We start from the raw sequence: 57,671 nt of genomic DNA on the forward strand, positions 1-57,671 counted from the left end.
CTCGATCTGTTCATCGTTCATGACCCAAAATTAACAGACTTGTGTAGAGATTAAAAGACCTTCCAGCAATAACCTAACAAAGTGCTACTAGGACCAAGTTCAGTGCCGTGCGCCGTTCACCGGCGATTTCGTTCTGGGCAAGCAGTGCTTCGAAGGGCACATCGTCTCGAAACCTGCCACTTAAGATGACCGAAGTCAACAGCCCACGCAGTTCCTCCAGTTCGCGTTCGAGTTTCTCGATTCGGTTATCGCTCACCGTAGCTCCTTCTTTCGTCGGTGGTGCCCGAGCCTAGAATAACAACCAGTACGCTGATTCGACCGCGGTCGCCTGGTGCGTCATCGGGTCAGGGTTATTGGCGACATCGCCAGCGACATCGGCAATGGGTCAGCGCAGCCGCGTGAGACCGTCGGAGCCTCAACTCAAGGCCGTGCGTGGAATCCCAACCCTTCGAACTCACGAGCTATTTCCACCCGATATCTTTGACCACCTTTGCAATGTTGGTCATGACGTGTTCGTTGTATTCAACACCGAGCTGGTTCGGCAGCGCAAAAAGCAGGTAGTCCGCCTCGCACATCGCGGCATCACGGGTGAACAACTCCGCCAACTCGTCCAAGGAACCCGCATAGGTTGGCCCCGAACGTGCCCTCATACCTTCAATCTGTCCAACCGAATCGCCACGTTCGCGACGCCCGAAATACAGCTCATCGGTGTCCGTGATCACGGGGAATGCACTGCGCGTCACCGCAGTCTGTCCACCGGTATGGTGTCCACTGGCAGCGTAGGAATCAAGGTATCGCCGTATCTGATCACGCTGCGCGATATGGAACGGCCGCCCATCGTCTTCCAACAGCAACGTTGATGAGAGCAGATTCATCCCCTCGCGACCGGCCCATTCGGCCGTTTCAAATCCTGCAGCACCCCACCAGATACGATTCTCCAATCCAGGGGACACCGGGGTAATCGGCAACAGCGAGCCACCGTAAGATTCAGGGTGCACCGGGCGCGCAATGGGAGTTCCGGCAATGGCCTTGCGGAACGTTGCAGCGCGTTCACGCGTGACGCTCGACCAGCTCTCACCCTCGCCCAGGGTGTACCCGAACAATTCTTGGCCGTTAGCGGCTGGCTCGGGTGAGCCACGACTGATACCCAACTGCATGCGGCCACGGGCAATGGCATCGGTAACCGCGGCTTCCTCGGCCATGTAGAGCGGGTTCTCATAGCGAAGGTCAATCACCCCGGTTCCAACCTCAAGTGTCGTTGTTGAAGCTGCCATGGCCGCCAGTAGTGGAAACGGTGCGGAAAGCGAGCGGTCGAAGTGATGAACCCGCAACCACGCCCCGTCAAAACCGCTACGTTCAGCGGCTTGCGCCAGGTCCACCATCTGCCGCACAGCGGCTGCGCCGGTAGGAACCGTGGAATTCGCGGCTCCGGACCAGTGCCCGAAGGTCAGGAAACCAATTTTCTTTGGCATGTCATCTCCGTTTGAACCGAATCAGTAGTTTTTCATCTACCAATCACAATTCTAATTGACGCGTCAATATTCCCGAAGTCCGCAATTTGAGCCATTTCGCCATGACTCGGCGGATACGACAACCCACCTCATCTCGGCTCACCGTCTTGGATTCCCGATCCCCGTCTCCAGCGGCATCGCTCAAGGAGTGCGAACAATTACCCGTCTGAAGCCGGCAGTATGCTTGACGCACTGAATGCTTTCAACATAACCAAGGCGGCCCAATGATCGATCTAGCCCAAGAGACCATCCGCATCAACCGCCGCCTGCCCTGTTCGCCACCCGAAGCTTGGAAGGTCTACGAGCAGATCTCGCACCGGATCAATTGGTGTGTGCCGGCCGGCGACGGAATCACTTATTTAGAAGAGAACTTTCGCGAGGGAGCGCGTGACATATACCGGTGCGGCCCGCTGGGTAACTTGGATTTTTCTGTCACAACCGACTATTGCAGAATAGTCCCAAACGAACTGATCAGTTACGCCGAAACCGTCACCAAGGACGACGTTGCACTCGCCTCATCGCTTGTCACCTGGCATTTTGAACCTCGACCTGACGCAACCCTGCTAAGGGTCACCAGCCAAACGAGTTCGTATGCGGGGGCTGAAATGATTGAAGGCAATCGCACGGGGTATCGACTCGTTGTGGGGCAGCTCGCGCACTATCTCTCGACCGCAGCATGACGGGCCATGGATTACCAGTAAAACAACAAGCACCCCGAAAAAGTTCGGGGTGCTTGTTGTGGAACAACACTCAAGGTCGGGACTATCCTACAGCCGCAGGATCCCAAGCGCTTGAACGAGCCGAGTCAATGGTGGCCTGTCCCAGCACACGACTGTCCTGATAAACAACCATGGTCTGCCCCGGGGCGACACCACGCATTCCCTCGGGCAGGTTCACCACGAGTTCATCGCGGCCATCCACCGAGCGTTCCATATGAGCCTGCGCGGTCACCGGGTCACCGTGGGCACGCACCTGCACCATGCAATCGAAGGTGGTTCCCGTGGAGACCTCCTCGATAGGGATACCGGCCCAGGAAATGCGGATACCACGTAGCTGGTCTACCGCCAACAAGGCTTCAGGGCCAACGATGACCTTGTTTTCCTTCGGGCGAATCTCCAGCACAAATCGTGGCTTGCCATCGGCAGCGGGGCGGCCCAGTCGCAGTCCCTTGCGCTGGCCAACGGTGAACGCCTGAGCGCCGGCGTGCTCGCCGAGCTCATTTCCTTCATGGTCGACAATTGAGCCGGGCTTCATTTCAATCCGCTCGGAAAGCCAGCCGCGGGTATCCCCATCGGGGATGAAGCAGATGTCATAGCTGTCTGGCTTGTTCGCCACGGTCAATCCGCGAGCCGCGGCTTCCGCGCGAACCTCTGCCTTAGACGGGGTTTCGGCCAGCGGGAACATACAGTGATCGAGCTGCTCGTGGGTCAGGACACCCAGCACGTATGACTGGTCCTTGGCCCAATCTGCCGCACGGTGCAACTCCGGGTTACCCTGCTCATCACGCAGCACCTTGGCATAGTGCCCGGTGCAGACCGCATCAAAACCCAAAGCCAAGGCCTTTTCCAAGAGTGCGGCGAACTTGATTTTTTCGTTGCAACGCATGCAGGGATTCGGGGTACGCCCGGCCTCGTATTCGGAGACGAAGTCATCCACCACGTCTTCGGCAAAACGATCCGAGAAATCCCACACGTAAAACGGAATCCCCAGTTTGTCGCAGGCGCGCCAGGCATCATTGGAATCTTCCACGGTGCAACAGCCGCGTGAGCCGGTACGCAAGGTTCCGGGCATCCGGGACAGTGCCAGGTGCACACCGACAACATCGTGTCCGGCTTCTACTGCGCGGGCGGCGGCGACCGCCGAGTCCACGCCGCCGGACATTGCTGCTAATACCTTCATCGTGTAAAACCTGTTCCTGCCGTGTGGATACTGCTTTCGTCGGCTGCCATTCCAGCCTTCCTTGCGCGCTCATAGGCCTGCGGCAAGGCTTCCAATAATGCGTCAACGTCTTCGCGGGTTGTTCTATGCCCCATTGTGAAGCGTTGCACACTCCGTGCTGAACGAGCGTCTCGCCCCATGGACAGCAGCACGTGGGATGGCTGCGGAACCCCAGCGGTGCAGGCAGATCCCGTGGAAGAAGCGATTCCCAGCATGTCCAAAACGAACAGCAGTGAATCACCCTCGCATTCGGGGAAGGTGAAATGCAGGTTTCCCGGAAGTCTGGTGCCCTGGTTTTCGACATCCCGTGGACCGTTAAGCACTGCCTCGGGGATCAACCTTAAAATCTCTTGGATTGCGTATTCGCGCAACCCGCTCAGACGCTGGGACTCACGCTCACGATGTGCGGTGACGTGTGTGGCAGCAGCCGCGAATCCAGCCGCCGCCGCCGCGTTCAGGGTTCCCGAGCGCATTTTTCGTTCATGCCCGCCGCCGTGTTGCACCGGCATCAGCGTCACGTCGCGGCGCACCAGCAGCCCACCGATCCCCACCGGGCCGCCAATCTTGTGGGCGCTGATGGACATTGCCGCCAGCTTGGAATCAGCAAAATTGGTGTGTACGGCTCCGAACGCCTGGACCGCATCGGAGTGGGCTGGGATGCCGAACTCTGCCAGCAAGGTAGCAAACTGCGTTACCGGTTGCACGGTCCCAACCTCATTGTTAGCCCACATGAGGGTGCCGAGCGCAATGTGCTCATGGTGCTGTTGCACCAACGCGCGCACAGCGTCCAAATCCAGCACCCCGTCGGCGTCAACCGGCATCCAGCACAGTTCGGCGCCCTCGTGCTCGACCAGCCACGTGACGGTATCCAAGACCGCGTGGTGCTCGATACCTGCAACCAGGATTACCCGGGCCTCAGGGTTGGCCTTCACGCGATTCCAGTACAACCCTTTAAGGGCCAAGTTATCCGATTCGGTACCGCCGGAGGTGAAAATCAACTCGCTGGGGTGCGCCCCCGCGGCTGTCGCAATCGCAATTCGGGCATCGTCAACCACACGGTTGGCTCGGCGGCCGGCCGTGTGCAGCGACGAGGGGTTGCCGGTGGTGGCAAACTGTGCGGTAATAGCCGCCAACGCTTCCGGAGTCATATCCGTGGTTGCCGCGTGGTCTAGGTAAACGGCGGGAGTATTCATATCTCTTCTATGTTACGAGCTTCATGCACCTAGTTTGAATGCCCGATTCGTGTGAATTGCCCAACCTCGATAGCTTCCAGCCCCGGATCTTTCAAGATCGATTCGATCAGCGCCGCGGGCCCGCCGATCAACGTGCAATCATCATAGGGCTCGGTGGAGAGCATCCACGAGCGGTCTGCGGGGAACACCAAGGCTGGTCGCTGGCGCTGCTCCCCCGCTGCGGTCTTGGCCCACAAAGGATCACTGAGGAATCCCGCATCGGCCTGAACCAGGTGATAGTTGCGGTATCCGCCGCCGAGGTCCAGGGGGCCGTCGCCGAGCTGCTCAGCCGAAAAAGCCGGCTTCTGCGCCTCGGCGAGCGCCTCGGCATAAGCGGCTGCGTTTTGTTCATCGCTCAGTGCCGGGTCCGGCTCCATCTCAATTTGGATCCGCTCCCCGCCTTCAATAAAGGCGTATCCTGCCCACAGCCCCAGGACATAGTTTTGTGTTCCGCTGGCCTGGATCAGGTGCAGCGCTAGTTCTTTCCACTGATTCGCTGGCAGCTCATCAAGTGGCAGATCGGTCTCAACCCACGCGTCATCCGTGACAGGATTGCCCTGGGAGTCCAGCCCGGCCACGGTTTCAAATAGGTCTGCGGCGGTTAGAACGTGATTGCGGCTAGCGGCCACGGTAGACCATCGCACCTGTTGATCATCTTCATCAAGTGCGGGATGCAAGATGCGGGCGTAGCGTTCATAGCCAACGGGTATTTGGGCGGTGACCGTGAGCGGGTCGGCGTCGGCACAGGCGTCGAGGATCCATTGGCCGTAATCTGCGGAGACATGGGAAAACTGCATGTCCTAAGACTACCGAGCCAACACCCAGCCAACACGGGTTTTCGCTGTTGCAGTGATATGAATGATGATGTAGGTCGCAACTCACCAATATCCATGTCAAGGGAGCCTTCACCAATGTTCATGCCAGACCTGTTGGTTCCGGTTCACCAGTTCGCCCACAAAAGTATTGATTTTTCGCGCCGTATTGCGGTCATGGCGGTGATTAACCGCACTCCTGATTCTTTTTATGATGCCGGCTCAACGTTTGGACTTGATGAAGCGGTAGGTGCTGCCCGGCGCGCCATTGAGGCCGGTGCGGATTGGGTTGATATTGGGGGTGTGCCGTTCTCCCCTGGGCCCGAGCTTGACTGGAGGGAAGAAGCCGAACGGGTTGTTCCCGTGATTCGAGAGGTCAGGCGCCATAGTGATGTGGTGATCTCGGCTGACACTTTCCATCCCTTGGTCGCACAAGCAGCCATTGACGTCGGCGCGGACGTCATCAATGACACCACTGGCCTGGCCTATCCAGAGCTGGCGAAAGTGGTGGCGAAAAACAATGTTCACCTGGTGCTGACGCATTCGCTAGCCAAGCCTCGCACCATTTACCCGCGCCCGCAGTACACCGACGTGCTGGCCGAAGTCAGTGCCTATTTGATGGAAAAGGTGCAGCTGGCCAAAAGCTACGGCATCGACGATTCCAAACTCATCATTGATCCGGGCCATGATCTGAACAAAAACACCCGCCACACCCTGGAGGTGACCGCCGGTTTTCAGAGGTTCGCTGAGCTCGGTTACCCGGCCCTGGCCGCGGTATCCAATAAGGACTTCATCGGGGAAACCCTTGACTTGCCGAAGTCGCAGCGAATGCTGGGCTCCATGGTTGCCGCGACCATCTGCGCCATGGGCGGTGCCCGCATCCTGCGAATGCACAACATCCCGGAATCGATTCAGACCGTGCACCTGATAGAAGCCGCACAAGGCTGGCGGGAACCGGTGAAGCAGATACACAATATGGGGGATGTCAATCCACCGGCGCACCCAGAACGTCAAGCCAGCGCCTAGAGCATCCAAGGAGATTCAATGCGAACTTTGCTGCCTACCCCCGTTGACGACGTAAATGACGAGTTTCTGCTTTCCCGATATGCCGGTGATCGGGAAGCGTTTGTTCGATTCAACTTCGTGTCCAGTGCCGACGGCAGTGCCCAGCTGCAGGGACTGTCCGGCGCCTTGGGCTCGCCAGGCGACCAACGTATTTTCGCCCTGCTTCGACGTTTGGCTCAGGTGGTGTTGGTTGGTTCGGGAACGATCCATGCCGAGGGTTACGACGGCCCGCTGGTGTCCGAGGAAGCTCAGTCCTGGCGTGTGAGTCATGGGCTCAGCGCCCACCCGACGTTGGCTATCGTGTCTCGCAGCTTGTCCATTGCTGCGGATGCTGCGGTCCTTGTCCGGTCGCCGGCCCCGGTTTTATTGTTCACCTGTGAACAGGTTACGGATCAGTTGAGCGCACAGTACCCCCAGAATGTGCAGCTCATTCAGGTCTCGGACTCAGGAGAGGGGCCGGACCCGGTGCAGATTGTTGGCCGGCTCAACGACATGGGTCTGAAGTTCATTCATGCCGAGGGCGGGCCACGGATTTTTGGGCAGTTCATCGCGGCGGATCAGGTCGATTCGCTGTGTGTGAGTTACTCCCCGGTGCTGGCCGCCGGTGCAGGGTCACGCATCTCCCACTCGGAACATGATGTGCAGCATAAGTTGCGACTGCACACCCTGTTGGAGGAGGATTCGATGCTCTTTGCCGAATACCGGGCCCGCAGTTAACGCATCAAGAGCAATTCTCCGGGCACGACCTTCAGGCTAAAGGAACCTCGGCCCAGCAGCTCGCCGTCCGCGTAGCAGTTTTGAGCTGTCTGCACGCTGAACCATGATGCCTGGCCAGCGACTCGTAATTGATGTTCACGGCCGGTCAAGATTCGCGGGAGGTTTCGCAGGGCCGGTGCGATGCGTGCGCCGGTGACCATGGACAGATCTGCCAACCCGTCATCGAAGCGAGCGGCAGCGAACAGTGTTATCCCGCCACCCAGCGACCGAATGTTGGCGATGCTCGCCGCAAGGGCAGGGCCCCGGTATTCGAGCCCCTGCCCGACCACGTGGGTTTGTATCGCTGTGATCCTTGGCAGACACAGTGCCAGCCCCATGGCATACCGTAGTGATCCCAACCATCGTGGCAAGGTGTTGGCACGCTCGTTGACCGTTGCTTCAAAGCCCCAGGAGATCGATCCGACCGCCAACCTGGTTGTTTGGGGGTTCGAATCGAAAGTGATTTCCAAAAGGTCAACCGGGTGCGAGTGTTCCTCACCGGCGAGAAAAGAGGTGACGATCTCCAGCGGTTGAGAGTTTCTCCCGTCATCAAGCATTCGCCAGGTGTCGTTGCCGCTGCCGGCAGGAATAATACCTACCGGAATGCCGGTGCCTGCAAGGACCTGCACAAGGTGGTGAATCAGCCCATCGCCGCCAACAATCACCACGGCGTCCGAGGTGGTGAGGTTCTCGGCCAGCTCCTGGTTCGACAGACCGGAGACATCCAGCAATCGATGGTTGACCTTCAGCTCGCTGAGACCAGCTGCAAGGCGGGTGGCGCGACGCTGGCCCAGGCCCCTGCCGGAGCTGGGGTGGAAAACGATGGTGACGCGCTCGAAACGTCGTTGTGTGCCCATGACGTAGACAATACTCAGCTGGCGCCCAGAGTCTCAAAGCAATGAACACAGCTGATTCGCTACGATAGGGAGAGTCGGCTACTAGTGTGCCGCGTCGAAAGGAACTTGCCTGACCATGAGCTCGCCGAGCCCCCATGAAATTCTTGGTGTACCCCGCACGGCAAGCATGGAAGAAATCAAAGTTGCTTACCGCAAGGCGGCTCGCGCCACGCACCCGGATCTTGGCGGCAGCGAAGATGCTTTCAAAGAAGTGCAACGGGCTTTCCAGCAGCTCAGCGACCAGCAGTCCGAGAACAGTTTTGAGCGAAGTTTCCAGGCCCCCGGTCAGGCACCGCGTGCGGGCTTCAGCGCTCGTCCCTATGATGAACGACTGCGCACCACTCCGCAGCAACCCAAAGCACAGCTGGCCACCGAATACATTCCGCCGCTGGATGACTCCCAGTTCACCGCGCTGGATCCCAAACGCTCCGCACAGCGGGTGCACGGTGAGCCGCGTAAACGAGGCTTGTTCAACTCCCGTTCGCGGCTGCTTCGCGAAGCAACCACCATCAATCTACTAAGCAAAAATGTGCTCAATATCCTGCCTGCAGCACGACTTGTGAACGGATTGCGCTCCCCCAGCGGCGGGCATTTCGACCATGTCCTCACCGCCGGATATCGGATGGCTGTCATCAACACCATGACCTTGCCCGAGGGATACTACTCGTTCGACGGTTCGGTGCTTCGACACGGCAACAAACTCACCCAACCCCCTGAAATACAGATTTCCGGGATGCAACGGGCGTTCATGCAGATGAATGTTGTCTCCTACACCTTGGTGTTGGCTTCAAATGGGAATCATCACGAACCGGTCATTGAGTATCACCGCAATGCCCAACCCTCGGTATCGAGCTCGGCAAATGTTCTCAATGCGGCTGGCCTGGTACGAGAACTGAAACTTTTTCTCGGTTCCGGACCGTCACCCAACGTGGTGGACCGTGACGTGCTGGCCAGGCTGATCGGTGGAATGTACTAGGCCGATGAGGGGATCTGTGCGCGCACCCATTAAACTAGGGGTGTGTTTCGAATCGTTTTTAATGCCCCAGAAATTCCCGGCAACTCCGGCAATGCCATCCGGCTCTCAGCAATCACCGGCGCAGAACTGCACCTGGTTAAGCCCTTAGGATTCAATTTCGAGGACTCAAACCTTCGACGCGCAGGATTGGATTATCACGATCTGGCGTTTGTGACCGTTCATGAAAATCTTGATGCGGCCTTTGAAGCGCTTGGCGAGGGACGAGTTTTCGCCTACACCTCCGAGGGCGAGACCGTCTACAGCGATATCAGCTACGAACCAACGGATATTCTCTTGTTTGGCAAGGAATCCGTGGGGTTGAGCCCCGAGGACAAAAAGCATCCTCGTGTCACGGATCTAGTGAAGTTGCCAATGCTTCCAGGACGCCGGTCACTGAATCTTGCCAACGCCGCATCGATCGTAACTTTTGAGGCCTGGCGCCAGCACGGTTTTGCGGGAGCTTAAACTACCAGCGAAGTACGGCCACGTATACAGCTTTACCCAATCTTTATAAAGTAGGCTCATTAGGTGCCTGCTGATCCGCAGGTATTGAACTTTGACCACAACTCCGGGAGAAACCAAAGACAATGAACGGTAGCCATTCCCAGCACCACGACGAGCCTCAGGACGAAGACCTGGGTCTAGACCTGGTGGACCAAGTGGCCAGCAGTTCTCGCGCCGAAACGACGTCCAAGCCCAAGCGTTGGATCATCGGTGTTGTGGGCGTTGTGATCGTTGTAGTACTAGCCCTAGTGATTTTCTCGCTGCTCAACGGCGGCACCAAGGCTTCTAAGGCCGCCAAGGCCGACGACGCGGTGACCCAAACTATCGAGCTGAAGAATGGCGGACAGGCCATTCTCAGCTCGTCCAAGACCGAGGATGCGATTGGTGTCGAACTCAGCGGCCTGCCCGCCCTCGAGGACGGTCAGCAGTATGTCGTTTGGGCCGTGCACGATGAAACAGGCGCGTCGGTGATTGCTTCAAGCACCGGCGACGACGAGGACGCCGGGCTGAGCCCGGCCAATGATGTTCTGGCCATCCATATCACCGTTGAAGGATCCTCGATTCCTTCAGCGCCCTCGGAAGAAACCGAAGCCTCGGTGGATCTCCCGTTGGACCCGGCAGCTTCCGAATCCCCGCAAGAGGATAATGATGCTGGCAGTACCGAGAACTCCGGTGCCGAAGGCTAATCCAAGTCACGGCCGCAAAGCGTGAGGCGCGTTCCCAACAGGGAACGCGCCTCACGCTATTTTGTTGTTGCTACTTTTCCGAATCAGAATCCTGAAATAGTGTCATCCGCGTTGACGGCAACCAGGTGGAAGGATTCCGCCAATGAGTCAACAGGCAGTCCCCCACGCTCGGCATTCGTCCGGCATTGGTTCTCCACAAACCGCTCCATGGATGCAACATCCGGATGCTGGGTGTAGTGCGCACGCAAGGCGTCCATTTTCTGCGGGAAAAACTTGGTGATGTCCACAAAACCGTTTTCCCGCTCGCGCGGCGCCCCGTAAAGCCACAGCCAAGGAACCTTGTAGGCGCTGAGACCTTCGTCGCTCACCAATTCCGGGTAGGCGAACGGGTTCTCGACCGCCGGGTAGATCGCCCGGGTAACCGCCTCCCCGCACGCCAGATGGTCCGGGTGCGAACGCTGGATGCGGTCCCAATTGCGTTCCGGATGCATGGCCATCACGATGCTCGGACGCACCTGGCGAATCAAGCGAACCACCTTGCGGATGACCTCATGTGTTGGTTCCAGGAATCCGTCGCGCTCGCCAAGGAAGTGCACGGTACTCACCCCGACCCTTGAAGCCGCCACGGTTTGCTCTTGATGGCGCAGCCGAGCCGTTTCCTGTGGGTCGCGTTCGTCGAATCCGCCGGCGTCCCCGTCGGTCATGATGCAGTACTGCACTTCAACACCAGCCGCAGTCATTGCCGCGATGGTTCCCGCAGCGCCGAAGTCCAGGTCATCTGGGTGAGCCGCGAATGCGAGCACCCGTTCGGTGCCCGCGGTGATGAACTGTTGTGTATCAATCATGCGCGGCGACGCCTGATTTCTGCAGCAGCCTGCGGAAGCACCTTGGAGAGGTCTCCGACGATCCCAAGGTCGGCGATTTCAAAAACCGGGGCGTCAACATCCTTATTCACGGCGATGATGAACTTACTGGTTTGCATGCCAGCCTTCTGCTGGATGGCCCCGGAGATCCCGGCCGAAATGTAAAGCTGAGGGGAAACGGTGATGCCGGTTTGTCCAACCTGCGCATCATGGGAGATCCATCCGGCGTCGGTGGCTGCACGCGAGGCACCAATGGCGGCACCTAAGGCATCCGCCAGGTCCTCCAGCGGGCCGAAGTCACCGTCAACACCACGGCCACCGGCGACTACCACCCGGGCCTCGCTGAGGGATGGGCGCTCGGAAGCAACCTTGTCCTCAACCGCCACCACGCTGACCAGCGATTCCTGGGCCGATTGAAGTTCCAGGTCGTTTACCTGAACCGTGCCCGGTGCCGCCAACGGTGCGTCGTCGATGCTGTTCGGTTTGACGGCTGCAATCAACACGCCGGTGGTGGATTTCACGCTCGCGCTGTAGCTTCCGGCAAGCTCATCCTTGGTCGCGATGAGTTCAGCCGAGACATCAATCACGTCGGTGACCAGAGCCGCCTGACGACGCACCGCGATGCGTGCACCGATTTCGCGGCTAAAACTGTCGTTCCCGAGCAATACCAGATCGGCATCGGTTTGCTGCAACGCGGTGTCCAGCACAGCCAGCTCGTGTTCACCGAATCCGTGTCCGGTGTTTGCAGCCTGCCACACGGTGTCAATGGCATAGTTGCCAAGGACTTCGCGGGCTTCAGTGGAAATCTCCGAGGCCACCGCCACAATGGTGGTGTCGAAGCGCGAGGCCAGGGTCAATAGTTCGCGTTGGGCCTTGCCCGGCGCACTGTTGAGGTCAGTGAAAAATACAAGTGCAGAAGACATGTTCGAATAGGTCCTTAGATCAGCTTCTGTTCGGCCAAGAAGTCCACGAGCGCAATGCCCGCTTCGCCGCTGTCGTTGATGATGGTTCCGGCGGGCCGGGCTGGTCGCTGTTCAGCGGCCAGCACCGTCGTGGTGGATCCTTCAGCCCCTACCTCCTGGGAAGCAAGACCAATGGCAGCCAGGTCGACTTCCTCGACCTTCTTCTTTTTGGCGGCCATGATGCCCTTGAAGTTCGGGTACCGAGGATCATTGGCTTGATCGGTGACCGAAAGCACCGCTGGCAATGCAGCTTTGAGGGTCACGCGCTGGTGAAGGTGGTCTCGTTCAACACGTAATTCGCGAGTCGATGCGTCATAGGCAACCGACGCGGCATGCGTCAGTTGAGCGAATCCCAGGAGTTCTGCCAGCTGTGCCGGCACTACCGAGGTTTCAGCGTCGGTTGACGCCATGCCGGTGATCACCAGGTCCAGATTCGGCACGGATTGTGCCAGTGCGGCCAATGCCTTGGCAGTGGCAACGGTATCTGAACCGGCCAACGCTTCATCATTCAGATGCAACCCTGACGAGGCCCCCATCTGCAGGGCCTTCTTCACCGAGTTCACCGAGCTTGCTGAGCCCATGGTTGCGGCAATAACTTGGTGGCCAGCGGCGAAACCGCCGTGTTCCTCAACAATGGCCAACGCGGCTTCAACTGCGTATTCATCCAGTTCCGACAGTACGGACTCCGCACGGTTCAACCGCAAAGAATCCTGATCAATATGCCGATCGAACTGAACATCTGGAACGTGTTTGACCAAGACCAGGATGGTCAGTGGCGTAGTGCTCGCGTCGCTCATTCGCGCCTTCCTCGAAGTATTGGGGCCCCGCTCGTCCGGTGAGGCAGACGACGGAAATTCTCATCACTGTCTATCGTATCGAGCCACGGCCGTGCCATGGTCCTTATATCGCTCAGAGAACAACACGTGACGCGGATGGTTGATCACCAATCCGCGTCACGTGTCTCACCATGACATTATGACGACTCGAAGAGTCATATTTAGTTTTCGGTCAATTCGCCTACCGTGGCAGTTACGGTTTCTTCCTTCCCGTTGCGCAGGTAGGTGATCTTTGCTTCTCCTCCTGCGGCCACCTCACGGATTGCCGCGGTGACGGTCTGCGAATCTCGAACTGCACGGCCGTTCACCGAGGTAATCACATCCCCGGACTTCAGGCCGGCCTTTTCTGCCGGTGAACCGCTGGTTACGTCGCGGATCGTCGCGCCAACGGAGAATGACGTCGTGGCGCTGCCCGAGGAATCCTCGGAACCTGCGGTGGCCTGAACCGTAGCTCCGAGCAGGCCATGTGTGGCACTGCCATTGGCGATCAGATCCGTGGCAATACGCTTGGCGTAATCGATCGGGATCGCGAAGCCCACGCCAATGGAGCCGGAATCTTCGCTATCTCCAGCGGAAGCGATTGCGACGTTGACCCCGATGATTTCACCCTTGGCGTTGACCAGCGCACCGCCGGAGTTACCGTGGTTGATCGCGGCGTCGGTCTGGATGACGTTGACATAAATGGTGCCTGCTGAGCTCTGTTGCTGTTGTTGCTGCTCTTGTCCCGGGAACTGGAAGTTGAACTGGCTTCCGTTGTCGCTATTGTTCTCCGAGGAGCTGTTTTCTGGGACAGCTGACGAAGCGATGGAGATCGTCCGGTTCAGGGTGGAGATGATGCCATCAGTCACCGTGCCGCTCAAGCCCAAGGGCGCGCCGATGGCCACGGCGGTGTCACCCACGTTGAGATCGCTGGATGTGCCAAGAGTTGCCGGCACCAGGTCGCTGGCATCGATCTTGATCACTGCTAGGTCCGAAGTTGGGTCGGTGCCGACAACCTTGGCGCTGTAGACCTTGCCGTCATTGGTCTGCACGGAAATCTCCGGGTTGGCGACTTCCCCGCCGAGGGTGACCACGTGAGTGTTCGTCAAGATGTTGCCGTCGGTGTCAAGAATAATGCCCGAGCCCGAGCCGCTAGTTCCATTGCCGGAGACCTCGATAGTCACCACGCTGGGGCTGGCCTTGGCCGCGGCTGCGGTCACTTCGGTCACGGAACTGGGATTGTTGATCACAACACCAGTCTGTGGCGAGGACGTGGTGGAGACGTTGTTGCTGCCGTTGTCAGATAGGAAGTAAGAGGTTCCGGCCGCTGCCAAGCCGCCAACAAGAGCAGCCGCTACCATGCCAGAGATGAGGGTAGTACCGCTGAAATTCTTTTTTCCCGCAGGCTTACGCTCCGGTGGCACAGGGTAATTCAGGTGCTGTGCATCCGGTGCTGAATAGGCGGCTGCGTAGGCTGGATTATTGTGGCCGTCCGATGCTTCAGCGTGCGAGTACGCTGCACCTGCCGTGCTGTGCTGAAGTGGCTGATCCACCGAGGGTGCTTCCTGATCCCGATTCACGTGCGGATAGGAAACCGTTGGCTGTTCACTGCCTGGCCCAGCCTGGCCTACTCGTGGAAGATTTACCGTTGGATCGGTTGATGCCGGCACGTTAGTTTCGGGGTTGTTGCCCAACGGTGCAGAGCCATCCACGTTGTTTTCGCGTGGCTCGTTCGGGTTCTGGCTCATCATTAGCCTCTTTCAGGTCTAGGATCTCTTGGCTTCAATTATTCCGTCGCGATCTGTGGCGGCAAACTGCACAAACTAAGTGCACCCTGTGAGTTAACTAATCTGGCAGCTGAATGACGTAGACGTGGTTCACTGGGACAAATAGAATCAAATCGAAGTGTGAATACGGCGTACTGTATTTACCAAACCGAGGTATCTGCCTTGGTTTAAGTTCGACATTGCAGTTCAGGTGGGGAAAGCATGAGTAGTAGAGCTCGGCGTATATTGGCCGGTGCGTTATTGGCCTCGATTGCCATGGTTGGGGTATCTTCTCCAGCCTTGGCAGAATCACCGGTCACGATTCCTCCTGGAGAGTTCGTTGTTGACAGTTCAAACGTACTCGGTTCAGATGTGTCCACGCTGGAAGACGAGATCTCGCAACTGCGTCAAGACACCGGATACAGTCTGTTCGCCATCTACGTTGACGAGTTCACCAGCCCGGAAGATCCGCAGGAATGGGCTAAGGCGGTCTTCGAAAAGAAGAACATGGGCACCAATGATGCCATTCTTGTTGTCGGGACCGAATCCCGTCAGGCGTTTTTTGGCAGCTCCGATCGAAGCCCGCTAAATGAGTATCGCCAAGAGATCTTCTCAGACGAGATTATTCCCGCCTTGAGCAATAGCGACTGGTTGGGTGCTGCTGAAGCTGCGATCGACGGTATCGAGCGGGTCGACAACGGCACGCTTGGTTCAAGCGGCTCTTCCGGATCTTCATCAGGTTTCAGTTTCTTCTGGCTGATGATCATCGTTGCCGGTGGTGCGGTCGCCATTTATTTGGTGGTGAACCGACGCGGCAAAGCGAAGTCTCCTCAGCTGCCACAGGGACAGTACCAAGGCGCGCCCGGCATGCCCCAGCAGCCTCTCGTGCCACTGGACCAGCTGCGCCGGCAGGCTGATCAACTTCTCGTCGCGGCAGACGATTCAATCCGCTCTTCGGAACAGGAGTTGGGTTTTGCCGAAGCACAATACGGCAAAGAATCCATCGAGGTCTTCGCTCAGGATCTGGCCCAAGCCAAAGAGCATCTTTCCGAGTCATTTCACCTTCAGCAACAGCTGGACGACGACATTCCAGATACCGAACAGGATCAGCGCTCGTGGCTGGGCGAAATCATCAACCGTTGCGGACAGGTTAATGAGTCGCTGCAAAAGCATGCCGATGATTTCAAGAAACTGCGCCAGCTAGAGCAAAATGCCGAAACCCGCATTGCCGAGGTGCGAGCCGAGCAGGAACCACTGAATCAGCAGTTGTCGGCAAGGGTCTCGATCCTTGAGCAGCTCACCGGCAAGTACGACCAGTCGGCAGTCTCCCAAATTATGGACAATGCCAAACAGGCTTCCGAACGGCTCAGCTTTGCCGCCTCGGCGCTCAAGCAGGCCTCGGAACAGCTGAATACAGACCGTGCAAATGCCGCACTGCTGATCCAGAATGCTGAAGAAGCCCACGACCAGACCGAAGTGCTCTTGGAAGCCATCAATAAGTCGGCGACGGCACTGCGCCAAGCCGAAACGGATCTTGAATCCGCCGTGGCTTTGGCTTCACGAGATGTTGCCCAGGCCCAGGCCCTTGTCAATAACGGCTCGCAACCAGGTCTTGCCGGCCCGGTAGCCGGGGTGCTCAGCGCACTGAATTCAATCAAGCAGTCGATTCAGGGCGGAAAGCACAACCCCCTGGCACTGATCTCCCAACTGGATGAAGCCAGCAAACCGCTCTCCATGTCACTGGCCAACCTGCGTAATCAAGCGGAGCAGGAAAGGGCCGCCCGTGAACAGCTCCAGAGTCTGCTGCATACGGCGGAATCACGGATCAGCGGCACCGAAGACTATATTCGTGCCCGACGCGGTGGCGTTCGTTCGTCGGCCAGGACGCGTCTGTCCGAGGCGCAACGTGCCTACGATGATGCGCGCTCACAAGCCAGCCGCAACCCGTCGGCAGCTGTCGCCTCGGCCCAGCGGGCGATCCAGCTAGCCGATCAGGCCGCAAGCATGGCCGAGCAAGATGTCAACGGCTTCGGCGGCGGGGACGACTTCGGCGGCGGCTTCGGAGGACGTGGCCGCGGTCGAGGCGGGATGTTCGATGGAATCGGCGGTGCTGTTCTTGGCGGCATCCTCATCGATTCAATTCTCAATGGCAACCGAGGCGGTAACCACGGAGGCGACGGCGGCATGTTCGGTGGCGGAGGCTTCGGCGGATTCGGCGGAGGCGGCGGAGGTTTCGGTGGCGGCGACGGTGGCGGCTTCGGAGGCTCCGGCGGAAGCTTCTAATTCTGTTTCCCAGTAATTTTAGTAAATGTGCACGACCCGAGTTAGACATCATCAATCAGAGAAGGAAGAGCCAACCATGACTAAACAGTCAATTTTCGGACGTATCTCCCAGCTGGCGAAAGCCAACATCAATGCGCTGCTTGATTCTGCGGAGGATCCACAGAAAATGATGGATCAGATGGTTCGTGACTACAACGACAACATCGCTGAAGCCGAGCAGGCCATCGCCCAGACCATCGGCAACTTGCGGATGATCGAAGACGACTACAAGGAAGATCAGCAGGCTGCAGCTGATTGGGGCAACAAGGCGCTGGCAGCTTCGAACAAGGCCGACGAGTTCCGCAGCGCAGGTAACGCCGCAGATGCCGCTAAGTTCGATAATTTGGCGAAGGTGGCAATCCAGCGCCAGATGCAATCCGAGTCCGAGATGAAGACCGCAGAGCCAACGATCAGCTCGCAGCGCGAAATCGTGGACAAGCTGAAAACCGGACTCAACCAGATGAAGGAAAAGCGAACCGAACTATCCAGCAAGCGTGACGAGCTCGTCGCCCGTTCCAAGGCCGCCCACGCTCAGAATCAGGTCAATGAGGCGGTCAAGGCCGTCAACATCTTGGACCCGTCGAGCGAGATTGGCCGTTTCGAAGAGAAGGTTCGTCGCGAAGAGGCCCGCGTTCGCGGTGCCGCAGAGCTCGCTTCCTCCAGCCTTGACGCCCAGTTCGAGTCTTTGGAAGATCTAGGCGAGCAGACTGAAGTTGAGGCCCGCCTCGCGGCGCTGAAGGCCAAGCAGACCGGCCAGCTTGAAGGATAGCCGCATGTAGCCGCCTTACCCGCAACACACCAAAGGTGCTCGTTCCAGCAGAGAGTAGATTCCTGCAGGAACGAGCACCTTTTTGTCCACCGTAACGCGAGGGGAACAGTTTGGATAAAACAAAAGTGGAGATCCACTGGATCTCCACTTTCTTTGGTGGCGGGGACAGGATTTGAACCTGTGACCTCCGGGTTATGAGCCCGGCGAGCTACCGAACTGCTCCACCCCGCGTCGGTAAATACAACATTACCAATGCGTAACCATGAATGCGAATCCGGGGCGGGTGTCGTTTCTCACCACCAAGGATTTCGCGCCTATCCCCTGCTTGGGGATTAAATGAAGTAGTGCGAAGGTGCCAGCGACGAGTCGGCACAACCGGAAGACCGTGAATCGTGGTTGGACCAGTTATCGACCTGAGATTGGCACGCACTGTGAATTTGTCACTTTGCGCGACGGCAACAGGTCTCGGGAACACGATTCGCACTCGCTGGGCAGTCGCAGTTCCGTTCACTGAGCAACACTCGACCAGATCCCATGCAGTCGCCATCTGGCGCTCGGAGCGCGCATGTCCAGCAAGGAAGCATTCTTACAAAGCTGCAGTTCAGGCCAGGAGCATTCGGCGCTTCTTGAATGCATCCGGCGGCCATGAAGTGCACAATCAATTTGGACACCCAGCACCAGGGGTTGCAACGGTGCCACGGAAATAAAAAAAGACGGAAGCTTTCGCTTCCGTCTTTCGCCTTGGTGGCGGGGACAGGATTTGAACCTGTGACCTCCGGGTTATGAGCCCGGCGAGCTACCGAACTGCTCCACCCCGCGTCGGTAAATACAACATTACCAACAGGGAAACTGAAAGGCTAATCGAGGGGCAGTGTCCTTGATCACCACCGCCGGTCCGTGATCCGGAGGAGTATTTTGGACAAGCAAATGCCCTGTCCTGGCCAGGAAAATTTACCCATTGACTTCATGACCACATAATCGCTGCTCACCACGCAACGCCGACGGGCATGAGAATGAACCGCTTCCGTCAATTTTGATGAAGGCACCAGCTACTCATCAACCAAGTTCCATAAGACTCTAAACGAAGCCTGCGGGCAATTATGCAAATGCAGGCAGCGTACCGACCGGACAGATTCGATTCACGCCGCAGCCGCATGGTCCGGTTCCTCGCATCCCACGACCGCCGTGCAGGCCACAGTACCCCATCAATGGCATCGGCTCGGCAAGGTCCGCAAATCGGTGGCCAACGTGGGCCGTGCGGTTCGTGAACGCGCCACCCGGCATCCACCGGCCAGTGCGTTGCAGACTCCTTGGAAGGGAAAATCGTACGGCCCCGCAGCCGGCCAATCCGATCCGGCCGAGGGTGATCTCCACGCGCGCAGCTCCCCCGATTCTCCATCCGAGCTAACTGCCGGCGGAGCGGATCAAGACAACAATTCTTCGACAGAGTTTGAGAGGTGAGTCACGCACGAGGCTAGTTAACTCCTCGGGCATGCAGAAAAGACGGAAGCTTTCGCTTCCGTCTTTCGCCTTGGTGGCGGGGACAGGATTTGAACCTGTGACCTCCGGGTTATGAGCCCGGCGAGCTACCGAACTGCTCCACCCCGCGATGACTAGTCAATTATTGCATCATCGCGGAGTGAAAAGCAAATCGGGTGTTTGCCCCTAGGAACTAGCCATTGTTTTCTTCGGTGGGTGCCGGCGATTCCGTGGCCGTTTCGGTGCCCTGCTCCCCTTGCTCAGTTCCACTGGTTGCCGGGGTTCCATTGATTGCCGCATCAGCCTCAATGGCCTTCTGCAACGCGGCCTCAAGGTCCTTTTGGGACTGTCCGTAGGCGGCGAAATCGTTCTCAGCCAACGCCTCCTGGCCAGCCTTGATTGCAGCATTGGCCGCATTCAGTGCCTCGGACAGCTTCTGGGCATCGGTCTGAGTTGATTCAGCTCCGGTTTCGCCTTCGCTCGGCTCCTCGCCGCTACCGTTACCGGTTTCACCGGTCACAGCACCAGAGTCGCCTCCGAAGACCTGGTCGAGAGCTTCAGCGAGGGTATCGGCGAAGCCAACCTGGTCACCGAATGCGACGAGTACCTTACGCAGCGTTGGGTAACTTGTGGTACCCGAGGACTGAACATAGACGGGCTGGACATACAAGATGCCGCCGCCCACAGGAAGCGAGAGCAGGTTACCGTTCTTCACTTCCGATGCACCCTGGCGCAACAGGTTAAGCTCACGCGTCACGTTGGTGTTCGTATCGAAGTTCTGCTGCGCCTGGCCTGGGCCTGGAACCGCGGTATCGGTTGGAAGCTCCAACAATCTGAGCTTGCCGTAGTCTTCAGACCTAGTTCCCGCATCCGTGCCTGCGTCGGCATTCGCAGCGAAGAATCCGAACATCACATTGCGCTGCTGGCCGCTGGCCGAACTTGCAGGTATGAAGGTCGAAGTCAGCGAGAACGTCGCTTCGTCCTGAGTTGGCATCTTCAACGATAGATAGAACGGAGGCTGCTTGACGTTTGCGTTGGAGGTGGTTGGGTCATTCGGAACGGCCCATGCATCGTTGGCCTCGTAGAAGGTCCCCGCGTCGTCAACGTGGTAGGTCGACAAGACCTCACGCTGGACCTTGAACATATCTTCTGGGTAGCGAACGTGATCCATCAGTTCGGCCGACATCTCTTCCATCGGCTGGATGGTGTTCGGGAAGATCGCCTGCCACGATTTCAGCAGCGGATCTTCGTTATCCCAGGCATAGAGCTTGACCTTGCCGTCGTACGCGTCGACGGTGGCCTTCACCGAGTTGCGCAAGTAGTTAACGCGACCGTTCAGGGCATTCAAGTCCTGAGCGTTGGTCAACGAATCGGAGACCGCGGAAGACAGCTGTTGCTGCTGCGAGTACGGGAAGTCATTGGAGGTGGTGTAACCGTCAATGATCCACTGCACCCGTCCGTCAACGATGGCCGGGTAGGCGTTCGAATCCAGGGTCAGGTACGGGGCAACCTTGCTTACACGTTCACGTGGATCGCGGTCGTAAAGGATCTGCGAATCCGAGTTCACGTCCTGCGAGAGCAGCAGGTCAGTTGAGGCGAATTTGAGTGAGTAGACAACACGGTTGAACATGTTGCCGACATTTGGACCGCCATCGCCGCTGAAGGTATAGCGGGTGTCCTGGGTATCACCGCTGGTGCTCGGGCGATCCAGCTCTCGGTCGCTCCAACCCTCTTCGGGGCCACCAACGATTGAGTACTGTGGCGAGTTTTCACCAAAGTAGATTCGTGGCTCGTAGTCTCCGTCGCTGGCAAGTGTACCGTTAGTCGGGATACCGCCAAGCATAAAGTCCGGACGGCCACCGGCGGCTACACGGTTGCCATAAGCGGCAACCAGGCCATAACCGTGGGTGTAAGAAATATGCTGGTTGACCCAGGTGTCTGTTGGCGAGACGTTGACTTCACGCGCGGCAATCACCGTATCTTCGACCTTGCCGTCGATCTCGTAACGATCAACGTTCAGGGTGTCGGCAAAGGTGTAGTACCCACGGAACTGCTGCAGCTGCGCAAAGGCGGCGGAAACCAGGTTCGGATCCAACAAACGAATGTTCGCGGTCGTTGCGGTTTCCTCAGCCAATGCGTTCTTTTCCGTGGTCACGGTCGCATCGTACTGAGTGACTTCGATGTTATCCAGGCCATAAGCCTTACGAGTCATCTCAATGTTGCGCTCAATGTACGGGCTTTCCAACTGACGCTGCGAAGGAACAACCTGGAACTGCTGCACCAGGTACGGGTACACGCCGCTGGCAACAATCATGGTGATCACCAGCATGGCGGTACCGATCAACGGTAAGCGCCAGCGACCATTAATTGCAGCAACAATGAAGGTGATCGCAATCAACACGGCAACGATTGCCAGAATCATTTGCGCCGGAATCACCGCGTGCACATCACGGTACAAGGCACCGGCCACGCGTCCACCCTGGTCGGTCAGTGTTTCGTATTGTCCGATCCAGAAGTTCACCGCCTGCAGCAGCAAGAAGACTGCCACCACAATAGCGGTGTGAACCCGAGCTGCCTTGCCAATGGTGATCCCGCCGCGCTCTTCAACGCGGATTCCGCCGTACAAGTAGTGGGTCAGCAAACCGGCCACACCGCTGAGCAGAACCACGGAAATCAAGAAACCATTAATCAGTGCGATAAACGGCAGCGAGAACATGAAGAACGACAGATCCATGTTGAACTGCGGATCGGTGCTCCCCCACGAGGTCCGGTTCAAGAATAGAAGGATCGTCTTCCACTGGCCGGCCACCGCGACGGCGGCGAAGATGCCGACCACCAGTGGAATACCGATCATGAGGAAACGGCGAACCGGCTCCAGCTGCGTCTGGTAACGCGACATCGAATCGGCACGTCCACCATCTGGTGCGTAAACCGGGCGGCGCTTGTAGGCACTGCGCATGGAGAACCACATGGGAACAGCCATGAGAATCAACGCAATCACGAAGATCACCAATTTGGCTATACGTTCGGTCCAGTAGACCTCGGAGTAGCCAAGTTGGTTGAACCACAGGATATCTGCGTAGAAATTGGACAAGAAGACAAACACCGCAACCAAGATAACCACCGCGAAGATGGTTAGGGTCAGTGGCGAAACCTTCTTGCCCGAAGGCCTGGACGGTTGCTGGGGCTGGCGGGGCCGCGGCGGGCCCCCGGACGGTGTATCCGATCCGTATGACACTATTTATTCCTTACCTTGGGTCCCGGACGCTGGTTTCACGCCAGAACTCGTGTACCTAATTCATGTGCGAGTGATTCCGCACCAGTCTTGCTGCCTACACCACATTCTTCCTGTGATGCGTGGCTAAATCTATTCGCAGGTCGTCATTTCGGCTGGGTCAGCCCCGTCAGCAACCTTTTCTAGTACTTCTCGAGCTTCGTGCAGTGTTGATACCTTGACAACGTTTAGCCCGTCTGGAATTCTCCCGAGAACTTCGGAACAGTTATCCGCCGGGGCAAGAAATACCGTTGCTCCGGATTTCTGCGCCGAAACCATCTTCTGGGCGATACCGCCGATGGGGCCCACATTGCCCGCTTCATCAATAGTGCCGGTACCAGCAACATGGTGCTCGCCCGCTAATGAACCTTCGGTCAGTCGATCAATGATCGCCAGCGCAAACATCATGCCAGCACTCGGTCCGCCAATATTTTCAACACCGAATTGCACATCGATCGGGAAATCATGGGTGGTATTCAGTAGCACACCAAGTTGCCGGCTACCGGTCTCACCAAGGGTAGTGGAGACTTCAACGTCCAGCTGTTCGGCGTTGGTTCCGCCGCCGGGACGTTCGATGGTCATGGTCGCCGGTGCATCCCCGTGCTTATCAAGATCCGCTTTCAGCTGTTCTAACGACTCAATGTCTTGACCCTCGTATTTCAACAACCGGTCGCCTTCTTGAAGGACCGACGTGTTGGTGTCCGTGGCAAAACCGGCCACATCCAGCCAGGTTTTGTAGTCATACCCCAACTCGGTCAGGGCAGCGGCCACGGACTGGTCTTGCGAGGAAACCATCTGCTGGTCATTCTGCTGAGACTGCTCGTCCGTACTTACTCCTCGAGGAATCACCGTCTCCTCCGGTGCGATGTCCTTCGTCGGATTAAACAAGGCTTCTAAGACCACGGGAACGGTAACACGATTGTTTCCGCCACCTTGGACGTAGACGGTCAGCATATCCAGGGTGCTTTGTGACTCGTAGGACCTGGTTCCTTCGATGGTGATCAGTTCCGTTCCCTCAACTTCACCAAGGGTATTAAGAACGGGTCCGGGTGAACGGATGACGAAGTTCGTTGGCACAAACATCATCACACCGATCAACAACAGGGCGATCAAACCTGCACTCGTTCGTTTCACACGGGCGGAACCGTTGCCAGGCTCTCCGGTTGGCGCCGGGTCGCTGGCTGAAATGACTGGTTCCTGTTCGTACACGTACCCTGCTCCTGACGGAAAATTGATGCAGCAATGCCAAGACAGACAAGGCTACTGTTAACCCTACTGAAGCGAGCCTGTGAAATTCATGAGGAAGCGGGCATAATCTATGTGCCGAAAGCGAACTGAGACTTTTCATCCTGCGAACTCCGAGCTACAAGCGGTACTTTTAACTACATGGCACAGAACCCCCCGAATAACCGCCCCGACGGTAACGATGATGAAAACAACCCGCAGGATCCTTTCTCTGCGATGTTTGGTCAGCTCTTCGGCAGCGGATTCGACCCAAATAATCTTCCACCACAACTACGAGATGCCCTCGGCGCCCAAGGCGACCCAGCTGCGATGCAAAAAATGATGCAGCAGGCGCAAGCCATGATGTCGGCGATGATGAGCAGCAATGCTTCCTCCGGTCCAGTGAATTGGAAGCTCGCTTCCGACACTGCACTCCAGGCGTACGCCAGCGATGACCCCGAAGTGTCGGTTGCACGGCAAAGCGCCATTACCGATGCCTCCTACTTGGCTGACCTATGGTTGAACAACGCCACCAGTTTTGAAGCCGGCTCCTCCCCCATCGAGTCGTGGACCCGCAAACGCTGGTATGACAAAACCTTGGGAACCTGGAAAAAAATCACAGAGCCGGTAGCAGAATCCGTCGCCCAGGCGATTACCAGTGCTATGAAGGACCAAATCCCCGAAGAGATGAAGGGAATGCTCGGAAATGCCGACGGCATGTTCCGCAATCTCGGTGCCAGCATGTTTGGAATGCAGCTTGGCTCTGCCCTAGGCGAATTGGCCAAGGATGTCCTCGGCGGCACCGACATTGGCTTGCCGCTGGCAGGGACCACCCCCGGGATCGTCGCCACCAACGTTGCGGCTTTCGGCGATGGACTGGAGATTCCAGAACAGGAAGTGCTCCTTTACGCCGTATTGCGCGAAAGCGCCCACGCACGATTGTTCAATCGGGTGCCATGGTTGAGCTCAAAGCTCATCGGCTCCGTGGAATCCTACGCTCGTGGGATCCATATTGATATGTCTCGCATTGAAGAAGCGGTCCGCGGAATCGACCCGTCGAACCCCGAAGCCCTGCAGTCGATGCTCGGCGAAGGTCTGTTCACGCCGCAACGCACCGCTTCCCAAGACAAAGCCCTGGAAAACCTGGAGCTTACGCTTGCACTGATTGAAGGCTGGGTTGACCATGTAGTTTCCCAAGCCGCGCAGAATCTTCCGTTCGCAGGTCACCTCCGCGAGACCATGCGACGCCGGCGCGCTTCGGGTGGACCAGCAGAATCAACCTTTGCCGCCTTGGTCGGGTTGGAACTGCGTCCCCGCAAGCTGCGTGAAGCCGCGGCGCTGTGGGAGCACCTGTACAACGAGCGTGGAGTAGACGGCCGCGACGCGGTGTGGGATCACCCGGATCTCATGCCAACCCAAGAGGATCTGAGCGATCCGAGCGGATTCACCAAGCGCCGTGAAGCTGCGGCAGTTGAATTTGACGAATTCGACGTAGCGTTGGGCAAGTTGCTGAACGGCGACTTCGATGACGTGAATCCCGTGGTCGAAGCGCCAAAAGACGACCCGGAGAACACCGATCCCAAGGACTAATTTGCAAGATTGACCCTATCCGAACGTCTGGCACCGACTTTGAATAGTCGGTGCCAAACGTTTATCCACGGGTCAGTCGCACGGATAATCCACGGAAATTTCGGATCAACTGTCCTCATCTCCATCGAATCCCCCGGCATCCAACGACTCCTGCCCGTTCTCGGCGGCGTGCGCCCTAAAACCGGCGCTGAAACCAGCCAAGTACTGGTCGGCTTCCACCCGGCGTTCGAACCGGTTAAGCAAGTCCTGAAACTTGGCTCCGTGTCCGTCCTTGGGAACCAGCAGATGGGCAAGTTCGTGCACGAGCACATAATCCTGGACCCACTGCGGCGTGTGCTTCAACCTGCTCGAGAGGCGGATGGTTTTCTGATACACGCTGGCTGAGCCCCAGCGTTTGTTCTGATTCCCTACCCACCGGACGGAGACCGGTTGGGCCTTCCCGCCAAAATACCGCTGGTCAAGCTCGGCCGCCCGGCTGGCCAGATTCTCCTCGCTAGTCGATTCCGAACGCCGCACACGATTTTGACGAAATTTTTTGATCATTTCCTGGACCAGCATCCGTTCGGAGCGCTCATCCAATGCGGCTGGCACCTGGACCACCAACCGGTCATCGCGCCATTGCGAAGATATTGTTTTCCGGCGTTTCGCCGAGCGCACGATGCGCACCGGGATATCGTCCGGAGCTAGGAAATCTACGGTTTGCGGTGAAACCGGCATGGCAGCAGTCCTTTCGATCGTTGACGCCTGCGTTGCGCGGGCGAAATACGCCGCACATGGTGAGGCTCAGGATAGGTACTTGGCCCCTGCGGAACTGCGCACGGGGAGCTGGTTGTGGAAAACTAGCCGTGATGATCGGCCAGCACTTCCAATACTGCTTGCCCGTAGCGTTCCAGCTTGCTGCGGCCTACACCGGAAATTTTTCCCAAGGCCTGTTCAGATTCGGGACGATGCTCGGAAATCGCCATCAGAGTTGCATCGGTAAAGATGACAAAAGCTGGGACCGAATTCGAGCTGGCAACCGCTGAGCGCCACTGCCGGAGTGCTTCGAAGAGCGCTTCGTCGTAGGTGGCAGGGCAGGAGGAACAACGTTTAAGTTTTCTTTCCTTGGCACTGGTAAGGAACGAACCGCACGTCGTGCACACCGCCGGGGTCAGCTTCAGTTCCCGGCGTTTCACCGGTGCTTGCTGCCTGCTACTGGCTTGGCGAACCGACTTGATTCCGTCCAGGAATCGTGAGGGGTAACGGTGCGCTCTTCCGCCGGGCGTCCGGGCCAAAGACCATGAGAGGTAAAGTCTCACGCGGGCACGGGTAATACCGACATACAACAAGCGCCGCTCTTCATCGTATCCGGCTTGGTCTTTGGCATAGGTAATCGGAACCAGTCCGTCGCTCAACCCAGCCAAGAACACCACATCCCACTCAAGACCCTTCGCGGCGTGGAATGAAGCCAACGTGACCCCGTCGAGGGTCGGGGCATGCTGGATCGCTGCACGTTCTTCCAGTTCTCGGACCACTTCGCGCAACGTGGCTTCTTCGCCTTGGGCCTTGCGACCTTCAACGAGTTCATCGGCCAGGCGCACCAACGCGGAGAGCGATTCCCACCGCTGACGCACGGCACCGGTGCCGCCGCTCGGAGCGTTCACGGAGTACCCATGGGAGGAGAGCACGTCACGGACCAGCTGCGCAACATCCTGCTCTTCGCTGACGCTCAACGCCGCGCGCAAGGCCAGCATGCCCTCCTTGACCTCCCGACGGGAGAAGAACCGTTCCGCTCCCCGCATGACATACGGAACTGAGTGCGCGCTCAGCGCCTGCTCAAACGCCTGCGACTGTCCATTGGTGCGGTAGAGCACGGCGATTTCAGAGATGTCTTGGCCCTGCCCGATCAGTGCCTTGATCCGCTGCGCAACCTCGTCAGCTTCATTTTCGTCGTCGCCGGCCTCAAAAAATTCGGGAACTGGCCCGTGCTCACGTTGCGCGATGAGTTCCAAGGGTTCGGGCCAGGTGACGCTGCGGTCCGGTACCGAACTTTCAATGCGGCGGGTTGCCAAAACCTTGTTGGCAAGGGAAACAATTTCAGGGGTTGAACGATAGTCACGAACAAGCTTGACCACCTTGGCCTGAGGGAACCGCGTCCCAAAATTCAGCAGGTAATCCGGACGCGCACCGGTAAACGAGTAAATTGTCTGCGAGGCATCACCCACCACACACAATTCATCGCGGGCACCGAGCCACAGATCGAGCAGACGTTGCTGGAGCGGCGAAACGTCCTGATATTCGTCCACGACAAAATGGCGGTATTGAAGTCGCACACTCGCCGCGACTTTTTCGTCTTCCTCCAAGATTGCGCTGGTCAGCAACAGCACATCTTCGAAGTCTATGACGCTGCGATCGTCCTTAAGCTCTTCGTACGTCTGAAAAATACGCGCCATGCTCACCGGTGCCACACCGTTGGGCATTTCGCGGCTTTCGACAATCTTGGCGTAGCTTTCCGGTGAATGCATGGACACCTTGGCCCATTCGACCTCTGCCGCCAAGTCGCGGACCATGGCTCGGTCGCTGGAGATCCGTAAACGACGAGCTGCCTCGGCAATCAACGGTGCCTTGTGTTCCACCAAACTGGGCAGGGTTCCACCGATTGACTGCGGCCAGAAATACTGCAGTTGGCGCAGGGCGGCCGCGTGGAAGGTGCGGGCCTGCACCCCGGATGCTCCGAGTTGACGCAAACGGGTGCGCATCTCGGAGGCCGCCCTCGTGGTGAAGGTCAGGGCCAATACGCTGGTGGGATTGTAGATTCCCGAGTGCACACCGTGAGCAATACGGTGGGTGATGGCTCGCGTTTTGCCTGTTCCCGCGCCGGCCAGGATACATAACGGCCCACGCAGGGTTTCAGCCGCTTGCCGTTGTTCTGCGTCGAGACCGGAGAGCAGATCATGCAGTGGAGGGTTGTCGTACGCGCTCACTTCTTGGCGGCCTCCGGCAAATCCTCACCGTACCAAGACTTGATCAGCGCGTGGGCAATCGACGCACCGCGCGGAATTTCAAGGGAACCGTCGCGCAACTGGGAGGCAAGCTCTTCACGAGAGAACCAGCGCAGGTCTTGAATCTCTGCCCCGTCTGGAACCAGTTCGGTACTCATTGCTTCGGCGGTGAATCCAAGCATCAACGAACGCGGCAGGGGCCACGGCTGTGAGCCTCGATAGGCGACGTCCCCTACGTGAACACCCGATTCTTCAAAAATCTCCCGACGAACCGCTGACTCCAACGATTCGCCAGCTTCCACGAAGCCCGCCAGTACCGAATACATGTGGGCACGGAACGTTGCATTGGCCCCGAGCAAAATGCGATCCTCGGAGTCAATGATTGCTGCGATCACCGCAGGATCTGTCCGGGGGAAAAGTTCATGGTTGTTCTCCACACAGCGCTGGCCCCAACCGAAGGTCGAAACTCGGGTCGGCGAACCGCAGCGCGGGCAGAACTTCTCGGTGCGCAGCCAATTGGCGATGGCTTGCGACTGCACAAAAAGTTCGGCTTCCACCGTATTGAGCAGGGTGAAGGCCTCCCGCAAGGTGATCCACTGCTCCTTGGCGACCTGCGGATAGTGATCTGCCTGGACCAACGCCACGACATAGGTGTTGGCAGCGTAGGAACCCAACAGCACCTGCACATCATCCGGATGCGCGGTGTAGGACCCATTCTCAAGGAACACCAGCTGCTCATCTGCTACGGCCGCCCCGAATTCCGAGAGCAACATGACCCTGGTGGAAGGATCAGCCAGCGCACGCGACAGCATTTGCGGATCCTCGTGTTCAGTGAGCGGTCGGTGAATCTGGGACCGTGAGAAGCTCAAGGGGGTAATTGGTGAACGGTATTTATCTGCCAGCGCCATACCTCTAACCTAGTGCACATCGAGGACCGTCGAAGGCCCCAGCCCCTAGCTGTGGAAATAATTGACAATGATATTCATCGCAACACCAGCATTTAGCCGGGAAACGGCGCATCTTCCGTGCGTCATTCAACGATGAGGAAAGGAATCTCGCATACGGTGGACATTGTGAAACGCTCTGCCATGGAACTCGCCGCAATTGCCACCGCTGCTGTACCCGGGTTGTCCCCGGTGGGCTTTGCCGCGCTATCCGATGATGCAGAAGATTTTGATTCGGCCTTGATCATCGATGCTCAGAAGCATCGCTGGCGGGTCCGTTCACCGCGACACGATGAAGCCAGCATGAGGCTTGAGGCAGAGCTGTCGGCGTTGCGAGCATTTTCCGCGAAGGTCAGGGCTTCCCTGCCATTTGCTTTGCCCAGTGTTGCCGGCACGGTACGCCAAGGTTCCCTGCGGACCTTTGTGTACAAGGATCTTCCCGGCCGGGTACCAAGCCTGGACGAATTGGTTGACGAGGGAGGCAACCTGGCGCAAGCGCTGGGTCAGTGCATGGCCGCCATCCACCAGATCCCCGACGAATCGGTCGAGATCGCCGGGCTGCCGACCTACACCGCCGATGAAGTTCGCCAGCGCAAACTCAACGAGCTGGACACCGCGGCGGCAACCGGCAAGGTACCTAGTCGGTTGCTTCGCCGTTGGGAACATGCCATGGAAGACGTTGCCTTGTGGCGATTCAACGCTGCCGTGGTCCACGGCGACTTCGATGAAGAGCAAATCCAGATTTCGCATTCAAGCATCACAGCGGTTAAAGGCTGGACCGACCTGCACGTTGGGGACCCGGCCGATGATTTCGCGTGGCTATCGGCCATCGAAGACCAGAACTTCAGCGAGCGAGTCTTCGCCGCTTACGTTGCAGCACGTGGCAAGTCCGCCGACCCGCACATCATGCGCCGTGCCGCGCTGGCAGCCGAGTTTGCGCTAGCTCAATGGCTGGTGAAATCCATTGACAGCAAGGACCACGAACGTATCGCCGAAGCCGAAGAAATGCTTCAGGAACTGGACCGCAACATTGCTGAATACGGCGGGCAACCGCTCTCCGTGGTGGAAGCACCACGCCCACTGAGCACCCCGATAGCCGCCGCGCCGACTCCCGCCCCGGCAGCACCAACTCCCCCGGTCGAAACCTCGGCTCCCGCACCCAAGTCCACTGCGCCAACGATCAACGCATCCAAGGTCACGCCTCTTGGCGAGGATTCCAGGGCTGCCGCTGGACGCGAGGCCAACGCTGCCGCGAGCGATAACGCGACAAACAGCGACCCCAAGAAATCGGCTGAATCCGTTGCCTCGTCCCGGAGCACCGCCGAGACGTCGACTCCCCCGGCAGATGACTCGGCGCCCGAGGATACCGAGGTCGATTCTTCGAACAAGGAATCGTCCTCGTCTGACAACAACAAGAACGATTCCTCGAAGTAGAAGCTAGCCCAGGCTCACCGGTTCACCGGTGGATAACTTGTCGAACGCGCTAGTGATCATCTCTTCAAGCTCCGCCTCGCCAGCGAGGTACTCTGCATGGATTGTGACCCCCGCGGCAACATAGTAGAAAGCCGCCTTGATTTGATCCAAGGGAATTGAGTGAAGCCTCGACCAGCCGAGTCGATAGACGGCAAGCTGGACGAGTTTGCTTTTGAGGTCCTTCCCGGATGGCACCCTACCGGTCTTCCAGTCCAGCATCAGCCACGAGCCGTCCTCGAGACGGAACACCGCATCGATCCGGCCACGTACCGCCACCGGGCCAACACGCGTTTCCAAGGGTACTTCCACATATGCCGGCTGCAGTTTAGCCCATTCACTGGCAAGAAAAGCTTCCTTCATGGACGCGAGGTCTAACGCCTCGTCGAGGTAGTTGTCGGCCGGTTCCATGATGTCTCCCAGATCCAGCATGGAAGTCTTCTCGTAGTACTCCTCGATCCACGCGTGAAAGGCCGTCCCGCGGCGGGCCGCAAGCCCGGGGCGGCGGGGAACCGGGCGCCGGAGGTTCTCCAAGACCTCCACTGGATCCTCGGCAAGTTCCACAAAGAGCGAGGCACGCACATGCTCGGGTGCTTCAATTCCACGGTCCCGGTTGGCCAAAAATTCTCGTTGGGCCATCAGACGCTTGGCTTCTTCAGCCCAGGCTCGTCCGACGTCGGTGCTGATTTTGCGCTCGGCGGCGGGTGTCAAAACATCGTGCGCTAATTCTTGGAGCACGCTGCGGCGGGAATACGGGTGCGGGCTCTTCTGCACCCCACCACGAATTTCCGGTCCGGCTAGCGGATCATAAGGCCAGGTTGCTTCCAATGGTGTCGCACGGCTGGGGTTCTGTTCGGGCGCGTCCTCGTCCGCCACCCAGACCCCAAGCTGCGCCCGCGGGGTGTCCCCTTCGGTCAGCGGCAACAGTGCGGTGAAAAACAGCGACGGCTCGCTGGGTTTGGTCCGGCTATTTGTCCAAACGCTGCTGCTGCAGATCAGCAGGGTTTTAGCCCGGGTCACTGCAACGTAAGCCAGCCGGCGTTCCTCGGCAATATGATGGTCTTCCACCGCTGAACTAAACACCGATTCGGCGTCGAGCAATTCCTTGAGAGATGACTGATCGGTGTCCCACTGCGGAAGATCCCGCGCGTCCCCTCGCAATGGCCACGGCACCGCCTTGTCTCCGCTGGTCCAACGATCAGATTTAGCGCCCGGGAAGACCCCCTCATTCATCGACATCACCGCCACGGTGTCCCATTCAAGGCCCTTGGACGCATGAACGGTGAGCAACTGCACGGCCCTGGGATCTGCGTCCTCGCCTGGCAACGGAAGCCCCTTCTCCTTCTCGGCCGCTTGCTCCAGCCACATCAAGAAGCCTGCTAGTTCAACCCGCGGGGCGTTGCGGCAATATTCGTGCACAACGTCGGCAAAGGCGTCCAAGTTGGCGCGCGATTTATCACGTTCGATCCACGGTCTCACCGCGACCTCAATATCCAGATTCATGGCCCGTTCGGTTTCACGAATCAGCGTCGGCAGATCGTCATTGGCCAACAATCGCAGGGTCGCAAGTTCTTCACGCAACGCAGACAGTCGAGCGCGCCCTTCCGCGCTCAGCTGGCGTCCATCCCCGCTTGTCCAGTTCTCCGGCGGCAGATAGTCAAGGGCCTCCACCAAGCTGGCCCCGTCGTTGAGTTCAGCACGCACCGCTTCGAGGGTCTGCTCGGTTTCAGCACCGTTGCCCTGCGAATCCTGCACCGGATTCAGGCCACGGGCGCGGCGCCGTTCCAGCTGGCGCGACCAATCGGCAAATGCCGTCAGGTCGGCAGCGCCCAGCCGCCATCGTGCACCGGCGAGCAGCCGCATCAGTTTGTCCGAACGCAGCGGATCCACCAGTACATGCAGGCAGGCAACCAAGTCGGTAAGTTCCGGGGTGCTGAGCAAACCGGAAAGGCCAACAAACTGGTAGCTGATGCCGCGCTCGTCAAGGACTTCAGCCATGGAAGCCAGCTGTCCACGGTTGCGGGAGAGCACAGCGCTGGTGATCACCTGGCCGTCGGCGCCGACAAACCCTTCGGCTTGGATCAAATCGGCGATTGCTTCGGCTTCCTGCCGGACCGTGGCGCAACGATTGAGAACCACCCGTCCGGGCTGGGCGAAGGCCGATGGTTCCAACGGTTTCACCGCCACCGGGCCGGAAGCCTGCTGCGCTCCCCCGCCGGTGATGCTGTTAGCGGCCTCCAGGACGTTAACCGTGTTGCGCCAGGCAATCGTCAAATGGTTGACGTGAGCCAATTCCCGGCCAGCGGGAGTATGGATCGGAAACTTTTCCGGGAATCGGAAGAGCTGTCCGGCGCTGGCCCCGCGGAATCCGTAAATCGACTGGTTCGGATCTCCCACGGCGGTGACCGGGTGGCCTTGACCGTATAGCTCGGAAAACAAGACCATCTGGGCATGGGACGTGTCCTGGAATTCGTCCAGCAACACCACCTTGTGGCTGGTTCGTTCGGCGAGCGCCGCGGCGGGGACCTGCTCAGCGATGGTCGCAGCGTGCGCCACCAAATCGCCGTAGTCCATGACCCCGAGCTTCTTTTTCGCCAGGGCGTATTCCTCCGCTAGTTCAGCGATGGTGGCGCGAGAGGCCAACTTGTCGATGAGTTTCAGCGCCACCTGGGTGGGGGCCTTGTTTTTCTCTGGATCCATCGGCAGGGTTTTGAGCCTCAGCACCAGATCGTCGATCCATTGGTGAGCCTGCGGAGCGGTCAATAGGTGTTCGGCGGCTTCGGAACTAAACGAAACGATGGCGTCGATCAGCGTGCTGGTGGCGCTGTTCAGGTGGTGGTAGTCACCGGTGTAGCTTTCGAGCACCGTATGAGCCAGTTGCCAGGACTGCGCGGCTCCCAGCAGCACGGTATCCTCTTCCAGCCCGAGGCGCAACCCGTGGTCTTGCACCAGGGTATTGGCGTAGGAATGGTAGGTGGAAACCGCAGGATCCAAGAAGTCCCTGGTCGTTTCCTCGCTCAGCAGCCCGGTGGCTACGAGTTGGGCAATCTTGGCGCGAATGCGCACGGACAATTCACCGGCCGCCTTGCGGGTAAAGGTTACACCGAGGATTTCTTCCGGCCGCACCAGTTGGTTGGCGACCAGCCAGACGACCTTGTCTGCCATGGTTTTGGTTTTTCCCGATCCCGCGCCAGCTATCACCAGCATTGGTTCCAGCGGAGCGCTGATGATCTTGGCTTGCTGCTCGGTCGGTGGGAACTTCTCCCCCAGCGCCTCTGAGAGTTCTTGCGGGGTGTACTTGATAGTGCTCATGGTTCGGTAACCTGACGTCCTTCGGTGCACAACGGGCAAATTTCGGGGAGGGTGCAGCTGCCCATGAGGCCTGCCGATCCAGCCACATGCCTGGTGGTGAATTCGGTTTGCCCCATCAATTCGGCGGCTTCCAAGATCAGTTTGCGGGCCCAGTCGTCTTCTCCCAGGGCAGGTTGATCACGTAGCGCCGGGCTCTTGGCGGAGGTCCCCACATACACGAGGCTGGCTCCGGCCGGGTCATCCGAAAGCCCCTTCGTTTCCGGGTGTTCCTGTAATGCGCCGAGCTGAATGGCCGTCTGATATACACCCAATTGGGCATGTTCCAGGACGTCGTTTTTACTGGGTGCCGAGGCACCGGTTTTCAGGTCAACGACGGTGACCCTGCCCTGGGCATCGGCTTCGACACGGTCGATAATTCCCCGAATTTGCACACCCTGCTCCGCGCCGGGAACCTCCACATTAAAGGAAAGCTCTCTGGCGACAAGCGTGCGTCCTTCTTGCCGGGTAGCGACGCAGTATTGCGCGAACTTCTTGAGCATCAGATTGGCCCGGTCAAAGTCGCGCTGGCCTTCCCAGTTATCCAATTTTTCAAGTTCTGGCCAGCGTGCTTCGAGGATTTGCTCATATTCCGCGCTGCTGGCTTCCGGGTGCTCTTCGGCGATCGAGTGGATCAGTGTGCCCAACGAGGCCGCGAAATCATGGGCCGCGGTTCCGCCGGCACTTTGCACAAACCAGTTCAGGGGCGACTTGATCAGCGTTTCAACCTTGGACGGTGATACACGTCGTGGTTGTCCCTCGGGGATCACCGGACCGTGGCTGCTCAGTGGGAGCATGCCCCACCATGAGGAGGGGTGTGCTCCGCGAACCGGATGTGGTGAGGTCGCCAGATCTGCGAGCACCTGGGCGGCATCCTGATACAGGTCTTCGGCGTTGACCTGCGGCGGTGGGGCGATCGCCCCCAAGTCAGCGGCCTTGGCCCGCTCGGCGGTGTTACGCAGCTCGGCAACTAGTGCCGGCAGCGCGCGAATTCGTGGCACCGGTGTCAGTGCACGGCCTTCGGCTCCCGGCGGGTCCACGAGGTCCATGAAGGAGGAGGGTTGCGAGTCTTCGTTGTCCACCGCTGTGCAGATCAGTTGCGCCGAGGCACGGGAGACCGCGTTGCTGAAGCTGCGCAATTCGTCGCTGCGGATCTGACGGATCAGGTGTGTTGGGGTTCGTGTGCTCAAAAAATCTATGCCATGCTCAACCACGTCCGCTAACGCATTCGACCCAAGAAGTTCGCCACGCAACCTGAGGTTGGGCCATGACCCTTCTTGCAGTCCCGGAATAAAAACAATCGGCCATTGTTTACCGGCGGCGGCAGCGGTAGTCAGCACGGTCACATGTGTTGCACCTCCGCCCCGGCTGGCCAACGAGTCCATGGGAAGTTCTTGATGCATGATGTGCTCGATAAACTGCTGTACGCTGGCACCGGGAAGTTGGTCGACAAACCGTTCGGCGGCTTGGAACAGGGACAGCACGGCGTCGAGGTCGTGATCCGCACGGCGTGCCGTGGTTCCGGTGCCCAAGGCTTCCTCACGCCATGCCTTGGACCGGCCGGAGGCTTCCCACATCACCCACAGAGCGGTTTCGGGGGTGGCGGTACCCGTGGCAAGTTCTTCTCGCAAGGCCGTGAACATTTTCAGCAGGCGTTGCAGGCCGAATGCCGGTTTGCCTAGATCTGCGGCAAGTTCTAGGTCTGTTAGGCATGCTTCAAGTAGTTCTTGGCTGGAGCGCCGCCCTCCGCGGGCCGATTCTTGCTGGCGCAGCAACTGGCGGAGACGACGAATTTCCAAGGCAGTGCTCATCCCGTATCGCGAGAGCAGCAGGTTTTGCATCAGTAATGCGTCATCGCTGACACCATCTGCGAAGGCCAATTCCAGCAGGTCAAGCAATGGGCGTACGGCGGCTTCGTCTTTCAGCGGGATCTCGGCCGGCGGCACCTGAATTGCAATGCCTTGCCCTTCCAAAAAGCGGCTGAGCGAACGAACCTGGGAACCGTTTCGAACTACGACGGCGATCTCTGAGAGATCCCTGCCTTCAAAGAGATTCAGCTGAACGATTCGCTGGGCGATAAAACGCTCTTCGAGGGTTGAATTCTCAAAGGTGAGTGCCTGGGCAACCCCGGGGCCGGCATTCGGTGCTGGCTCAACTGCGCGTCCGTGGGTTCCGGTGGCCACCGGAATATGCCGCACAATACGTTGCCAGGCTACGGTGATTTCCGGGCTCATCCGGTAGCCGGTGCTCAATTCCAGGATCCGGGCGTCTTGAGCACTGGAGTATCGGGAGGCGAAGTGATGCAATTGATCGGTTCTGGCGCCACGGAATCCTTGAACCACACTGTCTGGCGCGGCAAAGGCCAGCAGGGATCGGTCGCGGCCCAGCAGCGCTAATAACCGGTGCTGCGACAGGGTGGCTTCTTGCAGGTCATCAACGAGAATCAGTTTGAGCCGGTCTTGTTCGGCGTGCAGGAATTCGGTGTTCTCTTCGAGGATCTGCGCTGCGCGGGTGATGAGCCCGGCGGGGTCAAAGGCTTCGGCGTTGCCTAGGTCGAGCAGGTCCCGGTACTCCTGATAAAAAACGGCCGAAGCGATCCACTCGGGGCGTGCCGCCAACTGCCCGTAGTCCGCGATGTCGGCCGGTTCCAGCCCCAGCTCGGACACCCGGTCGAAAAACTCGCGCAGTTCTTTTCGAAAACCCCTGGTCTGTACCGCAAGATCAAGCTCCGTGGGCCACCCCGGTCCTGGGGTGAGGCCCTGTGTGTGGCCTTCTAGCAGGCTGCCGATCAAGGTATCTTGCTCGGGACCCGAAAGCAGCCGCGGAGAGCGCTCAAGAAATGGCAAAAGCCCCTCCACGCGCGCCCGGCGGATCAGGTCAAAGGCGTAAGCGGACCAGGTGCGGACCACAGGTTCGGTGAAGGTGCGCTGGGCACGGCGGCTGAGCTCATCCCTGATGGACGCAGCGCTTAAACGTGTGGGGGCGATAATCAACAGTGACAGCGGATCCAGCCCGTCCTCAAGCCGGGCCACCGCGGTTTCAATGAGCGCGGTGGTTTTCCCTGTGCCCGGAGCACCGGTGATCAGTGTCGGGGTGCGGGCACCGATCAAAGCCTCACGTAGCGGGTTCTGCTCTGCTGCGGGTTCATCATGCATACTCATAGTTGATCATCTACCTCAGACATTTTTGGGTTTCCCAACGCCACACGCAACCCATCGATCAGCTCCCACTGTGCGGGGGTGGGATTCCACCGTTTGTCGTTCATGCTGATTCGCCGGCCAGATTTCGATAGGCCTTCCGCTTCCCAGTGCAGGTTAGCCTGTGTCGCCAATGCCTCGGTGATGGTTCCATCGGCGCGCAGGATCCGCCACCACGGTGTCCCATCCGGGGCGGCGCCCATGGCTTTTCCTGACTGTCGTGCAGAGCCACTGCCCAGCAATTCGGCAACATCGCCGTAGCTCAACACGGCACCGGCCGGAATCAGTTGCGCCAGCTCATGGACGGCTTCGGGGAAGGTCAGGGAAGTGCGCCTCGGGGCTTGAGTCATAACTCCATTGTGCCAAGTCGAGTCCGTTGATCCACAACAGGTGCGTCCAACACCCAACCTGTCGGCATGGGGCTGTAGCGTGGAGGTATGACTGAATGGCAAAACGGCCTCGCCGTAGGCTTTGACTTGGAAACCACCGGCGTCGACACCGCAACCGCACGAATCGTCACGGCCTCGGTAGTGCTACTTGACGCGCAAAAGAACATTGTGAACCAGCGCGAGTGGTTGGTGAACCCAGGGATTGAGATTCCTGAGGCGGCAACGGCCGTACACGGGGTTTCGACCGAAAAGGCCCGCGCCGAGGGCATTCCCGCACTCCAGGCGGTTCGTGAAATTTTGGGGTTGCTCGCGTTCGCCGCCGAACAAGCGCCACTGATTGCCTTCAATGCTTCCTACGATTTTTCGGTGCTTCACGCCGAAGCACTGCGTTATGAGTTGCCGCCCTTCATTCCCGGCAACGTGATTGATCCATTTATCATCGACAAACAGGTAGACAAGTTCCGCAAGGGTAAACGCACCCTTGCCGCCGCCTGCGATCACTACGGCGTAGTCCTGGAAAACGCTCACACCTCGTTTGCCGACGCTGTGGCCTGCGTTGCCGTCGCCCGGGCTATCGCGGAAAAATACCCTCAGTTGCAGGTCGACCCGCAGGTACTGCACGGCTGGCAGATTGGGTGGGCCAGGGAGCAGGCCGAAAGTTTCCAAACGTATCTGCGCAAGAGCAAGCCGGATGCAGTAGTTGATGGCGCCTGGCCTATCAAAGATGACTAGGTGCCAAGGCGCCCGTGAAAGTTTTTTCAGAAAGTAATTCACCTCACGGGCACCTCAGGAGCCTTCAGCACTCCCACCGATAGGCCATTCATGCATCCTCTGGCCCGTTCACGCGAATGATATTCGATAGGGCGCGACCCAAGGGTGGATATTAAGTATGATTACCATCCTCAAAGGATCATTCGGGCGATTTTGTTCGATGATGGTTAAATGGAGGGTACTCTCTACACCCTTTGAGAATCTGAAGGAACACGCCTAGTGATCACAGTTAGTGACCTGCGCAAGGTCTACCGCCAGGGAAACAATGACGTTGTTGCCCTCGGAGGGGTCAGCCTTGAAGTCCCTACCGGAAAAATTCATGGCATCGTGGGGCATTCGGGCGCAGGTAAATCCACCCTGGTGCGCTGCTTGACCCTGCTCGACCAGCCAACCTCCGGAACCGTTGCGGTCAACGGCAAGGAACTGACAAACGTCAGCGCCGAAGAACTGCGCGATGCTCGCCGCCGGATCGGTATGGTTTTCCAGCACGCTAACCTCTTTGATTCACGAACCACCGAACAGAATGTGGGCTACCCGCTCGAGCTGACCGGTACCCCCAAAAAAGAGATTGAAGCCAAGGTCGCTGGACTCTTGGAACTTGTAGGCCTGAGCAAATTCGCCAAGGCCTACCCATCGCAACTATCCGGTGGACAACGCCAGCGAGTCGGCATCGCCCGCGCACTGGCCACCGACCCGGATGTACTGCTGTGCGATGAGCCCACCAGTGCACTGGATCCTAAAACGACCGACGAAATTCTTGACCTCGTCAAGGAGCTGCGTGATCGCCTGAACATCACGGTGTTGATCATCACCCACGAAATGCACGTGGTGAAACAGGCTTGCGATTCGGTGTCGCTGCTAGAGGGTGGCTTCATTGTGGAGCACGGCGACATTGCCTCGGTGATCACCAATGCCCAGGGCCGTTTGGCGCAGACCCTGCTGCCGCTGCCCGGCGACACACCACGCTCTGCCGGGCCTGGCCCGATCCTTGACCTGCTGTACACCGGGGATCAAGCAACCGAACCTGTCATTTCCTCGGTCGCCCGCACCTTCAACGTGGATGTCAATGTCCTGGCCGGTTCCGTGGAGCAGCTCAGCGAACAGCAGTACGCTCACCTGCGGATCCAGCTCCCGGCAGATGCAGATGTCGAGTCAATTATCACTTATCTGAAGTCGAACGGCATTGCCGTCACCGTGAAGGGAACCAAGTAAACTCATGGATTTCCTCACTCCCACCGTCCAGAAGGCCATGTTGACCGCCACCTGGGAAACCCTGGAAATGGTCCTCATTTCCGGTGTTGTCACCGTGGCCATCGGCTTGCTGCTGGGCATCTTGCTGCATGCAACCGGAAAAGACGGATTGACCCCGGTGCGTTGGTTGAACGTGATCCTGTCCGGGATCATCGTCAACATCACCCGTTCGATCCCCTTTGCGATCCTGATGGTGGCGTTGATCCCCTTCTCCGCCATGATTATCGGAACCTCGCTGGGGCCCATCGCGGCCTCGGTCTCGCTGACCATCGGCACCATCCCATTTTTTGCCCGCCTGGTAGAAACCGCCCTGCGCGATGTCTCCTCGGGTAAGGTCGATGCGGCCCTGGTGATGGGCTCAACCAAGATGCAGGTGATTCGCAAGGTCATGATTCCTGAGGCGATGCCAGGCATCGTCGCGGCCGTCACCACCACGGTGGTCACACTGATCGGCTACTCCGCCATGGCCGGCCTGGTTGGCGGTGGCGGTCTGGGACGTATGGCCTACACCTACGGCTACACCCGCTACAACCCTGAAATCATGATCCTCACCATCGTCATCATCATTGTGATGGTGCAGGTTGTCCAGATCATCGGCGATTTGATCGCCCGCAAGGTTGATCACCGCTAAAACTTCCACCGGACTTTTCGGTGCTCGCCCGGGAACTATTTTCTTAGGCAACAATTCACTCGCACACGGGCTTCACGGCTCGTAAACCTAAAGGAAACAACGTTATGCGCACAAAGCTCGCTCTTGCCCTAACCGGTGTTGCAGCTATCTTCGCCCTCTCCGCCTGCGGTGGCAGCGATGCCCCGGCCGATGCTTCGGCCCAGGCCTTGGATCCAGCGAACCCGGTAGTAGTCAAGGTCGGCGGCAGCCCGGTTCCGCAGGCTCAGATCTTGAACTTCATTGACGAGAACCTGGCCAAGGACGCCGGTATCGACCTTGAGGTCGTCGAAATCGATGACTACGTCACCCCAAACACCTCGCTGGCCGACGGATCCCTGGATGCCAACTACTTCCAGACCGAGAAGTACCTGGCGACCGAAGTTGCCGAAAAGGGTTACAAGTTCGCGCACGGTGCGGGCATCCACGTGGAGCCTATGACCGTCTTCTCGAAGAAGTTCAACTCCGCTGACGAGGTTACCGAAGGCGCCCGCGTGGTCTTGAACAACGATCCGGTGAACCAGTTGCGCGGCATGCGTGTGCTGGAGGCCGCCGGCCTGCTCTCCGGCCTGGAGGACACCGATTCGGTGCTGACCGTAGCGGATGACAAGGCGAAGAACCCGAAGGGACTGAAGTTCGACGAGGTTAACGCCGAGCAGGTTCCGCAGTACTACACCAAGGATGACTCGGTCGACATTGCCGTGATCAACGGCAACTTCATCGTTCAGGCGAAGCTGAACAAGGAGGAGATCCTGGCTCAGGAGTCCGGCGAAAACAACCCGAACGCCAACTTCCTGACCTGGCGTGAAGGTGAAGAGACCCCTGCCATCGCCAAGCTTGATGAACTGCTGCGCTCGGACGAGGTTCGCGAATTCATCGAAACCACCTGGACCGACGGCAGCGTCATCCCAGCGTTCTAAGTCACTTAGGCATCAAGAAAGGCGGGGTCCACACCACAAGATTTTGTGGTGTGGACCCCGCCTTTCGCAGCTTAATTCCCGACGCGCACCGCGGGTGCGCCTGCGACAGGAGACCCGCGATGCACTGAGTCAGGCCGTGGCCGCCGCAGCCGCCTTAGCCGCCGCCGGCAGTGCCGAGATAATTCGGTCCATTGCCGCGTCGTCATGGGCTGCCGAGACGAACCAGGCTTCGAACACGCTCGGTGGCAGGTAGACCCCGGAATCCAGCATTGAGTGGAAGAACGGTGCGTAACGGAAGGCTTCCTGCTGCTGGGCATCGGCGTAGTTGTGCACACCATTGGCCGAGGTGCCAAAAGCAACCGAGAACAGGGTTCCGGCACGCTGGATCGAGTGATCCAGGCCCTCGGCGTTGAAGGCCGAGGTGATTGCCTGCTGCAGGGTGTCTGACTGCTGTTCCAGGAAGCTGTACACCTGCGCGGTGGCGTTCTCCAACTGGGCAATACCAGCGGCCATCGCAACCGGATTACCCGAGAGGGTGCCCGCCTGGTAGACCGGACCCAGCGGGGCAAGGTAGTCCATCACGTCCGCGCGTCCGCCAAGGGCCGCGGTCGGCAGGCCGCCGCCGATGACCTTGCCGAAGGTGTAGAGGTCTGCATTCCAGCCTTCAACACGACCGCTCAGGCCCCAGTAGCCGGCGTCCGAGGCCCGGAACCCGGTGAGCACTTCATCCACGATCAGCAGGGCGCCATACTTGGCGGTGGTTTCCTTGAGGAACTTATTGAATCCCTCCTGCGGGGTCACCACCCCCATGTTGCACGGGGCGGACTCGGTGATCAGCGCCGCGATGTTGGCACCATGTTCGGCGAACGCCGCTTCAACGGCGGCCCGGTCGTTATACGGCAGCACCAGGGTCTGCGCCGCGGTCGCAGCGGTGACTCCCGCGGAGCCGGGCAGGGCCAAGGTGGCCACGCCGGAACCGGCATCCGCCAGCAGGCCGTCGAGGTGGCCGTGGTAGCAGCCGGAGAACTTCACGATCAGTTCACGGCCGGTGAACCCGCGCGCCAGGCGCACCGCGGTCATGGTCGCCTCGGTGCCGGTGGAGACCATGCGCAGGCGTTCAACACCGCCCATGCGGTTCTTGATCAGCTGCCCCAGTTTGGCTTCGTCCGGGGTGGACGCCCCGAAGGACAGGCCGCGGTCCACCGCTGCGTGAACGGCCGCCTGGATTTCCGGGTGTGCATGTCCCAGCAACGCCGGACCCCAGGAGCAGACCAAGTCCACGTATTCTTTGCCATCGGCGTCGGTCAGGTAGGCGTCCTTGGCACCCACCATAAACGGCGGGATTCCGCCGACCGAACCGAAGGCACGCACCGGGGAGTTCACCCCGCCAGGCATAACCTCGCGGGCCTCGGCAAACAGCTTTTCAGAGTTCGACATACGTTTATTTACCTTCCTTAAGCCAGCCGGCAACTTCGGCTGCGTAGTACGTGAGAATCTGTTGGGCCCCGGCACGTTTGATGGACAGCAGGGATTCAAGCACGGCGGCCTTGCGGTCGATCCAACCGTTCGCGCTAGCTGCCTCGATCATCGAATACTCGCCGGAAATCTGGTAGGCGGAGACCGGGACCGGGGAGATCTCGGCGATATCCCGCACAATATCCAGGTAGCTCATGGCAGGTTTCACCATGATCATGTCCGCGCCCTCGGCAATGTCCAGCTCTGCTTCCAACACGGCTTCGCGGCGGTTGGCCGCATCCATCTGGTAGGTTCGGCGGTCCCCGGTGAGCTGGGAATCCACCGCCTCGCGGAACGGGCCGTAGAAGGCGCTGGCGTACTTGGCGCTGTAGGCAAGGATCGCTGTCTCTTGCAGGCCCTGTGAATCCAGCGCCTCGCGGATGGCGCCGATTTGCCCATCCATCATGCCCGAAGGGCCGAGCACGTGAGCGCCGGCCTGTGCCTGGACGACTGCCATCTGAGCATAAATTTCCAAGGTGGCATCATTGTCCACGGCCCCCTTGGCATCCAGCACCCCGCAGTGGCCGTGGGAGGTGAATTCGTCCAGGCAGACATCCGACATCACCACCAGCTCATCGCCTACTTCTGCCCGCACGGCGGCGATCCCGCGGTTCAAAATGCCCTGCGGGTCGATGCCCGCCGAACCGTTTTCATCCCGTTCGGCGGGGATTCCGAAAAGCATGATGCCGCCAACACCCAGCGTGACCGCCTGCTCGGCGGCCGCTTTGAGGCTGTCCAGGGTGTGCTGGTACACCCCGGGCATCGAGGTGATCTCGTTTGGTTCGCTCATTCCTTCTCGGACAAAGGCCGGCAAGATCAGCTGGCGTGCGTTCAGCTGGTTCTCGGCCACCAGCGCGCGGATGGCAGGGTTCTGCCGCAGGCGGCGTGGTCGATGCTGAGGGAAACCCATGGCTTCATATCTCCAGTTCTACTGTTGCTTTATGAAAAAGTTCATCTGCGGCGCGAGGCCTTACCCGATGCCCAACACCGTGCGTGCCGCCTGGGCCAGTCCGTCGGGACCCGGAGAGCGTGCGGTGATGCTCACCGGCAACCCGGCCGTGCTCAGCGCCCGGGCCGTGGGTTCCCCGATGGCTAGGGTATTCACCTGCGCAGGCAATGTCCCATCCATCAATTGCCTAAAACGCCGTACGATGCTCGGGGCACTGAAAACCACCAGATCCAGCTCTTTGAGTTTCGCACCAATCTGTCCGGGGTCAAGCAGCTGAAGGCCTTGCGGAATGTTCCCGGTGCCCACCGGGCGACCAGGAGTTCCGGCATCCACGGTGCGGTAGGCGATGACCTCGCTGAGGTTCACCGGCAGCAGCCGGAGAAAGTCGCTGAGCGTGCTGCTTGCCAAGTCCCCGTGCGGATACCAAATGTGCGAGCCGGGCTCGGGTTTCCACTCGTGGACCATGCCCGCGGCGGATTGCTGGCGCGGCTGGAAGTCCACCGCGGTACCGAGCTGCTCGTAAGCGGCCTGCGCGGTTTTCGAGCCGACCGCCGCCACATTCAGCGAACCAGGCAGGCTGCGCCCGCTAAGCACTTCACGCAGCACATTCACCGTGGTGACGCTGGTCAGCAGCAACCATCCAGAGCCGCCGCGTGCGAGGTTTTCGGTCAGGCGCTCCAGCTGGGCGGTGTCTTCAGGCCAGATGGTTTCGATCAGCTGGGCGCACCACGAGGTGATACCCAGCCGATCAAATTCCTGCACGGTCGCGGCGGCACGCGCCGGCTCGCGCAGGATCAGAGCCTGATAACCCATCGGTTGGACTACGCCAGCCCGGCGACTTGTGCCGCACCGTCGGCCAGCATGCCGACGGCCAGTTCACGGCCCAGGCTTCGGGCCGCGGCGACATCACCCAGCGGCGCCTGGGCGCTGCGGCGCATCACCTGCGATCCGTCGGGGTTGCAGGCAACCGCATCCAAAATCAGCAGTTCACCCTCCACCCGGGCCAAGGCGCCGATGGGAGCGGCGCAGCCGGCTTCCAACGCGTTGAGCAGCGCGCGTTCGGCTTCCACCTGCAACCGGGTGTGCAGGTCGTCGAAACGGGTCAACGCCTCATCCAGCGCTGGATGACCGGTACCGGCGGTACGGGTCTCCAGGGCCAACGCACCCTGCCCGGGGGCCGGAAGCATGATGGATGGATCCAAATACTGGGTGATGTGCTGCTCCAGTCCCAACCGGCGCATTCCCGCGGCAGCCAGGATCACCGCATCCAGATCACCCTGGGTGGCACGACCCACGCTGCCGTCGTCGTGGGTATCCCCCACGCCTTTAACCCGGCCCAGCCGGGTGGGTACGTTGCCGCGAATGTCCACGACGTTCAGGTCCGGCCGGTAGGCACGCAGCTGCGCGGCGCGACGCGGGGATCCGGTGCCGATCATCGCGCCTTCCGGCAGCTGATCAAGGCCCAGCGAATCCCGCGCGCACAGCGCGTCACGCACATCCTCGCGCGGCGGGATGGCGGCGAGCACCAGCCCCTCGGGCTGCACCGTGGGCAGATCCTTGAGCGAATGCACGGCCAGGTCGCACCCGCCGTCAACCAGGTGGTGGCGCAGCGCGGCGGCGAACACTCCGGTGCCCCCCAGGCTCGCCAATGAACCGGTGACAACATCACCCTCGGTTTTGACCAGCACGGTGTCAACCGCGAGCCCGGAAAGCTCAGCCAGCTGCTGGGCTGCCCACCCGGTCTGGGTGGTCGCCAAGGCGCTGCCGCGGGTGCCTACACGAAAAACCTCGCTCATGCCTGCGGTACCCCAACCTCGGAATCCACCGCGGCGATGGTTGGACGCATCGTCCCGTCCAGCGCGAGCTTCTCGCAGCACCCCGGACGGCAGACGTCGAACCAGGGGCCGCCGGCCACCTCGGTGACTCGCCCTTCACGCAGGGCGGCCCCGCCAGGACCTGCCAGGCGTTCTTCCACCAGGTCCACCAAGCCGGAGACAAAGGCCTGGTGCGTGCCCGGGGTCGGGACGCGGGCAAAGGCCACACCAAGTTCGGCGCAGGTGTCCTTGGCTTCGGTATCCAAGTCCCACAGCACTTCCATGTGATCGGAAATGAAGCCGATGGGAACCACGACCGCGCCGGCCAGACCGGCGGCGGCTTCTTCTTCCAGCCAGTCGTTGATATCGGGTTCCAGCCACGGGGTATGCGGCGCCCCGGAGCGCGACTGGTACACCAGGGTGTGTTCCAGACCCGCGGCCTCCGGCACGTTGGCCAGGATGTGTTCGGCCACCGCACGGTGCTGGGCGGTATACAGATTTTCGCTCAGCGTGCCGCGGATCGCTTCCGGGCCGGCGGCATCCGCGTCGCTCATCGGAATCGAGTGGGTCACAAACACGATCTTGATCGGCGCATCGGGAGTTCCGTCCGCCTCAAGCTGCGCGCGGACCGAGGCCAGCGAAGCCGGAAGCTGCTGGATGAACGGTTGCACAAACGCCGGGGTGTCATAAAACTGACGGAGTTTGTCGACCTCAAGCACCCCTTCCAAACCGGTGGCGCGCAACCCCATGCCCAGGTCTTCGCGGTACTGGCGGCAGGCCGAATACCCCGAGTAGGCTCCGGTGCCCATCAGCAGGACCTTGCGATGCCCGTCAGCCGCGATCTGTTCCAGGACATCGTTGACAAACGGATGCCAGTTGCGGTTGCCCCAGTAGATCGGCACGTCCAGGCCGCGCGCGGCCAGTTCGGCTTCCAGGGCCGCCTTCAGCGCCCGGTTCTGGGCGTTGATCGGGGAAACACCACCGTTTTTGCGGTAATGCACCGCAACCTCTTCCAAGCGTTCATCCGGGATACCACGCCCGCCGGTGACATTACGCAGGAACGGGATCACGTCATCCTGGCCCTCCGGGCCGCCGAAGGATGCAAGCAGAATTGCGTCGTAGGCCTTCGGAATCATACGCCCGGACTGATCGTAGCCGGTACGCGGATCGAAAGACTGGCTCACAGAAGCACCTCAAGTGCTTCGGCGGCCGAGATGCGCCGGCCGGTGTAGAACGGGGTCTCTTCGCGCACGTGGTGGCGGGCCTCGGTGTACCGCAGGTGGCGCATCATATCAACCAGGTCGATCATGTCATCTGCTTCGAGGCAGATCTGCCATTCGTAGTCGCTGAACGCAAAGGCGGCCACGGTGTTGGCCAGCACGTTGGGGAACTCGCGACCCAAGATGCCGTGGTCACGCAGCATCTTTCCGCGGGCGGCAGGATCCATGGTGTACCAGTCGGTGGAGCGGACAAACGGGTACACCGTCATCCATTCCTTGGCCTGCACGCCGCGAGCGAAGGCCGGTGAGTGGTCCTTGGCGAATTCTGCTTCACGATGCACGGCCATGGTGGAATACACGATCTCGGTCCCGGCCAGCAGGGCCGAACGGCGAATCTTTCGCATGGATGCCTGCAAGAGTTCGGCCGATGGGCCATGAACCCAGAGCATGATGTCCGCGTCTTCGCGCATTGCCGACACATCGTAGATCCCGCGCACCACCGCTCCCTCGGCGGCCAGCTGCTCCACCAGGGTCTCGAAGTCGCCCGCCGCGTCCGCAGAGCGCTGCACCGCGGTCGACCGTTTGAAAATGGTCCACAGGGTGTAGAAGAAGGTTGGGTTGTCCCCGGCGTTTTCGCGTTCGCGGATAACGGGCGAATTGTGTTCCGGTGCGTTGCTCACTGGTGTGTTCTCCTTGGATCTGCTGATCTGAGCTTGGTACTAAAAGTTTTTGGATTCTGCTGCGCGTTAGCGGGCGCTGATGGCCACCGCACGGCGAGCCTGAGCGATCACCCGGGATAACCCGGTCCCGGCTAACCAGGCGCCAACCACGTCCAGGCCCTCCAGGTCCTGTACGGCCTGTGCGACCTTCTCGCGGCGCTGGGCAGCGGCACCGCCTTGGAGTGGCACCATGTCACTAAATCGGGATATCGAGCTGCCCAACACGTCATCCTGGTGCAATTGAACACCAAGAATCTTTGAAGCGTCTTTGACCGCCTGTTCCACCAGTGCCTGATCATCACCGGATTCGACAAGCGGTTCGTGCTCCCCGATGCGACCGAAGGACAGGCGCACCACGTGGGTTCCCGGGCCGGCTTCCTCGGCAAGCCACGGCCATTTGGCGGTGGCATGGGTCAGCGCCTTGGCCTTCAGGCCCGCGTTGCGAGAGACCAGCACCCCGGAACCGCGCGGAGCGTCATCCAGTTCCGGTTTGTCGACCACGAGCATCACCAGAGCGATCGAATTATTCTCGGCCTGGGCTTGGATCTGTTGCGTTTGCGGCAGCAGCGGGTTCAGCAGCTCAAGTGCGGCCGCCGCCGGGGTGGCAATCACCACCCGGTCTGCTTTCAGTTCGTGCCCCAGGGTATGAACGGTATACGGTTGGTCCCCCTGCGGGTCGCGGCTGACCTCGGTGACCGGCGAGTTGCGGACCAACGCGACACCGGAGCCCTGCAGCGCACCGGTCAGCGCGTGGATCATGGTGAACATTCCACCCTGAAGCCCTGCGACTCTTGAACCGGCCGGAGCCAGTGACTGCAATTGCGTCACGGCGCGCGCCAGCGACCCGGTGGACTGCATGGCCTGTCGCAACCCCGGCGCGGCCACGTCGATATCAAGCTGTGCCGGATCGGTGGAATACACCCCGTTGACCACTGGTGCCACCAACTCGTCGAGGACCGACTGCCCCATCCGCGAGCGGACCACTTCGGCCAGCGACAGCTTCTCCGTCGCCCATTTTTTGCTCATCGGCGTGATCAGGTCCGCCGCGGCCCGCACGGTGGCGGTGCGGCCAATAATCTGGCGCACCTCATCGCTGCGCACCGTGCCCGGAATTCCCATGAGCGCGGTGGCAGGCAGCGGATGGGCGAGGTTCTTCTCGCCATCACCGTGGATCAACCAGGCGTTCGCCCCGGACGTCGCGGCGATAGCGTCCGACAGGTCCAATTCATCCAGGTAGGCGGCGACGGTGCCACCGCGCACCGCGAACGATTCAGCCCCGGCGTCCAGCTGCAGGCCGGCGACTTCTGCGTGCCGCACGCACCCGCCGAAACTGTTGCTGCTTTCAAGCACGGTCACCCGATGGCCGGTTTGACGCAGGTCCCTGGCCGCCACCAGACCTGCAATCCCGCCACCGATCACCACTGCGTGCGGGGCTAAGTCAGCGGCGTCCTTGGCGGCGCGTTTAGCCGACTGCGCCTCGGTGGCGTTGCGCACCTTCTCCAGCAGCCTCAGCGCGTGGGCTGCCGCATCGGAGGTGATTGCGCGCCGGGTTTTCGCCACCGACGCCTTGCTCGTGAGGTCCGCGGGGGTTTCGCTACGCTGGTCCTTGCTCACGTACCGTTGCACCTTCTGCCTTGTAGATCGTTTGCCGCGCAAGCGGGATAATCCGGGGACTGTTGCCCGAAGGCCGCTTGCGCGCTGAGGCCTGTAAAACCTAGCTTAGTCGTGCTGGGCTCACAGGGAGTGGATCAGCTCAACCACCCGGGTCAGCACCGTCGGATCGGTGGTCGGCGGAACCCCGTGTCCGAGGTTCACCACATGCCCGCGGGCCCGGCTGCCGCTGGAGATCACCTCACGCACATGGGCTTCGAGGACCTCCCACGGGGCCGAAAGCAGCGCCGGGTCGATGTTGCCCTGAACCGAAACACCCTGGCCGAGCCGTTCGATGGCGGTGCCCAGCGGGATCCGGTAGTCGACACCCACGGTGTCCACACCCACATCACGCATGGCGCCGAGCAGTTCACCGGTTCCGGTGCCAAAATGAATCAGCGGAACACCCAGGTCGCGGACGAAATCCAGGGCGCGGGACGAATACGGCGCCACAAACTTCTGATAATCAGGAAGCGAGAGCGAACCAGCCCAGGAGTCGAACAGTTGGGCCGCGGAGGCTCCGGCCTCGATCTGAGCCCGCAAGAATTTGCCCGAGGCGTCCGCGGCCCAGGACATCAACCCGTCCCAGACCTGAGGGTCGGTGTGCATCAAGGTGCGCGGACCCAGGTGGTCGCGGCTTGGTTTGCCCTCCACCATGTAGGCGGCCACGGTGAACGGCGCCCCGGCAAAACCGATCAGCGGGGTGCGTCCCAGCTCGGCTACGGTCAGCGCCACGGCCTGGCGAATTGGTTCCAGCGCTTCATCGGTAAGTTCAGGAAGCTGTGCAACTTGCTGTGCGGTGCGGATGGGGGTCTCCAGCACCGGACCAACACCGGGAACGATGTCCACTGCGATTCCCGCCAGGCGTAACGGGATCACAATGTCGGAGAAAAAAATTCCGGCGTCGACGTTGTGCCGGCGCACCGGCTGGAGAGTAATCTCACTTGCCATCGCAGGGTCAAGGCACGAATCAAGCATGCTGACACCCTCGCGCAGCTTCAGGTATTCGGGCAGGGAACGCCCCGCCTGACGCATGAACCAGACCGGGTGGTGTGATGGCTCACGGCCCGTCAAGGCCTGAATCAAAGCGGAATCTCGGGTACGTCCATCGATCATCGGATGGTTCTGCGACAGAGTCATGACTCAATTCTGCCAATTCTTCCCTTTAAAGCCCATTTGGCCGGACACGGGTCGAGCATCAAAGGCTGGGACGACCGGCAGATTAACGCATGAAATTAACAGGTTGCAGGGGCTTGACGTTAGGTAGACCTGCGTTGTTTAACTGGCCCGCGAAGCTTAACCTAGGGTCATTGTGGTTTTCTTATCTCTTGTCGCATCGCACTCGCAGCTCGACCTTGAGACCGTGGCACAAATTAGCGCCTCGGCCGGCGGGCTGGCAACTGCCTCCGTTAACGGTTCGGCAGCTATTAACGGTGCCGTCGTCCTGGCCACCTGCAACCGCTTCGAGGTCTACGCAGACGTAGAGCACGTAGAGGATGCAACCGATCACCTGGTCGGCCAGCTCGCGGCCAGCACCGAGCTCAGCGCCGAGTTCTTGGCCCGCCAGCTAACCACGCTGGAAGGCGACCCGGTCATCGAGCATCTCTTTTCCGTCGGTGCAGGGCTTGACTCTGCGGTAGTCGGTGAACGTGAAATCGCCGGACAGGTCCGCCGCGCACTGACCCAGGCGCAGCAAGAAAAAACCACAACCAGCAATCTCACCCGGCTATTCCAGAACGCCACCCGCGCGGCCAAGGACGTCGGGAGCAACACCAACCTCGGCAGCCAGGGAAAATCCGTTGTTGCGGTCGCTTTGGATTTAGCCGAAGAACTCACCAACGAGGCCACCGACTGGGCCGACCAGAATGTGGTGCTTTTTGGCACGGGATCCTATGCGGGTGCCACCATGGCCCTGCTCAAAGAACGCGGTGTCGAGCGCATTTCGGTATATTCCAGTTCGGGACGTGCAGCGGAATTCACCGGCAAACGCGGTGGTTTCCCACTGAGTGATGAGCTGCTGCCCCAGGCACTGCGCGAAGCGGATATTATCGTCGGTTGTTCCGGCGGGGGCCACCGCTTGGATCGTGTCACCCTCCAAGCGCTGCGGGTGAAAAATCACCCGTTGATCGCTATCGATATGGCACTGAACCATGATTTTGATCCTGAGCTTGTCGAAATGAGCGACGTTGATCTGATCACCCTGGAGTCTGTACGCATGGCGGCCCCCACCGATCAGGCGTTGGCCGTGCATGATGCCAGTCGCATCGTCAAGACAGCGGCCAAGGAATTCTCCGCCGCCCAACGTGAACGCGAAGCAGATTTCGCCATCGTAGCCCTGCGCCAGCACACCAAAACGGTATTGGATGCCGAGGTGGCGCGTGTGCGCGCCCAACACGGCTGCACCGCCGCGGCGGACGAAGTAGAGCTGGCCATGCGCCGGATGATGCGCCAGCTGCTGCACATTCCGACGGTTCGCGCCCGCGAGCTTGCCTCCGAGGGGCGCACGGCCGAATATGTTTCCGCCTTGGAAACTCTCTACGGGCTGGAACTGAACGAACCTGTTGGTCAAACCAGCACCCCGCTTCCCGCGACGTGCCCGGTGGATCCCAGCGCGCGCACCGCCTAACGCACCACCCTTTAAACACGTGTGAAGTTACCGTTCTCGGTGGATGCGTGGAATACTACTTGCAAGTAGGCTCCTGAATATTCTTTAAAATCCACAATGACGTGGGCGGAGCATTACAGCAGGTTGAAAGGTCGGGGCCGACATGGCTGAAGTAGAAGCGCTCAAGGGAAATCGTACGCAGCGGATGCCGCGGGAAGCACGGCGCCGCCAGCTCCTGGCGGCGGCCCACGAAGTATTTGTGGGGAACGGCTATCACGGAGCCTCCATGGATGACATTGCCGATGTGGCGAAGGTTTCCAAGCCAGTTCTGTACCAGCATTTCCCAGGGAAACGCGAACTGTATCTTGCCTTGCTGGACTCGCACCTTGCCGATTTCAGCCGACGCCTGGACGAAGCCATTCTCTCCACAGACGACAACCGGCAGCGTGTGTTTGCCACAATCAACACCTACTACCAATACATCAAAAGCGAGTCCCAGGCCTACCGCCTGATTTTTGAATCAGATGTGCTGTCCGACCCGCTCATCTCGGCGCGCATCGAAGAATTCAACAACAACCTCGCCACCTCGATTTCAAAGGTGGTTGTTAAAGACACCGACCTGAACGAGGAAGAAGGCCTGCTGGCCGGGCGTGCACTGGCCGGACTGTCCCAGGTTTCGGCCCGCTATTGGGCCACCAGCGACGACGCGGTGGATCAAGAAACAGCCGTCGACCTGATCTCACGTTTAGCTTGGCGCGGAATTTCCCAGTTCCCCAAGGAAAAGTAGCTAGATTAGTGGCAGAGGGTCCCTTCGTGTAGGGGACACATTTTTCGAGAGGATCAACAACAATCATGGAAATCCGGATTGGCATTCAGAACGTAGCCCGCGAAGTTGTACTCGAGTCCGAACTGAGCAACGCAGAAGTTAATGAGAAGCTCGCTGCGGCCATTGCCGACGGTTCGGTGTTATCCCTGACCGACCCCAAGGGCCGCGAGGTCCTGGTACCGGCCGCCGGTATCGCCTACGTGGAAGTTGGCCCGGAGGAAGTACGTCGCGTCGGCTTCGCCCAGTAATCGGCTTTCCACGGAAACCGTTTTTCGTGAATTCATCGGCCGCCCTAGCACCTGCCAGGGCGGCCGATTGTTTTACCCGCTACCCGCCGCCAGGCCCGCTACTTGCCAAAAACAACACGTCATCATGCACTGAACCTAGGTGGAAGCCCGAAGAGCCTGTAGGTTGAGGTAGTACCATCCCGGGTTTCGTCACCGGCCCGAACAGCCAGACGAAATCCGGCTCATCCGTCCAACAGGACAGGCAGGTACCGTACCAGTGACCGATCAACGCATCCTTCCCCCGCGGCAGGGGGCCGCGAGTGACCTGACACAGTTGCTAGAGTCCTTGGAAACCGAGTTCGAGGTTCCCGGGGACTTTCAGGATCAGGCCCTGCGAGCGGCCGAAGAAGCCGTGGCAAACCTCCCGGTGCCAGAAAACGACGACACCGGCCTCCCGTTTTTCACCATTGATCCCCCCGGAGCCACCGACCTTGATCAGGCGATGTACCTGGAACGAACCGATACCGGTTACCTGGTGCACTACGCCATTGCCGACGTCCCGGCCTTTGTTGCGCTCGGTGGCCTGCTCGATGAATTATCCCGGGAGCGCGGTCAAACCTTTTACCTGCCGCAACGCAAAATTACCCTCTACCCGCCGCTGATCTCAGAAGACCGCGGATCGCTGCTCCCGGAGGCCACCAGGCTGGCCTTCCACTGGCGTATCAGCCTCGATTCCCACGGGGCCCTGGGCACCGTCGAACTAACCCGCACCCGCATTCGTTCCAGGGCGCAACTGGATTATGAGTCCGCCCAGCAGCAGTTGGACGAGGGTGTTTCAAACGAGCAGTTGCAGCTCTTGGCCGAAATCGGTCGAGCTCGGTTGGTGCAGGAACGGCTACGCGGTGGCGCCTCATTGCGCCTGCCCGATCAAGAAATTGTTCCCCAAGGCCCTGGATACAAGCTGGTCAGCCGCACCCCGTTGCCGCTCGAAGAATATAACGCGCAGATCTCCTTGCTGACCGGAATTGCCGCCGCTCGACTCATGCTCACGGCCCGAACCGGCATCCTGCGCACCATGCCACCACCGGATCCAAGGGATCTGGCCGCATTCCGGAAACAGACCCAACTACTGGGGCATCCATGGCCAACCGACATCAGCTACGGCGAATACCTGCACACGCTGGATGTTGGCGATCCGCGTCAGCTGGTGATCATGCATCGCGCCGCCTCGCTGTTCCGCGGAGCCGACTACCAGGTCATCAACGGGCAACCGGAATCTGAACTCATCCAGTCGGCCTTGGCCGCGCTCTACACCCACACAACGGCCCCCTTGCGCCGGCTCGTGGACCGTTTTGTCCTGCTCACCTGCTACCTGGTTTCCACCGGCCAGCCGCTCCCGGAAGCATTGCATCAAAGCCTCGATCAGCTTCCCGGGCTGATGCGCACCAGCTCCGCGGCCGCCAACAAGGTCGCCCGCGCGGCGGTGGATCTGTTGGAGGCCTACAGCCTCCAGCATCGGATCGGCGAGAAGTTCCAGGCCATCGTATTAACCGGAACACGGGAGGCCGACGTGGATTCCACAGGCAACGGCAAAAACAAACCCGGCCAGCTTCAGCTGGTCTCCGAGCCGATCACCGGAAGCTTCAGCGGCCCTGCACGAGCTGGCACCTTGATCGAGGTTCGGCTTGTCGAGGCAGATCCGCGCACCCGCAAGATCCACTTTGAAACGGTGGGCTGAGATCGGCAAACCGCTGAATTCCGCCCGAACAAGTTATGCTGGACAGTATTACTACCAAGGATGCCCGATCGCAAAGCGCTGAAAGTACAACCAGTTACCTGATGACTTCCCAGCGGTCATCATTTCGCAGGACCCCTCGGCGGGTTGCCTGCGTGCCTAGAGCGATCGGCTCCGCTGGACCCGCATCCCCTGGACGCACCCCCTGAATCTGCAGGAGTGGTTCGCCCGTGCAGGGATGCCAACATGAAATGAGACTACAGACATCGTGAGTGACACGACGCTAACGGCACCAGCTGCCGACACCCCAGAGGAAAACGGCACCGAAGCGCCGCAACAGAGTTTTGCGGAACTGAACGTACGTGAGGATATCGTCGCTTCCCTGCTTGAGGCAGGCATCGAGTATCCTTTCCCGATCCAGGCACTGACCCTTCCGGTGGCTTTGGGTGGCAATGACATTATTGGCCAGGCGAAAACCGGTACTGGCAAAACCCTTGGTTTCGGCATCCCGGCCCTCCAGCGGGTGCTGCGCGAGGGCGACGCTGGTTACTCGGATCTCCAGTTCCCCGGCGCTCCCCAGGCACTGATCGTGGCCCCGACGCGCGAACTGGCAATTCAGGTCGGCGCCGACCTGGCCCAGGCTTCCAAGCACTCGAACATTTCGATCACCACCATCTACGGTGGCCGACCTTACGAGGAACAGATTGCGGCGCTCAAAGCCGGTACCGACGTCATTGTCGGCACTCCCGGACGCCTGATTGACCTGAACCGCCAGCGGGTGCTGAACCTGAAGCAGATCAAAACCGTGGTGCTGGATGAGGCTGACGAAATGCTGGACCTGGGCTTCCTGCCGGATGTGGAGCGCCTGCTGGCGGCCCTGCCTCCGGTACGCCAGGCGATGCTTTTCTCCGCCACCATGCCCGGTGCGGTGATCACCATGGCCCGCCGCTACATGTCCCGCCCGACGCACATCCGCGCTCAGGATCCGGATGATGACGGCTCGCTGACCAAACGCAACATCCGCCAGCTGGTCTACCGTGCGCACTCGCTGGACAAGGATGAAATGGTGGCCCGCCTGCTGCAGGCCGAGGGCCGTGGCAAAACGATCATTTTCACCCAGACCAAACGCTCAGCGGCCAAGCTGGCCGACGAGCTGACCGACCGTGGATTTAATGCCGGCTCCTTGCACGGCGACCTGGGACAGGGCGCCCGCGAGCAGGCATTGAAGGCCTTCCGCTCGGGCAAGGTGGAAATCCTGGTCGCTACCGACGTGGCCGCCCGCGGTATCGACGTGGATGACGTCACCCACGTGGTCAACCTGCAGTGCCCGGATGATGAAAACACCTACTTGCACCGTGTTGGCCGTACCGGTCGCGCCGGGAACACCGGCACCGCGGTCACCTTTGTCGATTGGGATTCGGTGCCGCGCTGGTCGCTGATCAACAAGGCCCTGGGGCTCAGCGTGCCCGAACCGGTGGAGACCTATTCCTCCTCGCCGCACTTCTTCGCCGACCTGAACATCCCCAAGGGGACCAAGGGACGGTTGCCGCGCGCTAAAAAGAGTGCCGCCGCCGAAGGCGACGGTTCACCCCGGGAAAGCACCCCGCGTGAAAACCGTGAGCGCACCCCGCGTCGACGCAGCGGTTCACGCACCCGCACCCGGACCGTGAACGGCCAGGCGACCGAACGCGGCGACCAGCAGGATACCGCGACGCAAGATCAGGCAGGCGCCCGCCACGGCCATTCAAAGGGCCGCCAGGACCGACCTGCACGTGAAGCAGAGCGCCACCGCGAATCACACACCGCCTCCGAGGATAACGCGGTGCAGGAGGCCTCCAAGCCACGGCGTCGCCGCCCACGCCGCCGCACCGGTGGAAACAGCGAATCAGGTTCGCAGGACTAGTCCGCCCACCGTTTAGCACTTTGAAAGGAATCACAACCAGGTGCAGGCACTACCTGAAGATTCGACCCCGCCGGTGACCGCAATCCAACCGGCGCTTCCGGCGTCGGCCCCGGCCGCCGGTAACACGGTATTCCATGGGGATAACATGTCGGCGCTTGCCAGCATGCCCGATGAAAGCTTCACCCTGATCTACGTGGATCCACCCTTCAACACCGGACGCAAACAAACCCGGGCGCAGCGCACCATGACCCGGGCCGCAGAAGGCGAAGGGACCCACGTGGGTTTCAAGGGCAAAAGCTATACCGCCGAAATAGGGCAGGCCCGCTCCTACCGTGACACCTTTGATGACTACCTCAGCTTCATTGAGCCGCGCCTGCTGGAGGCCTACCGACTTTTGGCGGAGGACGGAACCCTCTACGTCCATTTGGACTACCGGGAGGTGCACTACGTCAAGGTGCTGCTCGACCAGATTTTCGGCCGGGATTCGTTCCTGAACGAACTGATCTGGGCTTACGATTACGGGGCGCGGGCCAAGAGCCGTTGGCCGGCGAAACACGACACCATTTTGGTGTATGTGAAAAACCCAAAAAAGTATCATTTTGATTCCGCAGAAGTTGACCGTGAGCCGTACATGGCACCCGGTTTGGTGACCCCGGAAAAACGCGAAAAAGGCAAACTCCCCACCGACGTATGGTGGCATACCATTGTCTCGCCCACCGGCAAGGAAAAAACAGGCTACCCGACGCAGAAGCCCGAGGGGATTCTGCGACGTATCGTGGCGGCTTCCTCACGGCCCGGCGACTGGGTTCTCGACTTTTTTGCCGGTTCCGGCACCACCGGTGCGGTGGCCGCGAAAATGGGGCGCCAGTTTGTGCTGATCGATCAGAATCCTGAAGCGATCGACGTGATGAGCTCCCGGTTGCCCGAAGGCACCACTTTCAGCGTGGTTAAGCCAGGTGGCACGGGCAGTGAGAAACAAACCGCATAGGACCTTCCTATAGCGACGCTTCAGTTCCGGTGCCCTGCGCCAGAATACGCTCCAACATGGCCGGCTCGGTGAGATTCTCACCGAGCCGGTTCAGTTTTCCGGT

Annotated in this window: 47 protein-coding genes and 3 tRNA genes (1 of these 50 running past the window's edge); 20 read left to right on the forward strand and 30 right to left on the reverse strand. The window is 59.7% G+C overall.

Annotation, left to right across the window (positions count from 1 at the left end; genetic code table 11):
• Window positions 1-73 precede the first annotated feature (73 nt).
• Both ACIOWL_RS14580 and ACIOWL_RS14585 read right to left on the reverse strand, forming a co-directional pair.
• On the reverse strand, window positions 74-256 hold the full coding sequence (locus tag ACIOWL_RS14580) for a hypothetical protein (protein ID WP_400386530.1): 183 nt from the start codon (window positions 254-256) through the stop codon (window positions 74-76).
• 205 nt (window positions 257-461) lie between these two features.
• Window positions 462-1,472, reverse strand: coding sequence for an LLM class flavin-dependent oxidoreductase (locus ACIOWL_RS14585; RefSeq protein WP_400386534.1), 1,011 nt, complete (start codon window positions 1,470-1,472; stop codon window positions 462-464).
• A gap of 263 nt (window positions 1,473-1,735) precedes the next feature.
• On the opposite strand from ACIOWL_RS14585, the gene ACIOWL_RS14590 reads away from it, so the two are divergent.
• A complete protein-coding gene (locus ACIOWL_RS14590) occupies window positions 1,736-2,191 on the forward strand; it encodes an SRPBCC domain-containing protein (protein ID WP_400386536.1) in 456 nt (151 codons plus the stop codon).
• Between the two features lie 82 nt (window positions 2,192-2,273).
• On the opposite strand, the gene mnmA is transcribed toward ACIOWL_RS14590, so the two are convergent.
• From mnmA to ACIOWL_RS14605, 3 genes are read right to left on the reverse strand one after another with little or no spacing between them, the layout of a single operon-like run.
• On the reverse strand, window positions 2,274-3,410 hold the full coding sequence (mnmA, locus tag ACIOWL_RS14595) for a tRNA 2-thiouridine(34) synthase MnmA (RefSeq protein WP_400386539.1): 1,137 nt from the start codon (window positions 3,408-3,410) through the stop codon (window positions 2,274-2,276).
• A complete protein-coding gene (locus ACIOWL_RS14600) occupies window positions 3,407-4,642 on the reverse strand; it encodes a cysteine desulfurase family protein (RefSeq protein ID WP_400386542.1) in 1,236 nt (411 codons plus the stop codon). Before ACIOWL_RS14600 ends, mnmA begins: the two co-directional genes overlap by 4 nt.
• A gap of 29 nt (window positions 4,643-4,671) precedes the next feature.
• Entirely contained in the window at window positions 4,672-5,478 is an 807-nt protein-coding gene (locus ACIOWL_RS14605) for a hypothetical protein (RefSeq protein WP_400386545.1), read from the reverse strand.
• A gap of 114 nt (window positions 5,479-5,592) precedes the next feature.
• Here ACIOWL_RS14605 and folP point away from each other — a divergent pair, with 114 nt between their 5' ends.
• Both folP and ACIOWL_RS14615 read left to right on the forward strand, forming a co-directional pair.
• The gene (gene folP / locus ACIOWL_RS14610; protein WP_400386548.1) at window positions 5,593-6,519 is read left to right on the forward strand and encodes a dihydropteroate synthase; all 927 of its coding nucleotides are present in this window, start codon (window positions 5,593-5,595) and stop codon (window positions 6,517-6,519) included.
• Window positions 6,520-6,537: 18 nt separating this feature from the next.
• Window positions 6,538-7,275, forward strand: a complete 738-nt coding sequence (locus tag ACIOWL_RS14615; protein ID WP_400386551.1) for a dihydrofolate reductase family protein — start codon at window positions 6,538-6,540, stop codon at window positions 7,273-7,275.
• On the opposite strand, the gene ACIOWL_RS14620 is transcribed toward ACIOWL_RS14615, so the two are convergent.
• Window positions 7,272-8,171 carry a diacylglycerol/lipid kinase family protein gene (locus ACIOWL_RS14620; RefSeq protein ID WP_400386554.1) on the reverse strand — a complete coding sequence of 300 codons (900 nt, stop codon included), beginning with the start codon at window positions 8,169-8,171 and terminating at the stop codon, window positions 7,272-7,274. The genes ACIOWL_RS14615 and ACIOWL_RS14620 overlap by 4 nt on opposite strands.
• 115 nt (window positions 8,172-8,286) lie before the next feature.
• Here ACIOWL_RS14620 and ACIOWL_RS14625 point away from each other — a divergent pair, with 115 nt between their 5' ends.
• From ACIOWL_RS14625 to ACIOWL_RS14635, 3 genes are all read left to right on the forward strand, one after another.
• Window positions 8,287-9,186 (forward strand): J domain-containing protein, encoded by a 900-nt coding sequence (locus ACIOWL_RS14625; protein WP_400386556.1) that lies wholly within the window; start codon window positions 8,287-8,289, stop codon window positions 9,184-9,186.
• 42 nt (window positions 9,187-9,228) lie between these two features.
• Window positions 9,229-9,690: a tRNA (cytidine(34)-2'-O)-methyltransferase gene (locus tag ACIOWL_RS14630; RefSeq protein ID WP_400386559.1), complete on the forward strand. Its 462-nt coding sequence runs from the start codon at window positions 9,229-9,231 to the stop codon at window positions 9,688-9,690.
• A 122-nt stretch (window positions 9,691-9,812) separates the two neighbouring features.
• Window positions 9,813-10,415: an anti-sigma factor gene (locus ACIOWL_RS14635; RefSeq protein ID WP_400386562.1), complete on the forward strand. Its 603-nt coding sequence runs from the start codon at window positions 9,813-9,815 to the stop codon at window positions 10,413-10,415.
• An 83-nt stretch (window positions 10,416-10,498) separates the two neighbouring features.
• On the opposite strand, the gene ACIOWL_RS14640 is transcribed toward ACIOWL_RS14635, so the two are convergent.
• From ACIOWL_RS14640 to ACIOWL_RS14655, 4 genes are all read right to left on the reverse strand, one after another.
• Entirely contained in the window at window positions 10,499-11,260 is a 762-nt protein-coding gene (locus tag ACIOWL_RS14640) for a PIG-L deacetylase family protein (RefSeq protein WP_400386565.1), read from the reverse strand.
• A complete protein-coding gene (locus tag ACIOWL_RS14645; protein WP_400386568.1) occupies window positions 11,257-12,201 on the reverse strand; it encodes an electron transfer flavoprotein subunit alpha/FixB family protein in 945 nt (314 codons plus the stop codon). Before ACIOWL_RS14645 ends, ACIOWL_RS14640 begins: the two co-directional genes overlap by 4 nt.
• A 14-nt stretch (window positions 12,202-12,215) precedes the next feature.
• A complete protein-coding gene (locus ACIOWL_RS14650) occupies window positions 12,216-13,037 on the reverse strand; it encodes an electron transfer flavoprotein subunit beta/FixA family protein (protein ID WP_400386571.1) in 822 nt (273 codons plus the stop codon).
• Window positions 13,038-13,237: 200 nt separating this feature from the next.
• Window positions 13,238-14,803, reverse strand: a complete 1,566-nt coding sequence (locus ACIOWL_RS14655) for a S1C family serine protease (protein WP_400386574.1) — start codon at window positions 14,801-14,803, stop codon at window positions 13,238-13,240.
• A 240-nt stretch (window positions 14,804-15,043) separates the two neighbouring features.
• Here ACIOWL_RS14655 and ACIOWL_RS14660 point away from each other — a divergent pair, with 240 nt between their 5' ends.
• A complete protein-coding gene (locus tag ACIOWL_RS14660; RefSeq protein WP_400386577.1) occupies window positions 15,044-17,104 on the forward strand; it encodes a TPM domain-containing protein in 2,061 nt (686 codons plus the stop codon).
• A 76-nt stretch (window positions 17,105-17,180) separates the two neighbouring features.
• Window positions 17,181-17,912: a PspA/IM30 family protein gene (locus tag ACIOWL_RS14665; RefSeq protein ID WP_400386580.1), complete on the forward strand. Its 732-nt coding sequence runs from the start codon at window positions 17,181-17,183 to the stop codon at window positions 17,910-17,912.
• Between the two features lie 154 nt (window positions 17,913-18,066).
• On the opposite strand, the gene ACIOWL_RS14670 is transcribed toward ACIOWL_RS14665, so the two are convergent.
• The 5 genes from ACIOWL_RS14670 to ACIOWL_RS14690 form a co-directional block, all read right to left on the reverse strand.
• Window positions 18,067-18,143: transfer RNA gene (locus ACIOWL_RS14670), tRNA-Met, on the reverse strand.
• A 511-nt stretch (window positions 18,144-18,654) separates the two neighbouring features.
• Window positions 18,655-18,731: transfer RNA gene (locus ACIOWL_RS14675), tRNA-Met, on the reverse strand.
• Between the two features lie 713 nt (window positions 18,732-19,444).
• Window positions 19,445-19,521, reverse strand: a tRNA-Met gene (locus ACIOWL_RS14680).
• A 63-nt stretch (window positions 19,522-19,584) separates the two neighbouring features.
• Window positions 19,585-22,629, reverse strand: a complete 3,045-nt coding sequence (locus tag ACIOWL_RS14685) for a UPF0182 family protein (RefSeq protein ID WP_400386583.1) — start codon at window positions 22,627-22,629, stop codon at window positions 19,585-19,587.
• A 129-nt stretch (window positions 22,630-22,758) separates the two neighbouring features.
• Window positions 22,759-23,874, reverse strand: a complete 1,116-nt coding sequence (locus ACIOWL_RS14690) for a PDZ domain-containing protein (RefSeq protein ID WP_400386586.1) — start codon at window positions 23,872-23,874, stop codon at window positions 22,759-22,761.
• A gap of 177 nt (window positions 23,875-24,051) precedes the next feature.
• On the opposite strand from ACIOWL_RS14690, the gene ACIOWL_RS14695 reads away from it, so the two are divergent.
• Window positions 24,052-25,479 carry a zinc-dependent metalloprotease gene (locus ACIOWL_RS14695; RefSeq protein ID WP_400386588.1) on the forward strand — a complete coding sequence of 476 codons (1,428 nt, stop codon included), beginning with the start codon at window positions 24,052-24,054 and terminating at the stop codon, window positions 25,477-25,479.
• Window positions 25,480-25,584: 105 nt separating this feature from the next.
• On the opposite strand, the gene ACIOWL_RS14700 is transcribed toward ACIOWL_RS14695, so the two are convergent.
• The 3 genes from ACIOWL_RS14700 to nudC form a co-directional block, all read right to left on the reverse strand.
• Entirely contained in the window at window positions 25,585-26,196 is a 612-nt protein-coding gene (locus tag ACIOWL_RS14700) for a M48 family metallopeptidase (protein WP_400386591.1), read from the reverse strand.
• Window positions 26,197-26,318: 122 nt separating this feature from the next.
• Entirely contained in the window at window positions 26,319-28,442 is a 2,124-nt protein-coding gene (locus ACIOWL_RS14705; RefSeq protein ID WP_400386594.1) for an ATP-dependent DNA helicase UvrD2, read from the reverse strand.
• Window positions 28,439-29,272, reverse strand: a complete 834-nt coding sequence (nudC, locus tag ACIOWL_RS14710; protein ID WP_400386597.1) for an NAD(+) diphosphatase — start codon at window positions 29,270-29,272, stop codon at window positions 28,439-28,441. Before nudC ends, ACIOWL_RS14705 begins: the two co-directional genes overlap by 4 nt.
• A gap of 252 nt (window positions 29,273-29,524) precedes the next feature.
• Between nudC and ACIOWL_RS14715 the strand changes: the two genes are divergently transcribed.
• A complete protein-coding gene (locus tag ACIOWL_RS14715; protein WP_400386600.1) occupies window positions 29,525-30,838 on the forward strand; it encodes a phosphotransferase in 1,314 nt (437 codons plus the stop codon).
• Between the two features lie 3 nt (window positions 30,839-30,841).
• Here the strand turns inward: ACIOWL_RS14715 and ACIOWL_RS14720 are convergent, their stop codons facing one another.
• The 3 genes from ACIOWL_RS14720 to ACIOWL_RS14730 are packed head-to-tail and all read right to left on the reverse strand — an operon-like array spanning window position 30,842 to window position 37,769.
• Window positions 30,842-34,186, reverse strand: a complete 3,345-nt coding sequence (locus ACIOWL_RS14720) for an ATP-dependent helicase (RefSeq protein WP_400386602.1) — start codon at window positions 34,184-34,186, stop codon at window positions 30,842-30,844.
• The gene (locus tag ACIOWL_RS14725) at window positions 34,183-37,377 is read right to left on the reverse strand and encodes an ATP-dependent helicase (RefSeq protein ID WP_400386605.1); all 3,195 of its coding nucleotides are present in this window, start codon (window positions 37,375-37,377) and stop codon (window positions 34,183-34,185) included. The genes ACIOWL_RS14720 and ACIOWL_RS14725 overlap by 4 nt, the downstream gene beginning before the upstream one ends.
• A gap of 2 nt (window positions 37,378-37,379) precedes the next feature.
• Entirely contained in the window at window positions 37,380-37,769 is a 390-nt protein-coding gene (locus tag ACIOWL_RS14730; RefSeq protein ID WP_400386608.1) for an MGMT family protein, read from the reverse strand.
• An 87-nt stretch (window positions 37,770-37,856) separates the two neighbouring features.
• Here ACIOWL_RS14730 and ACIOWL_RS14735 point away from each other — a divergent pair, with 87 nt between their 5' ends.
• From ACIOWL_RS14735 to ACIOWL_RS14750, 4 genes are all read left to right on the forward strand, one after another.
• Window positions 37,857-38,540, forward strand: a complete 684-nt coding sequence (locus ACIOWL_RS14735; protein WP_400386611.1) for a 3'-5' exonuclease — start codon at window positions 37,857-37,859, stop codon at window positions 38,538-38,540.
• Window positions 38,541-38,798: 258 nt separating this feature from the next.
• Window positions 38,799-39,791 carry a methionine ABC transporter ATP-binding protein gene (locus ACIOWL_RS14740; protein ID WP_400386614.1) on the forward strand — a complete coding sequence of 331 codons (993 nt, stop codon included), beginning with the start codon at window positions 38,799-38,801 and terminating at the stop codon, window positions 39,789-39,791.
• A gap of 4 nt (window positions 39,792-39,795) precedes the next feature.
• The gene (locus ACIOWL_RS14745) at window positions 39,796-40,461 is read left to right on the forward strand and encodes a methionine ABC transporter permease (protein ID WP_400386617.1); all 666 of its coding nucleotides are present in this window, start codon (window positions 39,796-39,798) and stop codon (window positions 40,459-40,461) included.
• A 104-nt stretch (window positions 40,462-40,565) separates the two neighbouring features.
• The gene (locus ACIOWL_RS14750) at window positions 40,566-41,417 is read left to right on the forward strand and encodes a MetQ/NlpA family ABC transporter substrate-binding protein (RefSeq protein WP_400386619.1); all 852 of its coding nucleotides are present in this window, start codon (window positions 40,566-40,568) and stop codon (window positions 41,415-41,417) included.
• Window positions 41,418-41,546: 129 nt separating this feature from the next.
• Here ACIOWL_RS14750 and hemL read toward each other — a convergent pair whose 3' ends face one another.
• From hemL to hemE, 8 genes are all read right to left on the reverse strand, one after another.
• A complete protein-coding gene (hemL, locus tag ACIOWL_RS14755; RefSeq protein WP_400386622.1) occupies window positions 41,547-42,854 on the reverse strand; it encodes a glutamate-1-semialdehyde 2,1-aminomutase in 1,308 nt (435 codons plus the stop codon).
• 4 nt (window positions 42,855-42,858) lie between these two features.
• Window positions 42,859-43,842 (reverse strand): porphobilinogen synthase, encoded by a 984-nt coding sequence (gene hemB / locus ACIOWL_RS14760; protein ID WP_400386625.1) that lies wholly within the window; start codon window positions 43,840-43,842, stop codon window positions 42,859-42,861.
• Window positions 43,843-43,902: 60 nt separating this feature from the next.
• Window positions 43,903-44,694, reverse strand: a complete 792-nt coding sequence (locus tag ACIOWL_RS14765) for a uroporphyrinogen-III synthase (RefSeq protein WP_400386627.1) — start codon at window positions 44,692-44,694, stop codon at window positions 43,903-43,905.
• A gap of 8 nt (window positions 44,695-44,702) precedes the next feature.
• Entirely contained in the window at window positions 44,703-45,677 is a 975-nt protein-coding gene (gene hemC / locus ACIOWL_RS14770) for a hydroxymethylbilane synthase (protein WP_400386629.1), read from the reverse strand.
• Window positions 45,674-46,879, reverse strand: coding sequence for a ferrochelatase (locus tag ACIOWL_RS14775; protein ID WP_400386632.1), 1,206 nt, complete (start codon window positions 46,877-46,879; stop codon window positions 45,674-45,676). The genes hemC and ACIOWL_RS14775 overlap by 4 nt, the downstream gene beginning before the upstream one ends.
• On the reverse strand, window positions 46,876-47,562 hold the full coding sequence (gene hemQ / locus ACIOWL_RS14780; RefSeq protein WP_400387060.1) for a hydrogen peroxide-dependent heme synthase: 687 nt from the start codon (window positions 47,560-47,562) through the stop codon (window positions 46,876-46,878). Before hemQ ends, ACIOWL_RS14775 begins: the two co-directional genes overlap by 4 nt.
• Before the next feature lie 99 nt (window positions 47,563-47,661).
• Window positions 47,662-49,248 (reverse strand): protoporphyrinogen oxidase, encoded by a 1,587-nt coding sequence (gene hemG, locus ACIOWL_RS14785; protein WP_400386634.1) that lies wholly within the window; start codon window positions 49,246-49,248, stop codon window positions 47,662-47,664.
• A 120-nt stretch (window positions 49,249-49,368) separates the two neighbouring features.
• Window positions 49,369-50,424 (reverse strand): uroporphyrinogen decarboxylase, encoded by a 1,056-nt coding sequence (gene hemE / locus ACIOWL_RS14790; protein WP_400386637.1) that lies wholly within the window; start codon window positions 50,422-50,424, stop codon window positions 49,369-49,371.
• Between the two features lie 172 nt (window positions 50,425-50,596).
• On the opposite strand from hemE, the gene ACIOWL_RS14795 reads away from it, so the two are divergent.
• From ACIOWL_RS14795 to ACIOWL_RS14820, 6 genes are all read left to right on the forward strand, one after another.
• Window positions 50,597-51,910 carry a glutamyl-tRNA reductase gene (locus ACIOWL_RS14795; protein WP_400386640.1) on the forward strand — a complete coding sequence of 438 codons (1,314 nt, stop codon included), beginning with the start codon at window positions 50,597-50,599 and terminating at the stop codon, window positions 51,908-51,910.
• Window positions 51,911-52,052: 142 nt separating this feature from the next.
• Window positions 52,053-52,676, forward strand: a complete 624-nt coding sequence (locus ACIOWL_RS14800) for a TetR/AcrR family transcriptional regulator (RefSeq protein WP_400386642.1) — start codon at window positions 52,053-52,055, stop codon at window positions 52,674-52,676.
• A gap of 65 nt (window positions 52,677-52,741) precedes the next feature.
• Window positions 52,742-52,963: a DUF3107 domain-containing protein gene (locus ACIOWL_RS14805; RefSeq protein WP_400386644.1), complete on the forward strand. Its 222-nt coding sequence runs from the start codon at window positions 52,742-52,744 to the stop codon at window positions 52,961-52,963.
• A gap of 256 nt (window positions 52,964-53,219) precedes the next feature.
• Window positions 53,220-54,680, forward strand: coding sequence for an RNB domain-containing ribonuclease (locus tag ACIOWL_RS14810; protein WP_400386647.1), 1,461 nt, complete (start codon window positions 53,220-53,222; stop codon window positions 54,678-54,680).
• Between the two features lie 265 nt (window positions 54,681-54,945).
• Window positions 54,946-56,580 (forward strand): DEAD/DEAH box helicase, encoded by a 1,635-nt coding sequence (locus ACIOWL_RS14815; RefSeq protein WP_400386649.1) that lies wholly within the window; start codon window positions 54,946-54,948, stop codon window positions 56,578-56,580.
• 145 nt (window positions 56,581-56,725) lie between these two features.
• Window positions 56,726-57,568 (forward strand): DNA-methyltransferase, encoded by an 843-nt coding sequence (locus tag ACIOWL_RS14820; RefSeq protein WP_400387063.1) that lies wholly within the window; start codon window positions 56,726-56,728, stop codon window positions 57,566-57,568.
• Between the two features lie 7 nt (window positions 57,569-57,575).
• Here ACIOWL_RS14820 and ACIOWL_RS14825 read toward each other — a convergent pair whose 3' ends face one another.
• Window positions 57,576-57,671 carry the 3' portion of a PHP domain-containing protein gene (locus ACIOWL_RS14825; RefSeq protein ID WP_400386652.1) on the reverse strand. 750 nt of this gene lie beyond the right edge of the window, so only the last 96 of its 846 coding nucleotides appear in the window; the start codon falls outside the window, past its right edge; it ends in the stop codon at window positions 57,576-57,578.

This window comes from Glutamicibacter sp. NPDC087344 (genome assembly GCF_044744225.1).
Lineage (GTDB): Bacteria > Actinomycetota > Actinomycetes > Actinomycetales > Micrococcaceae > Glutamicibacter.

What these genes read in the sequence shown, in the direction of transcription:
- ACIOWL_RS14585 (WP_400386534.1), bottom strand. Translation starts at nt 1,472, where the DNA reads ATGCCAAAGAAAATTGGTTTCCTGACCTTCGGGCACTGGTCCGGAGCC.
- ACIOWL_RS14590 (WP_400386536.1), top strand. Translation starts at nt 1,736, where the DNA reads ATGATCGATCTAGCCCAAGAGACCATCCGCATCAACCGCCGCCTGCCC.
- mnmA (WP_400386539.1), bottom strand. Translation starts at nt 3,410, where the DNA reads ATGAAGGTATTAGCAGCAATGTCCGGCGGCGTGGACTCGGCGGTCGCC.
- ACIOWL_RS14600 (WP_400386542.1), bottom strand. Translation starts at nt 4,642, where the DNA reads ATGAATACTCCCGCCGTTTACCTAGACCACGCGGCAACCACGGATATG.
- ACIOWL_RS14605 (WP_400386545.1), bottom strand. Translation starts at nt 5,478, where the DNA reads ATGCAGTTTTCCCATGTCTCCGCAGATTACGGCCAATGGATCCTCGAC.
- folP (WP_400386548.1), top strand. Translation starts at nt 5,593, where the DNA reads ATGTTCATGCCAGACCTGTTGGTTCCGGTTCACCAGTTCGCCCACAAA.
- ACIOWL_RS14615 (WP_400386551.1), top strand. Translation starts at nt 6,538, where the DNA reads ATGCGAACTTTGCTGCCTACCCCCGTTGACGACGTAAATGACGAGTTT.
- ACIOWL_RS14620 (WP_400386554.1), bottom strand. Translation starts at nt 8,171, where the DNA reads ATGGGCACACAACGACGTTTCGAGCGCGTCACCATCGTTTTCCACCCC.
- ACIOWL_RS14625 (WP_400386556.1), top strand. Translation starts at nt 8,287, where the DNA reads ATGAGCTCGCCGAGCCCCCATGAAATTCTTGGTGTACCCCGCACGGCA.
- ACIOWL_RS14635 (WP_400386562.1), top strand. Translation starts at nt 9,813, where the DNA reads ATGAACGGTAGCCATTCCCAGCACCACGACGAGCCTCAGGACGAAGAC.
- ACIOWL_RS14640 (WP_400386565.1), bottom strand. Translation starts at nt 11,260, where the DNA reads ATGATTGATACACAACAGTTCATCACCGCGGGCACCGAACGGGTGCTC.
- ACIOWL_RS14645 (WP_400386568.1), bottom strand. Translation starts at nt 12,201, where the DNA reads ATGTCTTCTGCACTTGTATTTTTCACTGACCTCAACAGTGCGCCGGGC.
- ACIOWL_RS14650 (WP_400386571.1), bottom strand. Translation starts at nt 13,037, where the DNA reads ATGAGCGACGCGAGCACTACGCCACTGACCATCCTGGTCTTGGTCAAA.
- ACIOWL_RS14655 (WP_400386574.1), bottom strand. Translation starts at nt 14,803, where the DNA reads ATGAGCCAGAACCCGAACGAGCCACGCGAAAACAACGTGGATGGCTCT.
- ACIOWL_RS14660 (WP_400386577.1), top strand. Translation starts at nt 15,044, where the DNA reads ATGAGTAGTAGAGCTCGGCGTATATTGGCCGGTGCGTTATTGGCCTCG.
- ACIOWL_RS14665 (WP_400386580.1), top strand. Translation starts at nt 17,181, where the DNA reads ATGACTAAACAGTCAATTTTCGGACGTATCTCCCAGCTGGCGAAAGCC.
- ACIOWL_RS14695 (WP_400386588.1), top strand. Translation starts at nt 24,052, where the DNA reads ATGGCACAGAACCCCCCGAATAACCGCCCCGACGGTAACGATGATGAA.
- ACIOWL_RS14700 (WP_400386591.1), bottom strand. Translation starts at nt 26,196, where the DNA reads ATGCCGGTTTCACCGCAAACCGTAGATTTCCTAGCTCCGGACGATATC.
- nudC (WP_400386597.1), bottom strand. Translation starts at nt 29,272, where the DNA reads ATGCTGTCGCGTGCGCTGGCTGATCCTTCCACCAGGGTCATGTTGCTC.
- ACIOWL_RS14720 (WP_400386602.1), bottom strand. Translation starts at nt 34,186, where the DNA reads ATGAGCACTATCAAGTACACCCCGCAAGAACTCTCAGAGGCGCTGGGG.
- ACIOWL_RS14725 (WP_400386605.1), bottom strand. Translation starts at nt 37,377, where the DNA reads ATGCATGATGAACCCGCAGCAGAGCAGAACCCGCTACGTGAGGCTTTG.
- ACIOWL_RS14730 (WP_400386608.1), bottom strand. Translation starts at nt 37,769, where the DNA reads ATGACTCAAGCCCCGAGGCGCACTTCCCTGACCTTCCCCGAAGCCGTC.
- ACIOWL_RS14735 (WP_400386611.1), top strand. Translation starts at nt 37,857, where the DNA reads ATGACTGAATGGCAAAACGGCCTCGCCGTAGGCTTTGACTTGGAAACC.
- ACIOWL_RS14745 (WP_400386617.1), top strand. Translation starts at nt 39,796, where the DNA reads ATGGATTTCCTCACTCCCACCGTCCAGAAGGCCATGTTGACCGCCACC.
- ACIOWL_RS14750 (WP_400386619.1), top strand. Translation starts at nt 40,566, where the DNA reads ATGCGCACAAAGCTCGCTCTTGCCCTAACCGGTGTTGCAGCTATCTTC.
- hemL (WP_400386622.1), bottom strand. Translation starts at nt 42,854, where the DNA reads ATGTCGAACTCTGAAAAGCTGTTTGCCGAGGCCCGCGAGGTTATGCCT.
- hemB (WP_400386625.1), bottom strand. Translation starts at nt 43,842, where the DNA reads ATGGGTTTCCCTCAGCATCGACCACGCCGCCTGCGGCAGAACCCTGCC.
- ACIOWL_RS14765 (WP_400386627.1), bottom strand. Translation starts at nt 44,694, where the DNA reads ATGGGTTATCAGGCTCTGATCCTGCGCGAGCCGGCGCGTGCCGCCGCG.
- hemC (WP_400386629.1), bottom strand. Translation starts at nt 45,677, where the DNA reads ATGAGCGAGGTTTTTCGTGTAGGCACCCGCGGCAGCGCCTTGGCGACC.
- hemE (WP_400386637.1), bottom strand. Translation starts at nt 50,424, where the DNA reads ATGACTCTGTCGCAGAACCATCCGATGATCGATGGACGTACCCGAGAT.
- ACIOWL_RS14800 (WP_400386642.1), top strand. Translation starts at nt 52,053, where the DNA reads ATGGCTGAAGTAGAAGCGCTCAAGGGAAATCGTACGCAGCGGATGCCG.
- ACIOWL_RS14805 (WP_400386644.1), top strand. Translation starts at nt 52,742, where the DNA reads ATGGAAATCCGGATTGGCATTCAGAACGTAGCCCGCGAAGTTGTACTC.
- ACIOWL_RS14820 (WP_400387063.1), top strand. Translation starts at nt 56,726, where the DNA reads ATGTCGGCGCTTGCCAGCATGCCCGATGAAAGCTTCACCCTGATCTAC.